Source organism: Desertibacillus haloalkaliphilus (assembly GCF_019039105.1).
In the GTDB taxonomy this organism is placed as follows: domain Bacteria; phylum Bacillota; class Bacilli; order Bacillales; family KJ1-10-99; genus Desertibacillus; species Desertibacillus haloalkaliphilus.
The window spans coordinates 1-57,671 of sequence record NZ_JAHPIV010000014.1 but is presented as its reverse complement, the minus strand read 5'-3'; the positions used below and the strand labels follow the sequence as shown (position 1 = coordinate 57,671).

At 35.4% G+C, this 57,671-nt stretch carries 55 protein-coding genes; 36 read left to right on the top strand and 19 right to left on the bottom strand.

The features are described 5' to 3' along the window. Positions 1–42: 42 nt before the first annotated feature. The 6 genes from KH400_RS15930 to KH400_RS15905 all read left to right on the top strand — a co-directional run bounded on the left by KH400_RS15930 (position 43) and on the right by KH400_RS15905 (position 5,624). On the top strand, positions 43–579 hold the full coding sequence (locus KH400_RS15930) for a hypothetical protein (protein WP_217226276.1): 537 nt from the start codon (positions 43–45) through the stop codon (positions 577–579). A 98-nt stretch (positions 580–677) separates the two neighbouring features. Then, positions 678–950 carry a non-specific DNA-binding protein Hbs gene (hbs, locus tag KH400_RS15925; protein WP_217226275.1) on the top strand — a complete coding sequence of 91 codons (273 nt, stop codon included), beginning with the start codon at positions 678–680 and terminating at the stop codon, positions 948–950. 320 nt (positions 951–1,270) lie between these two features. After that, positions 1,271–2,158: a DUF3800 domain-containing protein gene (locus KH400_RS15920; protein ID WP_217226274.1), complete on the top strand. Its 888-nt coding sequence runs from the start codon at positions 1,271–1,273 to the stop codon at positions 2,156–2,158. Positions 2,159–2,272: 114 nt separating this feature from the next. Continuing rightward, a complete protein-coding gene (xerS, locus tag KH400_RS15915) occupies positions 2,273–3,340 on the top strand; it encodes a tyrosine recombinase XerS (RefSeq protein ID WP_217226272.1) in 1,068 nt (355 codons plus the stop codon). 552 nt (positions 3,341–3,892) lie between these two features. Continuing rightward, positions 3,893–4,861 carry a hypothetical protein gene (locus KH400_RS15910; protein WP_217226271.1) on the top strand — a complete coding sequence of 323 codons (969 nt, stop codon included), beginning with the start codon at positions 3,893–3,895 and terminating at the stop codon, positions 4,859–4,861. A 19-nt stretch (positions 4,862–4,880) separates the two neighbouring features. Then, positions 4,881–5,624 (top strand): hypothetical protein, encoded by a 744-nt coding sequence (locus KH400_RS15905; protein WP_217226270.1) that lies wholly within the window; start codon positions 4,881–4,883, stop codon positions 5,622–5,624. Here the strand turns inward: KH400_RS15905 and KH400_RS15900 are convergent. The 8 genes from KH400_RS15900 to KH400_RS24160 all read right to left on the bottom strand — a co-directional run bounded on the left by KH400_RS15900 (position 5,621) and on the right by KH400_RS24160 (position 15,563). Further along, the gene (locus tag KH400_RS15900) at positions 5,621–5,896 is read right to left on the bottom strand and encodes a hypothetical protein (RefSeq protein ID WP_217226269.1); all 276 of its coding nucleotides are present in this window, start codon (positions 5,894–5,896) and stop codon (positions 5,621–5,623) included. The genes KH400_RS15905 and KH400_RS15900 overlap by 4 nt on opposite strands. Before the next feature lie 34 nt (positions 5,897–5,930). Further along, positions 5,931–6,563, bottom strand: a complete 633-nt coding sequence (locus KH400_RS15895; RefSeq protein WP_217226267.1) for a hypothetical protein — start codon at positions 6,561–6,563, stop codon at positions 5,931–5,933. A gap of 21 nt (positions 6,564–6,584) precedes the next feature. Then, positions 6,585–8,393 carry a transglycosylase SLT domain-containing protein gene (locus KH400_RS25340; RefSeq protein ID WP_217226266.1) on the bottom strand — a complete coding sequence of 603 codons (1,809 nt, stop codon included), beginning with the start codon at positions 8,391–8,393 and terminating at the stop codon, positions 6,585–6,587. A gap of 4 nt (positions 8,394–8,397) precedes the next feature. Beyond that, positions 8,398–11,796, bottom strand: coding sequence for a TrbL/VirB6 family protein (locus KH400_RS15885; RefSeq protein ID WP_217226265.1), 3,399 nt, complete (start codon positions 11,794–11,796; stop codon positions 8,398–8,400). A gap of 32 nt (positions 11,797–11,828) precedes the next feature. Continuing rightward, complete coding sequence (locus KH400_RS15880) at positions 11,829–13,922, bottom strand: VirB4 family type IV secretion system protein (protein ID WP_438821122.1); 2,094 nt, start codon at positions 13,920–13,922, stop codon at positions 11,829–11,831. Beyond that, complete coding sequence (locus tag KH400_RS15875; RefSeq protein WP_217226263.1) at positions 13,891–14,781, bottom strand: TraC-like domain-containing protein; 891 nt, start codon at positions 14,779–14,781, stop codon at positions 13,891–13,893. Before KH400_RS15875 ends, KH400_RS15880 begins: the two co-directional genes overlap by 32 nt. Further along, entirely contained in the window at positions 14,778–15,128 is a 351-nt protein-coding gene (locus tag KH400_RS15870) for a PrgI family protein (protein WP_217226262.1), read from the bottom strand. Before KH400_RS15870 ends, KH400_RS15875 begins: the two co-directional genes overlap by 4 nt. Positions 15,129–15,209: 81 nt before the next feature. Continuing rightward, positions 15,210–15,563, bottom strand: coding sequence for a hypothetical protein (locus KH400_RS24160; RefSeq protein WP_246589721.1), 354 nt, complete (start codon positions 15,561–15,563; stop codon positions 15,210–15,212). 525 nt (positions 15,564–16,088) lie between these two features. Here KH400_RS24160 and KH400_RS15860 point away from each other — a divergent pair. Next, a complete protein-coding gene (locus KH400_RS15860; protein WP_217226261.1) occupies positions 16,089–16,721 on the top strand; it encodes a hypothetical protein in 633 nt (210 codons plus the stop codon). Between the two features lie 63 nt (positions 16,722–16,784). Here the strand turns inward: KH400_RS15860 and KH400_RS15855 are convergent, their stop codons facing one another. The 4 genes from KH400_RS15855 to KH400_RS15840 all read right to left on the bottom strand — a co-directional run bounded on the left by KH400_RS15855 (position 16,785) and on the right by KH400_RS15840 (position 21,510). After that, complete coding sequence (locus KH400_RS15855) at positions 16,785–18,062, bottom strand: DUF3854 domain-containing protein (protein WP_217226260.1); 1,278 nt, start codon at positions 18,060–18,062, stop codon at positions 16,785–16,787. A gap of 52 nt (positions 18,063–18,114) precedes the next feature. Further along, positions 18,115–18,453 carry a hypothetical protein gene (locus KH400_RS15850; protein WP_217226259.1) on the bottom strand — a complete coding sequence of 113 codons (339 nt, stop codon included), beginning with the start codon at positions 18,451–18,453 and terminating at the stop codon, positions 18,115–18,117. A 311-nt stretch (positions 18,454–18,764) separates the two neighbouring features. Next, on the bottom strand, positions 18,765–21,281 hold the full coding sequence (locus KH400_RS15845) for an FtsK/SpoIIIE domain-containing protein (RefSeq protein ID WP_217226257.1): 2,517 nt from the start codon (positions 21,279–21,281) through the stop codon (positions 18,765–18,767). After that, on the bottom strand, positions 21,271–21,510 hold the full coding sequence (locus KH400_RS15840; protein ID WP_217226256.1) for a helix-turn-helix domain-containing protein: 240 nt from the start codon (positions 21,508–21,510) through the stop codon (positions 21,271–21,273). Before KH400_RS15840 ends, KH400_RS15845 begins: the two co-directional genes overlap by 11 nt. Positions 21,511–21,984: 474 nt before the next feature. On the opposite strand from KH400_RS15840, the gene KH400_RS15835 reads away from it, so the two are divergent. The 7 genes from KH400_RS15835 to KH400_RS15805 all read left to right on the top strand — a co-directional run bounded on the left by KH400_RS15835 (position 21,985) and on the right by KH400_RS15805 (position 27,705). Beyond that, the gene (locus KH400_RS15835; RefSeq protein ID WP_217226255.1) at positions 21,985–22,935 is read left to right on the top strand and encodes a Rad52/Rad22 family DNA repair protein; all 951 of its coding nucleotides are present in this window, start codon (positions 21,985–21,987) and stop codon (positions 22,933–22,935) included. A 115-nt stretch (positions 22,936–23,050) separates the two neighbouring features. Then, complete coding sequence (gene dnaN / locus KH400_RS15830) at positions 23,051–24,160, top strand: DNA polymerase III subunit beta (RefSeq protein ID WP_217226253.1); 1,110 nt, start codon at positions 23,051–23,053, stop codon at positions 24,158–24,160. Positions 24,161–24,255: 95 nt separating this feature from the next. After that, positions 24,256–24,597: a hypothetical protein gene (locus KH400_RS15825; RefSeq protein WP_217226252.1), complete on the top strand. Its 342-nt coding sequence runs from the start codon at positions 24,256–24,258 to the stop codon at positions 24,595–24,597. Positions 24,598–24,609: 12 nt separating this feature from the next. After that, a complete protein-coding gene (locus tag KH400_RS15820) occupies positions 24,610–25,107 on the top strand; it encodes a hypothetical protein (protein WP_217226251.1) in 498 nt (165 codons plus the stop codon). Then, positions 25,100–25,804, top strand: a complete 705-nt coding sequence (locus KH400_RS15815) for a prokaryotic E2 ligase family D protein (protein ID WP_217226250.1) — start codon at positions 25,100–25,102, stop codon at positions 25,802–25,804. Before KH400_RS15820 ends, KH400_RS15815 begins: the two co-directional genes overlap by 8 nt. A 46-nt stretch (positions 25,805–25,850) precedes the next feature. Continuing rightward, positions 25,851–26,822 carry an MPN domain-containing protein gene (locus tag KH400_RS15810; RefSeq protein WP_217226248.1) on the top strand — a complete coding sequence of 324 codons (972 nt, stop codon included), beginning with the start codon at positions 25,851–25,853 and terminating at the stop codon, positions 26,820–26,822. After that, positions 26,815–27,705: a ThiF family adenylyltransferase gene (locus KH400_RS15805; protein ID WP_217226247.1), complete on the top strand. Its 891-nt coding sequence runs from the start codon at positions 26,815–26,817 to the stop codon at positions 27,703–27,705. The genes KH400_RS15810 and KH400_RS15805 overlap by 8 nt, the downstream gene beginning before the upstream one ends. A 453-nt stretch (positions 27,706–28,158) precedes the next feature. Here the strand turns inward: KH400_RS15805 and KH400_RS15800 are convergent, their stop codons facing one another. The 7 genes from KH400_RS15800 to KH400_RS15770 form a co-directional block, all read right to left on the bottom strand. After that, a complete protein-coding gene (locus KH400_RS15800) occupies positions 28,159–29,109 on the bottom strand; it encodes a hypothetical protein (RefSeq protein ID WP_217226246.1) in 951 nt (316 codons plus the stop codon). 28 nt (positions 29,110–29,137) lie between these two features. Further along, complete coding sequence (locus KH400_RS15795) at positions 29,138–29,653, bottom strand: hypothetical protein (protein ID WP_217226245.1); 516 nt, start codon at positions 29,651–29,653, stop codon at positions 29,138–29,140. A gap of 110 nt (positions 29,654–29,763) precedes the next feature. Continuing rightward, positions 29,764–30,450, bottom strand: coding sequence for a hypothetical protein (locus KH400_RS15790; RefSeq protein WP_217226243.1), 687 nt, complete (start codon positions 30,448–30,450; stop codon positions 29,764–29,766). Between the two features lie 687 nt (positions 30,451–31,137). Continuing rightward, entirely contained in the window at positions 31,138–32,589 is a 1,452-nt protein-coding gene (locus tag KH400_RS15785) for a hypothetical protein (RefSeq protein ID WP_217226241.1), read from the bottom strand. 1,310 nt (positions 32,590–33,899) lie between these two features. Continuing rightward, positions 33,900–34,844, bottom strand: coding sequence for a MerR family transcriptional regulator (locus KH400_RS15780; protein WP_217226240.1), 945 nt, complete (start codon positions 34,842–34,844; stop codon positions 33,900–33,902). 426 nt (positions 34,845–35,270) lie between these two features. Beyond that, positions 35,271–35,921: a hypothetical protein gene (locus KH400_RS15775; RefSeq protein WP_217226239.1), complete on the bottom strand. Its 651-nt coding sequence runs from the start codon at positions 35,919–35,921 to the stop codon at positions 35,271–35,273. Next, entirely contained in the window at positions 35,887–36,366 is a 480-nt protein-coding gene (locus tag KH400_RS15770; protein ID WP_217226237.1) for a hypothetical protein, read from the bottom strand. The genes KH400_RS15775 and KH400_RS15770 overlap by 35 nt, the downstream gene beginning before the upstream one ends. A 112-nt stretch (positions 36,367–36,478) precedes the next feature. Here KH400_RS15770 and KH400_RS15765 point away from each other — a divergent pair, with 112 nt between their 5' ends. The 22 genes from KH400_RS15765 to KH400_RS15665 form a co-directional block, all read left to right on the top strand. Continuing rightward, positions 36,479–36,643 (top strand): hypothetical protein, encoded by a 165-nt coding sequence (locus tag KH400_RS15765; protein WP_217226235.1) that lies wholly within the window; start codon positions 36,479–36,481, stop codon positions 36,641–36,643. A gap of 167 nt (positions 36,644–36,810) precedes the next feature. Next, entirely contained in the window at positions 36,811–37,071 is a 261-nt protein-coding gene (locus KH400_RS15760) for a MarR family transcriptional regulator (protein WP_217226233.1), read from the top strand. A gap of 67 nt (positions 37,072–37,138) precedes the next feature. After that, on the top strand, positions 37,139–38,383 hold the full coding sequence (locus KH400_RS15755; RefSeq protein ID WP_217226231.1) for a ParM/StbA family protein: 1,245 nt from the start codon (positions 37,139–37,141) through the stop codon (positions 38,381–38,383). A 63-nt stretch (positions 38,384–38,446) separates the two neighbouring features. Beyond that, the gene (locus KH400_RS15750; RefSeq protein WP_217226229.1) at positions 38,447–39,091 is read left to right on the top strand and encodes a hypothetical protein; all 645 of its coding nucleotides are present in this window, start codon (positions 38,447–38,449) and stop codon (positions 39,089–39,091) included. An 805-nt stretch (positions 39,092–39,896) separates the two neighbouring features. Next, entirely contained in the window at positions 39,897–41,222 is a 1,326-nt protein-coding gene (locus KH400_RS15745) for a replication-relaxation family protein (protein WP_217226227.1), read from the top strand. Then, complete coding sequence (locus KH400_RS15740; protein WP_246589730.1) at positions 41,215–44,163, top strand: type IV secretory system conjugative DNA transfer family protein; 2,949 nt, start codon at positions 41,215–41,217, stop codon at positions 44,161–44,163. The genes KH400_RS15745 and KH400_RS15740 overlap by 8 nt, the downstream gene beginning before the upstream one ends. A gap of 323 nt (positions 44,164–44,486) precedes the next feature. Beyond that, a complete protein-coding gene (locus KH400_RS15735) occupies positions 44,487–45,386 on the top strand; it encodes a hypothetical protein (RefSeq protein WP_217226223.1) in 900 nt (299 codons plus the stop codon). A 104-nt stretch (positions 45,387–45,490) separates the two neighbouring features. Continuing rightward, positions 45,491–46,345 carry a replication-relaxation family protein gene (locus tag KH400_RS15730; protein WP_217226221.1) on the top strand — a complete coding sequence of 285 codons (855 nt, stop codon included), beginning with the start codon at positions 45,491–45,493 and terminating at the stop codon, positions 46,343–46,345. Between the two features lie 19 nt (positions 46,346–46,364). Further along, entirely contained in the window at positions 46,365–46,961 is a 597-nt protein-coding gene (locus tag KH400_RS15725) for an HD-GYP domain-containing protein (protein ID WP_217226220.1), read from the top strand. Between the two features lie 247 nt (positions 46,962–47,208). Next, positions 47,209–48,768 carry a hypothetical protein gene (locus tag KH400_RS15720; protein WP_217226218.1) on the top strand — a complete coding sequence of 520 codons (1,560 nt, stop codon included), beginning with the start codon at positions 47,209–47,211 and terminating at the stop codon, positions 48,766–48,768. Positions 48,769–48,801: 33 nt separating this feature from the next. After that, positions 48,802–49,563, top strand: a complete 762-nt coding sequence (locus KH400_RS15715; protein WP_217226216.1) for a hypothetical protein — start codon at positions 48,802–48,804, stop codon at positions 49,561–49,563. 16 nt (positions 49,564–49,579) lie between these two features. After that, positions 49,580–50,755: a CpaE/TadZ family protein gene (locus KH400_RS15710; RefSeq protein WP_217226214.1), complete on the top strand. Its 1,176-nt coding sequence runs from the start codon at positions 49,580–49,582 to the stop codon at positions 50,753–50,755. 15 nt (positions 50,756–50,770) lie between these two features. Next, entirely contained in the window at positions 50,771–52,240 is a 1,470-nt protein-coding gene (locus KH400_RS15705; RefSeq protein WP_217226212.1) for an ATPase, T2SS/T4P/T4SS family, read from the top strand. Beyond that, the gene (locus KH400_RS15700; RefSeq protein ID WP_217226211.1) at positions 52,237–53,226 is read left to right on the top strand and encodes a hypothetical protein; all 990 of its coding nucleotides are present in this window, start codon (positions 52,237–52,239) and stop codon (positions 53,224–53,226) included. The genes KH400_RS15705 and KH400_RS15700 overlap by 4 nt, the downstream gene beginning before the upstream one ends. A gap of 13 nt (positions 53,227–53,239) precedes the next feature. Beyond that, entirely contained in the window at positions 53,240–54,142 is a 903-nt protein-coding gene (locus tag KH400_RS15695; protein WP_217226209.1) for a hypothetical protein, read from the top strand. A gap of 33 nt (positions 54,143–54,175) precedes the next feature. After that, positions 54,176–54,310, top strand: a complete 135-nt coding sequence (locus KH400_RS25335; protein ID WP_281418725.1) for a hypothetical protein — start codon at positions 54,176–54,178, stop codon at positions 54,308–54,310. A 41-nt stretch (positions 54,311–54,351) separates the two neighbouring features. Continuing rightward, on the top strand, positions 54,352–54,537 hold the full coding sequence (locus KH400_RS15690; RefSeq protein WP_217226207.1) for a hypothetical protein: 186 nt from the start codon (positions 54,352–54,354) through the stop codon (positions 54,535–54,537). 40 nt (positions 54,538–54,577) lie between these two features. After that, on the top strand, positions 54,578–54,727 hold the full coding sequence (locus KH400_RS15685; RefSeq protein WP_217226205.1) for a hypothetical protein: 150 nt from the start codon (positions 54,578–54,580) through the stop codon (positions 54,725–54,727). Between the two features lie 76 nt (positions 54,728–54,803). Then, on the top strand, positions 54,804–55,205 hold the full coding sequence (locus KH400_RS15680; RefSeq protein ID WP_217226203.1) for a hypothetical protein: 402 nt from the start codon (positions 54,804–54,806) through the stop codon (positions 55,203–55,205). 12 nt (positions 55,206–55,217) lie between these two features. Continuing rightward, positions 55,218–55,754 (top strand): peptidase M23, encoded by a 537-nt coding sequence (locus tag KH400_RS15675; RefSeq protein ID WP_217226201.1) that lies wholly within the window; start codon positions 55,218–55,220, stop codon positions 55,752–55,754. A gap of 261 nt (positions 55,755–56,015) precedes the next feature. Continuing rightward, positions 56,016–57,161: an S-layer homology domain-containing protein gene (locus KH400_RS15670; RefSeq protein WP_217226199.1), complete on the top strand. Its 1,146-nt coding sequence runs from the start codon at positions 56,016–56,018 to the stop codon at positions 57,159–57,161. Between the two features lie 235 nt (positions 57,162–57,396). Further along, positions 57,397–57,671, top strand: a 275-nt coding sequence (locus KH400_RS15665) for a hypothetical protein (RefSeq protein WP_217226198.1), incomplete at its 3' end; no start/stop codon positions are given.

Sequence of the window (57,671 nt, the reverse complement as noted above, 5' to 3'; positions counted from 1 at the left end):
TTTAATATATTATAAGTCAAAAAAGGATGTGACAGGTATCTCATGAGAATGTTTAGTGATTTACCAAAAAAAATTCAAACTTCGTTTAAAACTACCACGACAAACGCCTTGATTAATTGGCTTGATGACCATTACTATGAATTAAGTGATATTTCAATTGAGCGTCTTACAAACGAACTAGTAGAAGGGTATATTCCTCGATATAGTTATCGATATAAGTGGGGAGATGTCGGAGAATTTGAGGTTGAACCGAAATTAATGGAAGAGTTGGTACTTGGTAGTATTAACAGGCATCGAAAGAAGAAGATTAGTACCAAACAAATGGAGTTTTACAGACGTTTGTGCCGTTCCCTCGGTGTAGATGAGGTATCTTTTAGTGACTATATCGATTTTAGCCAACAATTATGTGCTTTAAAAAACCGATATGATAAAGAGATCAGACCGTATGAGCCGGCGACTGATAATCAGCTTCGAACGGTTAAACGCCTATGGAAAGATAAATACGGTGAAGAATTAGAGGATAAAGAGTATAACCGTAAGGAAATTTCTCAACTATTCAAACGGATTAATGAAGGTTAATATCAACCTTTTACACGATTTCCGTTATGATTAATAAATCATTTATGCTACTATTTTTAAATAAGAAATTAATTTAGTAAACCTTGGAGGTCTTAACGATGAACAAAACAGATCTAGTACAATCAGTTTCAGAGCAAGCGGAATTATCGAAAGCAGATGCAGGAAGAGCAGTAGATGCAGTTTTCGAATCGATCACAAATGCTTTAAAAAAAGGAGATAATACACAGCTTATTGGTTTCGGTACGTTTGAGGTTCGTGAGCGTTCAGCACGTAAAGGCCGTAACCCACAAACAGGCGAAGAAATTGATATTCCAGCTAGTAATGTACCAGCCTTTAAAGCAGGAAAACAATTGAAAGACGCGGTTAAGTAAAGACTTGATCCTTACATAGACGCGGAATTTTGCTGATTCAAACTACAGTATAATCAATATCTTAATGCAAAGTATTTATCAAAGGGAAAAGAGGAATAATACTTTTCCCTTAAATCGATATCTGTGCGTTAAATATTAATTTTATGAACAAATAAAGGGATAAGTTATGGTATAATAAAAGCAGCTAAACTTATTTAAGTTTAGCTGCTTATTAGCATCTTGTTTATGTAGCAACGGATAGATTTTCATCGTACCTCGGTACGGGTAATCATCTTATCCTACATAAAGCTTGTCGTACCTCGGTACGGGTTGCTTTATGTATGCTTATATTACTAAATAATATTGTTTCTGTCAATGGGGTGAACATGTTGGAAGGGCAAGTGTTAAACACAGAGATTATGAATATATTTTTTGATGAGAGTGGTCGTCAAAAGGACAAACCAACTACTATGGGTGGCTTAATCATACCACAGGTTGTTTACTCTGCGAATGAGTTTTCTGATCTGACAGAAAAACTCAAGAATGGAGACATTAAACTTCATTGGACTGATTACTCTGGTCATGGCAAAACTCGTCAAAATATTATAGAAGCTATAACCACTTTCTCTAAGTATGCAAAATATACAAAGATGAACGTAATTAATTATAATCAACATTCTTTAAGGGTCCGTAAAAACCTTTCAGAAGGTCATGACTTTTCTGAGTTAATGCTTTATACAAAAATACCTGAACGTATATTTTATGGTTTACTTCGAAATTATGGTCAAGATGTATACATAAAAGCCAATGTCTATATTGAGGAAGCGACAGTATATAAACGCCTTGATCTCCCTACTCGTATTATGGAGCAACTAAATTCACAATCTTTATATCGCGGTGAACAATTTAGTATTGTAAGGTGTGAAATGCATACCAAAAATCAAATGATTGGTATTGAGATTGTCGATTTGATATTAGGTATTATTCGCTCTATTATTCAAAATGTTACTGTCCCAGCTGGATTAAGTGATGAAGAAATTAAAGAAATGAAACTGAAAAAAAAGAAAGCAAAAAATGACCTTGTCGTTCAACTCTTAAAGATTAACGACTTTAATGAGTTTCTCTCATCAATTAAGTATTTTGAGTGGAATAGCAACAAAGAGCTTTCCGAAGTTAATTTTGAGGATTATTTACGAATTTTTATGGCAGCTCATTTTAGAGAGTTCTAGTAATTCTAGTAATTATAGATTTGTAAATTGGCCATAAATAGATATCAGGAACATATGTTTGCGTTAAAATTGTATTTCATGCACAAATTTTGTCGATTCATAGGAGGTAATATCTTGGCTTCTAGGGAAAAAGAATTGCACCAAAAACGATTAGAACAACGACTAGCAAAGATGCCTGACTACATCGTGGAATATGTCGATCACAAAGAATCGCACGACAGCTCCCCCTCTACCCTTCTTGGTTACGTTCATGATTTTGAAAAATTCTTTAATTGGCTTAAAGCTGAAGGGATTATTACTTGCGATATGAAAGACATCCCCCTCTCTTTTCTTGAACATATGAAACTTCTTGATGTTGAGAATTACATCAAGCATATGCGAAAAGTAGAGAATATGAAAACCGTATCTGTAGCAAGAAAAATCTCTTCCTTAAAGTCTCTCTTCCTTTACTTAACAACACGTACTGAGGATGAAAATGGGGAGTGTTATTTTTACCGAAATGTGATGGCCAAAGTAGAAATTCCGAGAACGAAAAAGAATTCAACAAAACGTTCAGCAAATATTAGCCGTCAAATTCTACAGAATGATGATGAAAAAAGAATCATTGATTTCATTGAAAATGAGTATTTCAAGACGGTTGAAAAAACGAGGAAAAAGAACTTTTACCTTCGGGATCGTGAACGAGATCTCGCTATTTTTGCCTTATTTTTGGCCTCTGGATTACGAGTGAGTGAGCTAGCGAGTTTAGATATAGAATCGTTAGACATGCGTGATCGTTACATTAATGTTGTTCGTAAAGGTGACGTTGATGATGAAGATATCGTTGTTTTTAGGGAAACATCCCTCCCCTACTTAAAACACTATTTAGATATACGTCAAGAGCGTTATAAAGCGACTGAGCAGGAACGAGCGTTATTTTTAACCCGTTATCGTGGTCAAGCGCAACGAATATCAGTACGTGGCATACAAGGCATCGTAAATCGATATACAGCAGCTTTCGATAAAAAAATGTCGCCACACAAATTAAGGCATACACTAGCTACTCGATTAGCAAAAGAAGGCATTCCACTTAACGAGATTATGTTGCAACTGGGCCATACATCGACAAGTACGGTTACGCTTTATACAAATCAAACACTTGAAGATCGAAGAAAGTCCATCGATCAACTTGATGAAATGTAAGGAAGTTAATCAATTGAAAGTCTAAACCCACGACATTACGATTCCTGTGAGTCGTGGGTGTGCTAAAAAAATTAGATGTGAGGAAGAGATTGGTATGGTATGGCTTGGATGGCTTGTTTCCTTCCCAAATATGAATCACTTTGTTAGCAGGATTCTTTCTTTCGAATGTTTCTGATGCTCCCGATTCAGTTTTCCCTAGAGCGTGTGCTTGAATGAAGTCACCGTTTTTGGAGTTATATACCACCAAGGCATACTCCTTGAATCCCATCACCTTAATTATTCTGCATAGGCTCCTATTCCCCCAAAAGTTATAGCTCCTGCAAGGAAACCAGCCACTACTTTTTTCATATTTATTCCTCTCATTTAACTATTTACCTGCTAGATTTAACCATATGCACTATTTATTAGTAACTAAATTTATGAATATTCCATATCGATTGTAGTTTTATTAACATTTTTTGTATATATTGACTATTTCACCACTTTAACATAAAATAATTACATGTAGTTCAATTTGTATTAATGTATATTTAAAATTGGTGGTGTCTAGTCATGAATACTCTATTAGAGCTTTATAATATGAAATTACAGTATGATCGTGGTAAAGCAAATGGACTAGCGGGGCTTGTTGCTATTATTCTATTTGTTCTATTTTTATATTACTTTGATCATATCTATCCTTTATTAGATATCTTGGGCATTATAAACATTTTTCATTCGCTTGGTTTGGTATATGAAGGCTCTGTCGCTATGACATTATTTCGTATTGTTGGTGGATGGATTGCATTATCCATTATTGTTGGTTTACTTGGTATTGTTCTTATCCCTCTATTCCTTCTCTTTAGCGTTACTATTGAGTTTTGGGGTAAACTATTCTTAACAACACTAATGGTTCCTGTATATGCGTTGTACATAATCCCTTGGACAATAGAAGCATTCCAATTTATAGCCAATCCTAAAAAATTTAAAGAACATAAGCGATCACAAAAAAGAATTAAGGAATTACGGTATATACAAGGAGTAGGAAAAGAGGTACCAAAAGATGAAGCAGTAGAAAGATTAAACCGTCTACCTATGAACGGAGATCATTTTTTTATGGTAGGGGTAATGTATGATCGCAATTTTGTGATATTATTACCTTGTCCGAATCGTAAAGGTGAATTACTAAAGGTTCAAAATTTAACTATAAAAGCAAACAGTATAGGAAAAATTATCAAACTCGAAATCCCCTTTCCAAATCGAGTTCAAAATGTCTGGAAGCGTGATATCGAATTTGTATATGATGTAAATGACTCAGATACGTTCATGCAAATGTTTCGAAATTATTCAATAAACGATTGCTACCGTGAATTTGTAGCTAGTCAGCATGAGTTTTATTTTAGACTTAAACGTAATTACACCAAAACAATCACAAAGTCTGAAGATGAAAGTGAGAGAAATATTGCCCGTTATGGATTAGAAGATCTCTTAGTCGGTAATGAAGAAATCATAGAGATGATGAGAAACCAAAAAACTAATTGACAGACAGCTAGGTGAATTTATGTTTAATCAAGATAAAGATTCAATTAAGCAAGAAAGAAAGAAGGATATTATTGAAGTCATAAAACCCTATAAGGAACATATATCAACGGTAGACCACTGGAAAGAATTCTCTAAATCCTGTGGTCTACCGTCGTATGGTACAATTATAAATTATTTTGGTTCTTGGAATCAGTTTAAGAAGGAATTAGACCTTACCATAAACAAACCACTTTCAGATGAAGAATTGCTATCAATTGCAGATAAATTTCGTGATCATTTTACAACTGCAGCTAGTTGGTATGCATTTGCAAAAAAACATAACCTACCTAGTGCACAAGCTTATATAGACCGATTTGGATCATGGAACGAAGTTAAGCATAGGATAGGACTATCGGAATCAAAAAAATCATCCATATATAATAAAGAACAGATTATAAAAGTACTAATGGATCACAAGTCCCATTTAACAACCAAAGAAAATTGGAACACTTATGTGCGAAATCATACTGAACAATTACCGACTTATGAAACGATTATTAAATATATCTCTTGGAATAACCTTAAAGATACATTAGATATTAAAGATTCTTATTATACAAACGATGACCTTATAAAGATTGCAAAAGAGAATAAAGAACATTTCACAACGATAAAAAAATGGGATGAGTTTGCTAAACAAAAAAAACTCCCATTAGCAATAACGTTTTATAGACGTTTTGGAAAATGGAAGGATTTTAAATCGGACTATTTAGAAAACAATTAAGACTCTAAATTTCGTTCTTCTAAGTATACTTCAATCTGCTTTTTTGTCCATAATGGGCCACAACTAATAATTGTAAAGGGTAAAGGTAACGGTTCACGTACCTTTGCCCCTTTTCGTTGACGATCTAAGTTATTTCGCAAAGTTTGTTTCCTCATATCGAGCATTTCTGCAACCTCATTTAAGCTCAAGAGTACAGGAACTAATTCCCCGTAAACCTCGATAGGCTTTCTTTTGTGAATGGGAGTAACCTCCCTACTTCGATTATTGTTCATTTGTATCACCATAGCTTCCTTGTGGAATATTAGTTTACTCTGATGTTTGTTTCTCTATAGTGTCTATGATATCCCATGCTGACGTCGTAATATAAAACACTTCATCATCATCATGGTGACTAGTTCCAAACAATCTCATTTCTAGCGGGAGTCTAACCTTTTTATCATCCTCATATAATAACTGAACTTCTACTTTGGCCTCATAGTGATGGTTGGTTAATCGTTCGCTTAAGTAATTTACCTCACTTAATTTATCATTACGAGTGATCCTTGTTATTATATCTTTGGCAACTTTTTCTTTGTCTATTGTATCCACTAAAAATAGATCTTGAGAAATCACCCCAGGTTCAAATGCTTCCACAAATAGTTCGATATCATCTAAAGTAATTGCCGCAAATAGATATTCGACCATATGTTTAGGCTTTTGATATTTTTCAATCCATTCACGCTCTATTTCTTCAAGATATGCGTAATCAATATCTTCGGTATAAATCCATTGATAAGCCTTTTCTTCCCTACTACCGATACGTTCAATATCATTCTGAAGTTCATTTGATACTTCCTTTAGTTCAATAGGTTCGGGGTCTACTCTATTATATAGATAAAAACCCCCGATCATCAAACTAATTATAAATAATGCTAAGCTTAACAATCTAATGACATTCATCCTATTCACCACTCAATAAGTCTATTGATTACAGTTCCTAGCACCAGCCCGACATTCTAACGGAACGTAAAATAAGGGATTGACACTGTTAGATTTTTTAATATTCCAATGACCATCTTTGTGTAACTCAAAATGGAGGTGGGGGCCTGTGGATCTTCCAGTGTTACCCATATTTCCAAGGAACTGACCTTGTGAAACTTTTTGACCTTCGGAAACAGCTCTACCAGTCATATGTGCATAAAGGCTTTCAAAAATAACTCCCTCAATATTATGTTCAATCATCACTGTATGACCATATGTGTCTGAGTAATAGGAACGTCGCACTGTACCATCAGCAACAGCTACAATTGGAACATCGTGAGTTCGTCCAGCCAGTGGAATATCAACACCATGATGCATACTCCCACTTCTCATCCCATAACCACTGTTAATAGATCCGCTTGTTGGAGTAATGAAATTACCACTTCCACTTTCTACGATTGGTGTATCACAGCTTACGCTTTTAAAATCTTCATAATACTGTGGTACGGTTGCTACGTAATCTTGTGTCTCAGCGAATGGAGGGACACCACCATATTTATTAACATTACCAGGGCCTGCATTATACGCAGCAAGTGCTAACACCATATCGCCATTATATTGATTTAACATATCGGCGATATACCTTGTTCCTCCCATAACGCTCTGATAGGGATCAAAGGGGTTATCAACTCCTAATCCTTCTGCAGTCGCTGGCATTAGCTGCATGAGCCCCATTGCCCCTACATGCGAAATGGCATTTGGATTAAAAGTTGACTCCTTTTGAATAATTCCTGCTATGAGTTCTGGCTCTACTCCATGTTCATCCGATGCTTGATCGATGATAGGCTTAAATTCACAATATCCACCCGTTGATGTGTCCCAATACCCACCGTCAAACCAACCAGTTTGTTGGTCTAACCAGTCAATATAACCAAGTCTTTTTGATCCACCGTTCATATTGACAGTATCTTCATAGAAGCCTTCTAATAATGATTTATCGTTATATTCGTACCCTCTAGCATTTAGAATGTTATCAAACTTTGTAAAGTCCTCTTTTCTATCATACTTGGAGATAGAATATGTTTTTTTTCGTGTTCTTTTATTACCGTTTCTTTTCCAATCACTTACTCTTCCTGTATATTCAATATCACTGGTGCCGTTCCATGAATTTACATGGACTAATTTATCAACATAGTTATCTGTTCTTGTAGTTGAAGACCAACTACAACTTCTACGTGTGCTTCCATCATCATTTGTTCTCGTTCTACACCTGCGCGTTTGAGATTCAGTATACTCATTATATTTTCTATATGTAAATTCAGGTGCTAACTCTTTGGATAATTCTTGAATTAACCCCCTTGGGTCATTCCCTAAGTCAGTAAGAGCATCTACCTGGATAGTTGAAGCAACAAGTTCCTCAGGTATACGGTATCTTACTTGTTCTGTTTTATTTAAATCCACTGTTGAATTTAATTGATCTACCATATATTCATATAACTCTTGGTCTTCTCCCTCAAGGTCGGTACCAGTTCCAAATAACATAGATGAAATAAGCATTAGTAGAATCAATAATATAACAATACCTATTACAATTATTAGTGTTGGCAATCCAACTAGTGCCAGTGTGGACACTAATAATTTTGTAAGAGCGGCTACCAGTGTTGCGGTAGCCTTTGCGATAGCTTTTACTCCTACTTTAATCCCTTTCTTTAATAAGGATCTTCCCTTTTTTTGAGCAAGCTGTTTGGCATGGTGTTCAGCAGCTTTTCTAGCCTCTGACTTTTGGTCTTGATTTTCATGAATAGCCATTTAATCATTCATCCCCTCCAGCGCCCTGTTTATGTCGGTATTGTTCATTTCTTTGTCTCTTCTGTATTCTAGGGTTAGGTTTTCGTGGAACCAACTCATTAGGATCGATAGTTTTATGGTTAACCTCTACACGTTGACCTGTCTTTTCATTTACTTCATATGTTCTGTCCTCTCTAATACGACGATTCTCTATATGACAGTCCGTATAAACGGTTTGTCCCACTTTTAGATTAGGATCTCCCTTCCCATAAGGTGAAATGCGATATTCGCGCCCTGTATCGTCTTTTGACACTAGGTAGCTATGCTCTCTTTGAGTGACCACACGTACTTGATTATCATTAACTTGTTCCTTAATTTCATTAATATAAAACTGTCCACTATCAACTTTTTGTGAATATGGTTGATATCGTTCAGTAGATTGTTGTTGTCCTAGATTTGTTACAAGTGAATTAGGATCTACATTAATAGGTCGATTAATTAAAACCTTCCCGCCACTAGAATCTTTTTTATAGAAACTAGAGTCATACCCTTGTGGTGGCTGTTTTGGTGTGAGGGTACCATTATTAATGTTTAAGTCTTGGTAAATGGCCTCCCCTTTCGGAAGCGAACTATCCCCTGAACCTTTACGCGAAACCACTTGTGTTTGACCGGTTTTATCTTTAACTTGTATATAAGAAGCATCGCTTGTAACGACTTGCTGTACCGCTCCATCAGCAATGACTTCTTTTCCACCTTCTGTTATACGAGTTTGTGCCATTTGTTGAATTTGAGAAACTTCTTTCGTTTGTTGTTGAACAGCATCCGTATATGGGTTAAATTTTGCACCAAGTCTTGTCCCTTTTTGGTACCCAGCCACACCAAATACAGTTCCTCCAACATATCCCAATCCTTTTTGGAACGATTCTTGTTTTCCCACAACATTTCCAGTGTTTAGGTGGTTAGAAATACCTTCTTTCCCTTCTTGATAAGCAGCGGAAAGACCCGAAATTGTACCTTTTGTTGTTTCTACTAACTTTCCACCTACGCTCGCTGGCATCTCTTGATCTTTTTCTGCTTCAATTCCCGAAGTGATATGTTGACTGACATTTTGAAAGGCCTTTTGGGTAGAACCTGCAACTGAAGAGACTCCTGTTGCGCTTGCCATACCTACACCTATACCTTTTGCAATTCCCGCTTTACCCATTACACGATTTTTCGGTGCATACGAATCAATATTAGATGCAATTTGCTTTGTGTTATCTTCAAAAGCTTTGGAAGCCATTGAAGAATCCCACTTTTGTACAGCTTGATCCTCTGTCATACGACCACTATTTACTTCTGTATTAATAAACGCTTGTTTTTGTTGAGCTGTCGTTTGACTCGCTAATTGATTGACCAAATAATCTTTTTCTACTCCACCTTTGGAAAATAATTTTGCACCTTGTATATTTGAAGCTGTTTGATGACTGGTATCAACAAACATTTGTTTTTTGTCTGCATTCTTGCTATCAAATATCGCTTCGATTTCTTCATTACTCTTCGTAGTTCCACTTTTTACTGTCTGTTCTTTAAAGGCTTCTCTTTCACTGTTATACATACTTTCGCCAGCAAGATTAGCAAAGTCTGATTTATTAATGTAAGCTTGTTCAAGCGATTTTCCTTCTGCTAAATCGCTAGCAACTCGATCAGTAGCTGCTCTAAATTGTTTACGCTTATTGCCGACCTCTCCATTAAATGCCCGTTCCATGTCAGATACACTTGCATTAGGATTTTCTTTCATATATTTATTAGAAAATTGATCTTTATTCTCCATCGCCCATTGTTCAGCCATATTATCCGCAGTCTGCTCAGATAAATCGCTAGCTTTAGCAGTTAAGCTGTCGTTTCCTTTAATAGAAGCCAAGTTTGCACCTGCTTGTTTTTTAAATGCACTGTATTGTTTCTTACGTTCATTTCCGTACATTGCATTAATTTCTTGTGGAGTAGCATCTGGGAACCTTTCTTTAAAATTGTTAATCATCTCGTCTTTATTGGCTGTTTCCCATTTGGAGAGGTTATCGTCGGCTATATTTTCAGCTAAGTCTTCTGTAGCACCATTTTCTGTAGATGATGCAAAAGCCTTTAAACCAGCATCCCACCCTTTTTTTCCACGTTTTGCGATCCCCTCACCGATTGCCATTCCTGTACGACCAACTAACCCACCGGTTGCTCCACCGACTGCATGACCCGCTGTTGATAATGCAATGGCTCCTCCTGGCCCCATCGTTGCCCCTGCAATAGCTCCAGCACTTCCAAGTACCGCTTTACCAGCTCGTGAAGTGATATCACCTGCTTTTAACATGCGCTCAGAAGCAGTTGTTGTACCTGTATTACTATCGGTGTTGCCCGCTAATGTTTCTTTTCTCGTTATGTCGTCATTATCTGTCCCACTACCTTTTCCGTCTCTTTGTGCTTTTTGACCGCTGTATGCTTCACGAATTGATCCCATAACAGATTTATCGGAGTAAGCGCCCTTCACGGCTCCATACATTCCGGCAATTGAAGCCATTCCCATCATCGCACCAGCCTTTGATAGAGTATTATTCATTTGGCCACCTAAACCGATTAAACTTCGTAGTGCTTCAGATACTGGAATAAATATTAAATAGAGAATCACTGATTCGATGACATTCCCCGATGTTACCGCTATGCCAGCTACCATCCAGAACGTAAATGCATGGATCGCTTGTACAAAAATTGACCCTGTCAACTCTTTAAAATACCCAATTGTAATTCCTTTAAATTGTGGAAACATCCAAAGTGAGATCATTACTGGTCCCAGGATCATCAAAATCAATAGAGTTAATTTACGCATCATATAATAGAAATTTGCCCAGATTGCTAGACCTAATAGGCATAAATTTATTAATGCCCACCCTAGTATCCCTCCACCTAGATCATAATCACCCGTATCTCCAGATGCTTTGAGACTATCATTTAAGTCTTCATTGAAATTCATGAAATCTGCTTCATATGCACTAGAAAAGAGATTAACAATCATCCAATTAAAACTCAGAATAAAATCATAGACATATGGGATATTAAAAACTAAAACTGCAACAATAAATAAATCTTTTAAAAACTCGATTAAGCTTGTTCGAGCAGCAGGATTTATGCTGTAAGAGGAAATTCTCATCCCTTGATACATGATGCCAACAAGAATGAAAAATCCTGTCAAAATCATAGTTGTATCGACGGCTTGTGAAACAAAGACTTGAATTTCCTCTTGCGTAAATGTACCGTATACAAGTTCATTATCATTGTCACGACCAAAAACAAGGTCTTGGAATGACTTCAAACCTGTAAATGGTTGGATCAGCGCTTCATACATCCATGTAAAGATGGCGTCTAAAATATCCATTATCTTATCGCTAATTCCAAACAAAGGCTAACCACCTCCTTTCTATTTATATTCCATTAGTTTTGATAACTCCTTACTTCTTGTTTACGCTTTAACATCTCTTCTAGGACAGCTGTATTACTTTCAATAAAGGTTAACTCTTCTTGAGAAGGATCGGTCTGTAACCATACAGACGTTTTACCTACACGTAATATACCTTCTCCCTTACTAGGATTACCGAAGAGGATAGAAATCTCTCCATCTGTTAAATCAAAGTTTTCTTTAATATATTTAAGGTCAATTTCATTTTGTTGCATAAATAGTAGACTGTATGTTGACGATACAATCCCTCTAGCTTTCTCGTTATTTAACAACCTCACAAAATCCTGAGAAGCATAACACAAGCCTCCGTTACGTTTTCTAATTCTGCGAGCGACCTTCTCAAAGAATGAAACTGTTTTGTCATTATCAACAAATTGCCACAGCTCATCTGCATAAAGAAACTTTTTCTTTGTCGCATTATCACTGTTTTTAATGAAGTGCTCCCATAGGTATGACATAATGACATGATAAGCAATAGGCCTTAAAAATCCTTCTTCAACTTGACTTATATTAAAGTTTATCAATCTAGCACTATCAAGCGTTTGAGTCACACCACGTCCTAGGTAGGTCTGGCCGTCAAAAATAGGTTTAGAACCATCTGATAGAAACGGTTTTAGCGCTGCTAAGATTCGTTCAGCCTTTTGTTCATTTCCATACCTTTCTTGAACATAAGAATATATTTGATTCAATTCCGGCTCAGGCTTACGCACTTTTGATTGAATGATTCTTCCATCTACCTCACGTGGTTCATAGATAAATAGTGATGATGGGTGTGATGTTATATCTAATTCGTTAAAGACGTGATAGATTGCTTCCTCTAAATAGTTACGCTCAAACACATCGAGTCCTGGGTCCTCTTTTCCTCTCATGACAATGTCTAGGAAATCTAGGATTTCATTGACTTTTTGTCTCACAGGGACAAATCGAACGTATTTCTTACCATCCTTTTCGATAATTTCACGATCATCATGCTCTTCCAACAGTTCCAACTCTTCATCTTCTTCACCATCATCAAGGGGGATATCTGAAAAATTTATTGCACACGGGTTAATTCGTATTTCAGACTCTTCACTGATATTTAGGTTAATTCCAGACAAACGTTTGCATAATCTAACAAACTCACCTTCAACATCAATGATAGCCGCGTATACATTAGCACCACTCATTTCTCTTGCAATTTTTAGCTTCATTGCGAGAGATTTTCCGCTCCCCGGAATTCCGAATATTCCGAAATTATAATTTTCTGGCTTAAATTCTTCAGTTCCAAAAGAGTTAATAAACTCTTTTTGTCCAGTGATTTTATTAAACCCAATCGGTACACCACCTAAAAATTTCCCACTCCCACTAATAAATGGAGAAAAGGTAGTTAACGCACGACGGTCAATGTTTCGTAGTGAATCCTGAATGTGGTTTCGTCCTAGTGGTAATACGGTTAAAAAACCTTTTTTCACACGAGACCATGTTGTTGCTACTTTGAAAAACATACTCGACATTTGATCTTCCATATGTTCACTACGGGTGTTCAACTCTTTTTCAGAATTAGCGTATAGGATACCAGCCGTAGTGACATTGTAAAGATCATTATTATCGAATTGAATTTCCTCCATAAGAATTTCAGTATCGGCAATCTTAGTTTTATAGTCATTGATTTGATCAATGTTACCTCTCTTTAATTGCCATGAAAGATTTGAATTAAGCATCGTTACCGTTCGTTGCAAAGAACGTATGCTGTCAATTTTCTTTACTTTGTGAACATCAACAATGACATCAACCTCTCCGCTAGAGATCAAAGAGTCCATCCAATTGGTTTGCATTTTTCGTGGGTAGCCGTCCGTCGGTATGTAGAAAGGTCGAAAATACGTTTTTGTACCCATCGACTGTTTTATAACTCCTTGATCTTCGGACTTTATAGACATACCATCTGGTGCAACTAAATCCCAAAATGTTGGCTTCATCTCTAAAAGGTGATCTTTTTCCTCTTGTTGATCAGTCTCTTCATTGTCGGCAGAGCTGGTTTCATTATTAGAAGAATCATTTTTAGATTGCTTCTTGATTTTGAGTTTCTCCAGAAAACTCACGATCAATCATCTCCTTCACTAGCTCAATTCGTTCCTCATCTTGATCTGCTGTTAAATATAGAGCAAGCATTTCTTGATTCTTTACTTCTTTAAATTTGTTTTTAATTGCTTTTCTACGATTAAAGGCGTGATAAAGGACATCTATGATCCCCTCATTTGTTAGCAAATCTACCTTGATTCTTGCGTTATTCAAACTATTTTTAGCTGTGTTATAACGACGATAAAGTTCAGAAAAAGCCTTATCAATCACCTTCTCTTCAAACTCTTCATCATCTTCAGCTGTTATATCGTTCGTGTTCACTTGAAAAGGGAAAGCGATAAATCGCTTGGTTTCATATCGCGGTATTTGCACTTGCCATGACTCCAAATCTTCGATCAGCGATTGCCCATACTCTCGTGCGTTATATGGAAGGTCATCTTCCTTTTCCATGTACCTCTTCATATCCGCGATAGGTTCTGAAAGGTCAACATATCGATTTTGAAGGTAAAACTGGACACTATAATTGATTGTTGCTAACCAGTTCTCGAATTTGGCATCAATGGCTTCTTGTTCACCATCACTTAAAAGAAAATAGTTAACGGGCTCAACCTCGGCGATCATTACGAATTTATTACTTTTAAACCGGATCATATGATGAGAAATAGATTGAACATCGTCAAAAAGATTTTTGAATAGGTCTGGATCTTGATCCATTTCAATGTTTTGTTTTCCTGACTTCTTTTTTTTGAACTTCGAAGGTTTATTTGATACCTCTTTCTTCTCCTTCCAAGGCAGTATCGGCTCTTTGAGCATGATTTTAGTAAATACATAGAGAAAGAGACCAAATAAAATCATAAGTATTAGGTTCATGTATAATCCTCCATCCGGATATTAGATGATTGGTCTTTTCCTTTTCTCCATACGCCTATTTGATGCTTGTAACCTATTCTCACGATAAGATACTTGTCATAGAACATATGGTAATCATGCATATAACGGAAACCTAGTAAACCAACAATTGCAGCTGTCGGAATTACACTGAACAAACAAGCAATAATTCCTGTAACGAAGCTATCCATCATATTAAAGACAACAGGGATATAGCCATATAGTGCACCACCGCCAATAATTAAATAAATGAGTTGTCGTACCGATATCACACCGAGAATTGTTTTCTGTTCGGATGACATATCTTCGGGTACCGTTGCTGTTCTCATTTAGCACCATCCTTTCTTATAAATAAACCCCTCTCATTTGGTGAAATGATTAAGAGGGGTTTATTCATTACTATTGGTGTACTATAAAGCAGATATGTAGCCTGCAATACTGTGTGCTTGGATGATTACGAAGCCACCGATAAACGCCATAGCTATGCCTATAAATCCAGCGGTTCTCGCCTGTGGATTGCTCCCTTGTGCTGCCGATAGCTTCATACCAGCAAACATAATACACAGGACTACCCAGAAGCCACCTAAAACTTGTACCACTGTAACCAAATTACCGATATCGTCATAACTACCACTAAATTCACCCTGATCTTCCACACCAACTGCCTCCCACGGGTTATCTGCAAGAGTTACTTCAGGTGTAAATGTTATTAGACTTACGATTGCAAACATCATTGCTGAAATAATAGCGAGTTTCTTTTTCATACTACTCCCACCTCCTTGCCTAAGGACGAAAAAAAGCCCCGATAGAAAGCACAAAGAACTAAACAACACTAATGTTGTTTTCTCTATGCTACTATCGGGGCGTCCCGTTTATAGTAAGATCAAATATAAAATTTGAAGAAAGATTGCTAGTACCTTTCCTTATGTCCAAATTATACTAAACCTTTCATTTGTTTGCAAATAGAAAGTTCACAAGAAAATGTTCAAGAAAAGTTAATAGACGAAATGTATAAATATTTAGTTTGACTTTTATGACTTCTTTTTCTTTTTAGATGGTAGATTATATTTCTTTCCTAACCGGATGGCTTGCCTCGCTAACGCTTTAGCCTCTTCTTTTTTCAATTTCACTTCCATAAAAACTACCTCCAAATCATTTATAGAATCATTTTGGACACGAAATTTTAAAAATATACATATCCCCCACCATTCTAAATATAAATCTATTAAGAGTGAGACAGAGGGAATGTGTCCTAAAGCTATTTTAAATTGTAGGAGTTGAAAAGTGACATGGAAGTACAGGTGAAAAAGCGAAAAGTGCGTTCAGATAAAAAGAAAGATGTTAAGCCGACGATTCCAGAAGAGTTGTATGAATGTATTGCGAGGTTATCCTACATCACCCAAACACCTATTAAAGATGTTGCCGAAACCATTTGTATTCAAGGGGTACAGTCTAAAAAGGTCGTTGAATATTTATCCAATGGATTCAAACGTGATTTTTGGATGGGACAAACCTTATTTAAAGGAGACAGAGACATCGAACCGTCACGTATTATAAGAGTAAAGGGGAACAAAAGAAGGATCACGATTCGATTTAAGAGAGATGTTCATGATCAATTGTGTGATCTTGCATATGCAATGGATTTAACAGTTTCATCGGCGACTGGTAAGTTATTGGATGCGGCCGTTCGAAATACAGATATTGTCCATGAATATATCGAACAATATATAAACGAAACGTTCGATCACCAACGTCAGAAACAGTTAAAAGTGGTATTAGACTATATTAATAAGCATAATCCATATGATGAAGAAGTGTCGCTCATGCATTTGATTAACATGATTGCCGAAGATTTCTTTTCCTCTAAAACAAACAATATCAAAAAGTCCATCAATGAATTTTTAGATCGGTTTATAAAGTGAAAAATATAAAAGGGTTGTCAAAATCTAATTCTGACAACCCTTTACAAAATCATATAGGAACACTTAAAACAACTTATCGATCTGAGGTAGTGTGTAATGGTTAAATAAGTCATCGAGTCCCTTTCCGTCCTCTTCATTCCAGCGAACTAAATTTCCTCGATACCCTCTCTTTTTCAACTCAATTGCACACTCTTTTAGATAATGATATACATCTGGGTTGCTCGCTGCATCAGCATCAAAGGCTAAATTTACCGTATCTACTTCCATTTCTTCGAGAATAGGTAAAATTAAATGCCATTGATTTACACCAGGAATCCCTAAAAAGGTTGTTCCAATATCGTCTAACTCCATCGGATCATATAACTCTTCAGCTTTATCTGAAGCGATATCGATCTTAAGCGGACCTTCGGAAATCCAAACGGTTTTCGCTTTTAACGTTTCACCTGATTTCCACTTTTTTAATCGACGAGTAGGAACAGAAACATGTACCGGTAATGGCGTCCCCGCTCCTGTCCCCTCTTCTTCATTCGCTGAACTCAACCAAAAATATCTTGTGCCTTTTGAGACCTTAATTTCACAAAGGGTTTTCCCTTTTAGAATCACTTTTTGATAGCTTCCAATCGGAAATTCACCTTTAAAGATCTCTTTTGATTTATAAGTGACAGAAACAATATTCGGCTGTTTGGCAATATCGACTTTAATTCCATCTAAAGCATTTTTAACCTTTGCAACATTATTCACCTGATCCACTCGTAACTGAAAACCAACAATTTGGTTTTTATGGTTACGAAAAGGGATCATAATCGAAGGCAAACCTTTCATCGTTATAAAACTTTGATACTTGTTTTTATAACGATAGATACTAGGTGTGCCAATTAAATCTTCTACATTCATATTTAATGAATCTGCCCACTCTTTAACAAAGTTCCAAGGCTTTTCATATGGAAATGATTTATAGCCTCGGATGGTGATTTGATCGTCTTTGAGCTGCCGATCACCACCTGTTAAGTGCTTATAATGATTATCGTTCAAATCCAAACAATCCATCATCCCTCGAAAGATTTCATCTAATTGTTGATCAGTCTTTTTGTCTACTGTTTGAACATCTTCTACTTTAGAAAAATCAAAGTTTCTTTTAATCTTCTTTTTGTTCAAGAAATGTAGCCCATGATTATTTTTTCCCCATGTGTAATCAGAAGGTACACGCGTACAAACCACTCGATTTTTATCCTCGTGAATCATACAAAACCCTTGTTTACCACAAACAGGACAATCCTCTCGATACAGTTCATACCAGGGGCCGCCTTTTTCAGCTCCAATTGCTAAACGTAATGTTTTCATGCAAATACACCCTTTCTAAAACTTTTAAACACATACACTCTCTTTTTCTTGCTTATACACAGCGTAAAAATCGTCGTCTGTCCATTGGTGGCATAATTGTAATGACAGAAAATTGTTTATATCCTTCTTCACTTAGAACAATCGCAAAAGGATTTCCATCACCATCGACACCTTCAATGGTATATGACGGACATATTGCACCAATTTTTCGGTTAAAACCTTGTCCTTGTTCAATAATCCGACTATCTTTACTTTTGATACAGCTTGTAATATCCGAAGCATAGTACCCTCTTTCGTATAAACGCTGTTTCACATGCCATCCCATACGAACGTAGTCCCTCATATCTTCTCGTTTCAATGCTTCTTTAATCTCATTCATTTTAGCTTCCATAAACAGCACCACTCGCTTTCATATGTTTTTTGAAAATAAAAAAAAGACCTTTTGAAAGCGGATAAATAGACACACTTGTAGCGCATAGCTTGTAGTGTTCTAAAAAACCGATCCAAAAGATCTCTTACATTCGAAATACATGCTGCGGACTCGTACATGAGTCGCAATAAAAAAGTAAATAAGTAAAGCAATAGTTAAATAAATTTTACCATAGAAAATTTCTAAATTCTACTCAACCATTGGTCCTATTAGGTTAGAATCTTTGATTTCTCCCACGGCTAAAGGCGATGGGGTTTCTCGTTCGGAAAAAGCTATAATCGCCTTTTCTTAAACGGCTTGTAGTGGCTATAAACCTTCTCTAATTGATATTTTATTTTTAACGGAAACGTCAAACCTTCCTTGAAACGTCCGTCTCCTATTAAGTATTCACCTAGCTCAATAAGTGAAGGCTCCCACTTTTCAAGTACACCCTTCTCCTCGATCAGAGGGATTTGGCTATAATCATTTCTTATAATTTCATGCACTAATAGATTAAGCGTTCCGATCAGTGGTAGCTGAAGTTTTTGTGCTATGCTTTCACTTTTACTATCTTCAGTTTTGTAATTAAAAACAGCTTTAAATGGTATTTGGTACTCTTCTTGTAGACGCTCCATGTAATCGACATAAGACGAATATTCTACAAATTGATTTGTGATGAACACCCAAACTTCATCAAGGTGTTTCAACGTATTTAACGTATGTTCTTGCATTTCACCTGTTTCCAGATCAACTAAAAGAATATCATGGTGTTTTACTCCATTAATATATTGATAGTACAAATCCTCATTCCAATCGTAAAAGGCCTCACTTTCATTTAAAGGGTACCAATGGACGCCCTTGTAAAGCCATTCAACATTAGCAGGAGGGATTGTCAAATCAAATAATGCGTCAGCATATGATTGCCACTCTGACGGTGTATCAGTAAACTGGTTTAGCCTTATCCCATGAAATGGTCGACTTGTTATCGCTTCAATGACTGCAGTTGATACCTTATAGCGTGCTAAAAACATGGCAAAAACAAATGAGAAATGAGTTTGTCCACTTTGGTGAATCGGTGACCATAAGCCAATGGTTTTATTCGTATCAGATAGTGTCTCTTGGGAGGCCCTCCTAATTTCAGTTACCCTTTGTCGTAATTTGTCCACTCTTATATCCGTAGTATCTTTCACTGAATTATTTGCTTCTAGTACACTTGCACCTTTATCCTCACTCGTAGTCGAGGTTAATTTACTTGTTTCATCTCCGTTAGTAGCCTTTGTTTGTTCTGCTGTTTTATTTAAGTCTCCATCTTCTTGACCTTTTATTAAAGAAGGCGGCTGGTATTGATAATATTCGTTTAAATCATCTTGTAACTTATTTATGACTTGATATGTTCCTTCTACTGATGTGCTGATCATTAGACCTTGAAATCTTTCAATACTTTCTCTTCCTGCCATCAGACAGAGTCCGTCTTCGTTTTTTAACTCTTGCGTAGGTGCGGTAGTTTTAGGGAACATTATTTGATATTCTTGTTCATTGTTGTATTGAAAAAGAATACGAGATGGCAAATCCGCTTTTAAGATAAACGTTCGAACGCTTTCCATCTCTCTTGTTGAAATCAATAAAATAATACCTACCGATTTACCTTCATGAGAGAGCTTTATAAGTAAATCCTCAATGTAGGGATCTTTGCTCACCCCATCATCAAACAATTCATGAACACAAAGTAAAATATAGTCCATTTTTTCGTCATGATTCTGGTTGTATTCATTGATGTTTAGGCAATGATCACTCTTATTAAATTGTTCATAACGACGATTCATTTCTACTAATAGATTAATTAATAGTCGCTTAAAGTCTTCTGTGTTCGTCACATGGTCAGAAACATGAGGAAAGGACTTCAAACGTGCGAGGTCATCATTTTTAGAGACAATTAAAACAATCCGAACCGTTTGTGGGGGCTGCTTTATCATTAAGGTACTTAATAATTGAGTGATCCAAATACCTTTACCACTAGCTTTGCTTCCTGAAACTAATATGTGATTTATCTGTGATAAGCAACCAATAATAGGTTCACCTTGTTCATCTACACCCACACTAAAGGGAAACTCCATATCTTCCAATGCAGCTTGAAATGAATCGGTCTGTAATACGTTTTTTAAAAGAATCGGATCATTCTTTTGCTTTTCGCCTTTTTCTGGTTTGGAACCTTGTTGTTGATCTGTATTATCTCCATGTATGGCTGAATCATCATTTTCATACTCTTTGTTTTTTCTTAACTCGTTATTAGTTTCTTTTAGATCCAATCCATTTTTATTAATGTTTCTATTAGCTACGGTTTCATCATATATAGGTAAATCGACTGCCTCTTGATCATTATTTCCTGTTAAATCTTGATTCGCCAAACTGGAAAGAATATCTTCATCATCATCTTCATCATATCCATCTTCTACTGTGTCATATTGTTTTTCTATTTCTAATGTTAAATTATCGATATATTTTTTTATGTTTACTTCCGCCAGTTCATCCTTATATAGAACATTAATTCGTTGATGGCTTTTTATTTCGTTTGGTACATTTGAATTTTCGGTGAAGTATATACATGATTGTAAATGTGGGTTTTCATTTAATATTTTTGCGATCATTGTTTCATCTTCGACTAACACCAAAAAAATATCTTCTTTATATTTAATAAGGCTTGTGATTACTTTTTCAACAATGATGGAAAAGTCACTTTCAATAGGTCGTATAACTGGAAATAAACTAGTATTAGTTACTATGATTTTTCTCATTCCCACTTCACTTCTCATCCTCCTTTCCCATCAACTGTTTAGACATATTGAGATCGGATAAATATTCATTTACAGCTTGTTTAAGTTTTTTTGTGAATGGTCTTTTCCTTTTCTCTACAGCATTCAAATGATTCTTATGAATCCCAATCTTTGCTGCAAATTCATATTGATTTAATTCCAGGCGTATGCGAATCAGAATTAAACGTTCAACTTCATCTTCTAGTTGAATATCATTAATATGTTTCATTAGAATGCCCTCCTGTAATTATTCAAAAAAAATTCCGCTCATAAGAAACTTGACCCCTGTTTCGACAGGAGTACAAATAACTATGAGCGGAACTCGCTTCGGTCAGATATTAATTTAAATTTATTATAGCATAGCAAATCTTTGTTTTGAAGACAGGACTTGTCAATTTCAAATAGACTATTTATACTTAAAGTATATTAAATTATCTTATTTGACTTTATTTTTGCGATCACTTAGTGGTCCGCAGCATTTTATTTTCCGAGTAACAGAGCCTTTTGGGCTTAGATTTTTTTGATTGATAGAAACTTAACACACAACACGTGTGTCTTCTATTAGTCTATGAATCTAACCCTAAAAGGCTCTTTTTTTATCCTTTTAAGGGGGTGAGCGTTTAAGTAATTGGTTATTGTAGCGGGAGTTGTTGTTTGTATTTTGTGTGAGTGTATTTAAGATGAATTTGAAGGGGTGTTTTTTATGATGACAAATGAAGAAAGAGAGATTATGCAACGGTTACAAGAACCATTTCCTGCTGAAGATGTGGAGTGGAGAGTCCAACGAACAGTGAAAACAAAACATGGTTATAAAGCGATTGTTTGTGCTTATCTCACGAACCGTGCGATACAAAATCGCTTGGACGAAGTCGTTGGACCGTTTAATTGGAAGAATGAATATCGAGAGTGGAGAGAAAAAGGCGTCTTATGTGGAATTTCCATTAATGTTGGTGACGAATGGATCACAAAGTGGGATGGAAGTGATGAGACTTCGATTGAAAGTACAAAGGGCGGACTTTCAAATTCTATGAAAAGAGCTGCTGTTCAGTTTTCAATCGGAAGGTATCTATATCAATTAGATGAACAATGGGTCCCTATTAAAGATAAAGGAGACCATTACATCAACACGAAAGTAAAGGTTAGAGGACAAGAAGAATGGGTCACTGGTTATTGGGATACTCCTCAATTGCCAGGGTGGGCATTACCTCAAAGGGATAATGTCGATCCAAATCATGCCCAATCCTCTAATTCCCCTTCGGAACCTGTACATTCAAATCGTGGTAAAGACGTAGAACTTCCAACGCGAGAGATGATTGAGTACACTGAAGAACTTGAACGGACATTAGATTTAAATGATGCCGAGCGATTAGATATTTTTTCTCGCACAAATCAACATGTCAACGTTCATTCAGTATCGCAAATTTACCAATCGTCAAAAGATGACCTATCTCGTTATGTTGAATCCATTCGGTACGCAGCTCTTATTAAAAAAGAGGTTGATGTTGCAGAAGTACCACAGCAAGTCATCTTGAATTGGTTGAGTGAGAATTACGGTACAACAATTGAGTCATTTAAAAACTTATGTACTGTTGCAAATAAGAATGCTTTTGAGGCGGTGAAACAACGCATCGCTAAAGAACAAGAGGTTGCTTAATTTATTAGACTATTAAACATGAGAGTGTGGAGCACAGATTAGAAGGAGATTATGTATACAATCTTCTCTTTTTTTGTGCTTTTTTTGATGAATAAAACAAAAGGAGAGGTTGTTAATGAAATTTTCAATTGATCAAAAAGTGATGAAGGCAGCATTAAAAAAGGCGTTTGAGATAGTTAATAATAAATCGGATAAAGTCATTTTGAAAGGTGTACAAGTAATCGCGACTGAAGACGAGATTGTCTTAACAGGTAGCGACGCTAAGAATTCGATAAAGGTTATTATTCCATCTGAATACATCGTGTCCATTGAAGATACTGGAAGTACCGTGTTTCCTGACCGCGCGAAAGAGATTATCGACAAGTTATCTGGCGATCTAAGTATCGAAACAGATGGTAATAACCAAACGACGATACAAACAAAGAAATCATCGTTTGAGGTTAATTGTTGGGATGCTAGTGAATTTATCAAACTTCCAGAAATTAAGTCTGATCCTATCGTAAAGCTTAGTAGTGAAACATTTAATAACCTTGTACAGAAAACAGCATTTAGTGCATCGACAAGTGAAACAAGACCTATCTTACAGGCTGTGAAGGTGGATATTAGTAAAGATGGTTTATCCATGATTGCTACTGATTCCCACCGATTAGCAAACGTCATTCAACCGTTAGAATTTGACAAAGAGGAACTTTCTTTTCCAGTCGAAGCATTGTCACTTGAATCCATGACAAAGGTATTCGGATCACATGACGTAGAGATCTATCTAGAAGGTGAAACACAGTTTATCGTTAAAGCTGGCAACACGATCTTTTATAGTCAGCTGATGAACGGGAACTATCCGAAACTACCGCCCATGAATTTAAGTAACTTCCCTTCAGTTGTCACTCTTAACCGTGATGAAGCGATTGATTGTTTTGAACAAATCAAGATCATTACAAAAAAGAAAAACAACAGCGGTCATACAACCTTTGATTTTAGTGGAGAGACCGTTTCGTTAAAAGGGATTCAAGCTGATGCTGGTAAGGGAACAATAGACTTAGATTGTATTGAACATGAGGGTGATCCATTAAGGATTAACATGAATATCGAGCATGTGTTACAGGCTCTAAAAAATATTGATAGTGACAACGTACGGTTTAGTTTGCTCGGTGAATTAAAGCCTTATTACATTACACCAACGAAGTCTGCGTTTGCACAAGTCAACATGTTAAGTCCAATTCGATGATTAATAAGAGTTTATTTCAGTTATTTAAGAGTGTTAAGAAGAGGTAGATAAATGATAATCTCCTCTTCTTTTTCGTTAAATGAGGTGAGGAACTAGTGGGATATGCACTTAATTTCCAAGTGTTTAAGGAACAGATCAAAGAAAGGAACAGAGATAAATCGATTGGGGCAACAAAAGGTGGCGCTTATGTTATTTCATGTCTTTATAATCAGATGCCAACGAATAATATCGATTTTAACTCATTTTCTTATGAAGATATTGAGGAAGCTCTAGCGATTGTAGCAAGTTTGGCTACAACAGATGAATACGGTGAAGACGAGTGTAATGAGAGAAATGCTGGGAATCCAATGTTTGAAAAGGATTGGATTTATGGTGCTTTTATACGACTGTTGAGTAACAAAGGGAAAATTTACGATCAAGAAGATGATTTTATTTAGGGAGGCAATAAAATGTATATTGATAGTGAGGGCATAGCTATTGTTGAACGGTCACTAGACAACCTAACGATGTTAAAGACGTTACATGATCGAGGGATTGATGTTTCAAAATTCCCAAACGTTTGGAATGAGTTATATCAATACGTCGATTCTAGTGATGACATTTTACTCGATGGTTTTCAAGCCATGTTTTTGAAGGAGTTCGACGCTCTTGCTGACATTGAGGTTGGCTATTGTGATGAATCGATTCCAAATTCGGTAGGTTATGAATACATGATTAAGTTAAAAAGCGATTTACTAACAGAGTTGCTTAACAAAAAGGATATAAACGCTTATATCAACGAGTTAGAAAAAAGAATTGATTGGCCTGCTACGTTCCTTTATCAAGGGGATTGTTTGTATTTTGTCTATGAACCGTTTGGTTATATGCCTGAGTTGCTTGATCTCCTTATAAAGATGGTTGAGACCTTTAAAGAAGATGGTATAAAGGCGGGGATTATCAATGAATGAATTTGTCGTAAGAATAAAAGATAATCTTCAGCAGTCTAATCAATATGTAGAAATTGAAGAACAAAATCAACATGGCGTGTCTTTTGATCGTTACAAAATGACGCTTTCTGATTTTGTCAGAGCCATTCAAGGGTCGATTGAAGTCATTGAAGAGGAAAAAGGAGACACGATTCCAACACCTATCCTACCTAAAAACTGTATTAAGCATATTTGGACGAACTATAATTACGACACACAGAGTGGCGTTCAAGATGTGTTTATTGAAATTCCTAAGAAGCGTTGGGATATTTCATGTTTTGATACAAGGATGATGGATGTTGGGTTTCCTAAAATGGTGTTTCGTTATCGTGTAGACGAAACGATGACTGTTAGGTTCTTATGGGTAGTTGCTGTAAAAGATACCACCCTAACACCGCAAACCGAAGTTTTCCATTTTCCATTTTCGAATGTTGGTTCAGCGGGCAAGGTGTGTATGGGCGGAAATATCTTTCCTCCCATTCAAGATATACAGCAACTACAAACGTTGCACAATTATTTCTTTCAAGTGCCATTTTCTTCTGACCATTATTCAGCAGCACGCAATTTATCAGGAATTCAAGATATACGAGAGATGTTTAAATCTGTTCAAGATAAAGACTTTCCAGACACGTGGTTACAGCCATCAGGGAGCACTTTACAACGTTGGATGAATGGATAGTTAGAGATTTTTTAACGATTATTATTATTTAGGGAGAGTGTATACAATGAATTTATTTGAAGCGTTTAACATTGAAGAACCAGAGGTTGTGTCACCAACAGAAAAAGCGAAAAAGGAAAAGAAGGCAAATGCTAATAAAAATCATTCTGCATCAAAGAATAGTACACCTATTTCAAAGGTGGAAGAAATCAACGTCGATCACAATACCCTTATTCGCTATGGTGGTGATAACCTCCCAATCGGTATCTACTTCACAGATGAAGAAATTGAGGAAGGAATAACTGTTGAAAAGGATGATAAAGTGACAAAACGAAACATTAATAGTGAGGATATTCGTTCTCGTATGGAGCATGGTACCATTCAAGTCGATAAAGATGAATTGGTTGATCAAGGTTTAGCTCATGTAGGTGCTTATCCTGAGCTTGTTTCGGCTTTAACTGTTATGCACGTTGAAAAGGAAAAGAATATGGTTATTCCAGTGATACAGGCACGTAAAAAAGGTTGTGGGGAATCTTCAACAGATTCCTCTCTTCCTAAAATACCTTTTTCAATTCTTATAGAATTTTGTAAGGTTGCTAGGTATTACGCGACAACCAAAAAGGTTGAAGTACATGGTGATGTATATTGGAATCCTGTATTAAAAAACTACGAAATCCATTTTCCTGAGCAGCGCGTTCATAAAGTATGGGCGGAAGTAAAGGAGAATGACCCTTTATATGTTGCAGATCGTAGATTGATTATGCAGGTCCATTCTCATCACTTTATGGCACCTCTACCTTCATCCACTGATGATAGAAGTGAAGTGGCACCAAATGTCCTTTATGCAATCGTTGGCGACATGAAGAATGAACGCATGAATCAAAATGGAGTCGTAGAATTAGGCTCACTCTTCCCTTCTCTATATTTACGGATGTATCATAATGGACAGCATATCACGCTTAACCCTTGGCAATTTATCGAACATCCTTTTGATATGGATATTGATATGCCACAAGTTGAGGTGATTTCATATGAATAAGCCTGTCATCATTGATATTTTTAGAGAGTTATCGAGTGATTTAGATTATAATTATTGGATCGACCGCGCGAAGATATTCCCATATATTGTAATTATTGGGGGTGGGGGAAATGGGAGTTATATTACCCAAAATATAGCTCAAATGATGAACATCTTTGATATGAATGGCTTTATGTTGCTTGCTGATTCCGACATTGTGGAATCTAAGAATCTTAATAACCAATTATTCATTGATAAAGATTTAGGAGAGAAGAAAGCTAAAGTTCTCGCTAAGCGATATGGTAGTCATTATAAGGTCAGTATTGCTAGTTATGATGTTGATTATGTTGAGTCTGTCGAAACGCTAGAAAGTCTTTTTAGCAACACCGAGTATTTGGATTGTCACAGTCATGATACAATATTCTTCCCTATTTTAGTGGGCGCTGTAGACAATAACTTCACTCGTCAGATCATGCATAAGTATTTTCAACAAACAGATCGCCTTCTTTACATTGATGTCGGTGTTGAAGGTGCAAAAGTTCCATCAGATACACGTTCGATGGACCAGTGGACGGAAGATGAACGAAAAACCTATCGAAATTCTGGATACACTGGACAAGTCGTTGCTGGACTAAAAATCGATGGTGAAACAATTCTTGCCCCTGTTGCAGATGTTTTCCCTGAAATTTTAGGTGACAAGGATTCAATTGCTCCGAGTCAATTAGCTTGTAGCAACATCATGTCTGAAGAACCACAGCGGCTCATAACTAATAAGTTTGCAGCTATGGCGGTTTACCCTTATATAAATGAAATTTTTGAATCTGGCCAAATCAGCAATCATATGACGCTTTTTCATGCCAAGCGCGGATACATGAGAACTACGCCTATAACAATGGATGAATAAATAAAAAAGCTACACTACTTAGAAATTGCTAAGTAATGTAGCTTTTTATTGTTAGGAATAACAGGTCAACTTATACCTCTCTACTCACTTGCAACACCCAGGTACGATCAATTTCAAGTTCATGAAATTCATGTAACTTATCAAGTTCATCAGTCGATTCATTCCATTCAACAAAATCATATGTAAAAGGTTTCAAATCAAGGAGTATGTGTTCCCTCAGTTCTTCTAATACACCTTTGATATCTAGATCAGAAGGAATGTAAGGGAAAGGGATGCTGTATATTTATAGTGACGTCCTTCTTTATTGTACCCTTCCTTGATACATTCCATAGGTGGGGAATTTTCGATTGTTTTTTTTTCTCCAATAATTTAGTCTTCTAGTAATGTATTTTCCTTTTCTAACGAGTTCATCACGTACACTCCTTAAATTTAGACTAAATTAAATTGTCAATTCTACTCTTCCATCGAATATTCATACCAATTTTTAACGGTTGCTATAGAAACTTCTACTTGTGATTGTAAATACTCATTACGTTCTAGAAAGCTTTGCACTATTTTATCTGCAATACTAGACATTTCTTGCTCCCTCATACCTTCACGTAACTGAATATGAATGACAACTTTATCTTCTGCTTTTTTATGATCGCCGCCATGATAAACTGCTAATACGTCTGTTATTTCTTGTACTTCGTCTTTACTATATATATACAAATGCACAGATCCAATTTTTTCATTCATACCTAATGTTCGCCAATGGAACATTTCCCAAGTTTCACTATTTTGATTAGCCATTGTACACGCAATAAATTTTTGAGGATCGACAAATAGTAGGTCATCCACACGATAGATGAAACCTTTGATTGTTGACTTTTTTTCCGGTACTATAAATAATCCCTTCTCTTCACGATAATCAATATATGCTTGTACAGCACCATATATAGCGAAGTCTATTTTTACTTGATCTAGCAAGTTACCAATATTTTCGTACTCATTTTTAAAATTGCCTTCGATCTCTTGTAATTCCTCGCTTGTGATTAAATTTACTATATTATTATTAGTATTTACTTTCACATCATCATAAACAACATTTTTGAGTTGACCGGTGGGGATTGTTAAAGCTTCTTCTGGCACTGATTCTGCTTTATCTAAAATTTCCTTACCTATATAATACCCGTTAAATGTAATGTCTTGAATATACATGGAGAAGCTTTCTTCAAATGCTTTTCGATTTGGCCTACCCTGTATTTTTGTATAAAACTGTTCTAAGTAAAAATTCATTGTTTTTATAAAATCAGAAATAAATTTACGATCATCGTTAAAATGAGCCATCATTTTTTTAGTACACTCGTGTAATCTTGAATTTACAGTAGTTTCATTTTCTATTGCTCCATTATTCGTAGACAAAAAATCCTCTCCATTACTATATAATCTATTAATATGAAAAATTCTCTAATTCTTGTTCAATAGTAAACGGCTCTCCTGGTCTATCATCCTCAAGCATCCAATGACCATTTTCTTTTACGAATAAAGATCTGTAGTATTCCCGTTGTCCATCCTCTAATATTGTTACACGATGCATGATCGCTTCATTTTCGTTTTCGTCGTCTAGAATGATTTCAGAGAGGGTGTACTCCTGACCAAATAAGTCTCGCTCCCTTAATATGGATTGAACATTATTTAAAGTAACCAGCGTTTCATCTGGATCATCTACCATTTTCTCTTTTAATCTAGTAGATCCATATTGATCAATGAAAGATAAATATTCTTCGGGAGTCATTGATAGATTATAAAAATCAAACAACGCTTTGCCGACAATTAAACCTAATTGTTCAACCTCGCTGTATTCACCATTATCTGGTTCTGATAATATTCCCTTTTCTTCAACAAAGCTTTCCTCTACTTCACTTATATTCAGCACTTGAGATTCTTCAAATGATTCATTTTCCAACTGAACTTCCTCTGCCCTTTCGTTCATTTTATTATTACAAGCCGTTAATAAAAGAACAAAGAAACTAATCATTATCAGTTTTTTTGAACGTATTATAATCTCCCCCCTAACTAGGATGTATATGGTCTATTTTTTATTGTTGTTACTTCGTGCTGAGATAAGTAGTTTATATATTGTGTTGTATGAATCAGGTTTGTATGATTAATAACCTTTTCATAAGCTAAATATAGGTGAAATAGTTTCACTTTATTTTTTTTGGGAATAGCAGGAATTTGTAGTAATCTTTCAAGGTAAAAACAGAGATTCCGAATATATTGATCATTAATATTAGTTGTAATCGATGTTCCTTCAACTTGTGTTTTACCAAATAAATTAATCCACATGATAATAGACACCAATGATAAATTCATATGCTTTGCATCCATGTGAAAAATTTTCATGTCGTTGATATACCATAAGTCTTTATAATGTTTTAAAAAGTCAAATTCAACGGTTTTGAAATCGTTAGATGTTAATTCAATATAATTATTAAGTTGATAAGTATCTAGATATTCTTTTATATAAGCGTACTTCTCTTCTGCAAAAGAGACATAAATATATGACCGTTGATTAGAGTTTGTAAGAATATCCCCTTGTCCTAAAAGAGCTGCGATACATAAGTCTTTAAACGCTTCTGACGGTATATCCATTTTAAAATTTAATTTTGTAGTCGTTGTTTGTTCTGTATGATCCATACTTGATATGAAATTGTTTATGTTGTTATTTAAGATTGGTTCTAATGTACTTGCTAGTTGCAATATAAACAGTCCACCTCCTATATATGAAAAAAGAGACGCCCCAATGCATAAGAAAATAGAGGTATGATATATACCAACTTTTTTCTAAAGGCATTGGGGCGTCCCATTTATCGCACTTATAGAATAATTATCATCTTTATTTCTTAGTATTTTATATGAAGTCATAAGTATTTGCAAGATTCTTCACGATATAAAGATTATGATTATTTATTTTGGGTAATACTTAATATTATATAAAACCATTATAAAAATAAATAAAAAAGAATCATTAAAGAAGAACATTGCTAGATTAAATGAACAGTTCATATGGTTTATAAAAGGGTGTCTTGGTGCTATCTCCTAAATTATCTTAATATTCAAATACTAGTTAGGAGTATATTTAAATGTATATTTTTAATATATAAATAGAAAAGTAATACTTAAATCTATTTAATATTTTTATACTGCATTTGTTTTTCAAAATAATGGAAGTTGATGGCAAAAAAATATAGATATAAGCGTGAAATCAACTCACTTTTTTACGAGATTTTCTCGAAACTTATCAAATAAAAGTGTATTCTGTCGGTGGTATAAAAAAAGGTACACTGAACTAAACCTTTTATCTCCTATTTTTTAAAAGGTTTAGTTCAGTGTAAGAGGATTTTATTGTAGAGTACGTACTCTTATGCTTATGTAAAAGTGTTAGCACTAGTCATTTAACCAATTGTAATTAGGGAAGCTGCTTGAACGTTCTTCCCGAGTATTCGAGGCATATATGTTTTCTCCAGAACGCTTCTTGTCTTTATAAGCACGATTTAAAACTAGGGCCTTATGATCGTCTGAAAGACTATCCTCAAATGACACCGCATCTTTAAAAAGGATGTGTAGATTACTCCAGTAAACATTAACTTTTGCTAAATCAGCAAATACAGACACCCCATCATCACCAAGAGTATCTTTTAAATAGCGGTAGTATTGGTAATGTTGGATAGTATACTGTTCATCCTTTAACTGTTTATGAAGATAATTTGCATACTCTTCCCCCTCTATAGCGATCTCAACTAATTGTTCCTTGCTAGGTGTGCCCCATTGAACAGAGTTAGTATAAGTCGGCTCATAACGATAATAGCCCATTGCACGATCAATGAAATCTGCTAGTGATTCTTGTAACAAAGGGATAATATAATAGCGTTTAACTTGATTACCGATCTTTCCTTGTTTGACATGAAAATAAAATGACTGACCTTCATTCTGAAAATATTTGTGTAGAGCCTGACGGTATACTTTGACTCCATGATCTCCAAATAGCTTGAATAACTCTTTTTTTACACCGAATAGTGATTCTAATTCATCACTTGTAAATAGTGTCGTGTCTTGATCGTATTGATCAGCGATCAATAACATATCAAGTGTATGTCCAATATCAACAACCGTATCTTCAGCGATTTCTTTAGACAACTTGAACCGAACAGGGTGAGTGGTATTATTTCCTACACGTGTTTTTCGACCGTCTTTATCAACTCCTAAGAAACGACTAAATTTCTCATAGAGTTGTTCTGTATGATTAGTTAAACAATTTAGTACTTTTGGTTGCTTACCATTTTGCAATAATTCAACCTCAAGAATACCTTTCTCAATGATAGTTATTAGAGAGTTCACAAGGTCTCGATGGCTCTCGTAAAGGCATACACCCCGTCTTGTTTTTCTTAGTTTGTTTTTATAGAAGTTTTCAATATTAATAATAGGTGTACGATTCCCCTCATAAGTTAATGCTTGTACATAGTTAACTAGCTTCATTTGCCGTTCAGTTAATGATTGATATGTTCCATCTAGGTGCATCCCAAGTGTACGTACGTAGCTACGATTGTGAATATCGCTATCTTTTCCAAGGTATGTCATATGGCAATTAGCGTAAAGTTCCCCTTCTTTCCAAAAAAATAGGTTATTACGAATCAAACGGTTGAAACCATCGATCACACTATTTTTATTTGCGAACGATTGTAATCTAGCAAACTCATATATATCGATATGTAACTTACCATCATAATCAACATATTGAAGCAAAGGTTGGATGATTCCTAATGCTGTTTTTGTTAGTTTTTTTGAATCTCTTGGTTGTTTTTTATATGTCGATATAAGTGCATTTCTAGAAAACTTCATAATTATCACGTCCTTACATATTCGTTATTAGGTAAATAGGTTGATATCTCATCAAAAAGCGAATATAATAAGGACACATAAGCATTATTATATCCGCTTTTCCAACATTGTTCGGAAAAGTAATATACCTAAATGTCCAACTATATTCGATTTTGATATCAACATATCCAACTATATTCGATTATTTGATATCAACATTTCCAACTTATATTCGATTATTTGGTATTAACATTAATATTCGATTCTGTTGGGTATTTGGGTATTGTCAGAAGTTTTTTCCTAGACTGGGGAGTCTAGGCGAATCAGTTGATTGTTGCAGCAATTAACTGATTTTTTCTTTTTCTATAGAAAAAGGTTTGTGCTTGAGATTGAAAACAGGATACACCTCACCCTTGAGTGAGACGGACAAAGTCTTACGTTAAAAACGAATAGACTGCTCCCTCTAGGATAAACAACGACTAAGAAAATAGTAGCACAAATAGAATTATGTGACAAATAATAAATTATGTTTTCTTGAATGTGGTTGACAGTAATTGTTTTTTGAGTTAATATAAATTCAAATAAAAAAATATCGTTTATTCATGGTTTGTGCTTGTTTTTGAAAACTATGGGTGAACAACGACTAAATAAAACACCTCGTTACTTTTGTAGCGAGGTGTTTTATTTATTAATAAACCCTATAAACGTATTTTCGATCTCTGTGTTATGCTCTTCATACGAAACTTCAAGTATGTTATTTCTGTTAGCATGAAACTCAATGTATATTTGATAAACCTTCGCGCATATGACTCTGAAATCATTTGTATTGTAACTTATTTTATTTCGGATCTGGTAGACATGATTGTTATAAGTTTTGTCTTTTATGAAGTGCTGTTCCAGGATCTCCTCTTTTGTAAATCCTAGTAACAAAGAACAGAATATATTAAATTCAGTTTCAGATAGTATCTTATGAACCGGTGAGTGACGAAGGAACGAGATAAAATCGTATTTTTGAAATGATGTCATAAATTATCCCTCTCCTTCAATTTAATTTCCAATTAACCTTAGTATGGGGAAAAGTCCTGTTAAAAATAAGGCACCAATAGCAATAATGATGATAACTTGATCAAGTTTCTTCTGCTGCTTGTTGTTTAAAAAACCTAACATAATAGAAGGCCTCCTTTATGTATCTTCTCCATTTTATTATCTTAGTGTATTGAGTTAACTAGCTAAACTCAATAAATGTGTACTTTGTACACACATTATAACTCGTTCAGCATCATATGGCAACAAAATAAAAATCTCGCGCCAGCGAGATTAGACATTACGTGTTATTTATTGGTTCCATCGGTAGTTGAAGCAATTTCTTTATAACTAATAAATGACTCTAGTATTTGGTCCTTTGATTCTAACTGTCTATTCAAAGCTGATATGGATTCTTCTAATGCGATAATATCCTTGTTTGATTTCTCGATGTCATCTTCTAACGTTTTTATATTACTTTCTAAACTTTTCTCTTTATCATCTTTTTCCAAGTTATTGATTAACATTTTCTCATTATCAATATCACCATCATTATCATTTTTAACTGGAAATATACCGAAAATCTTCTTTTGGGGCTGTTTTGATTTGGTTAGTAATTTGATCAAGTTTTGATCGATTAAATCTCTTCTCTTTTGCTGGCGATATTCTGATAGCTCGTTTTGTAATTTTTCCTTTTCTATCATTTTTTTTTGAATCTCTATAGTGTGTTTGATTATGCTATCTCTTTTTAAATTACTATTGTGTATGAGTTGTCTATATTCTATCGATTGATTCATTAGAAGTTGGTTTTGTCTAGACAACTCTTGCATTAAAGCAATCAGCTGCTTTTGATTTTTAATAGGATTTCCATTAATTCGGTTATTTTGGTCTCCCTCTACTCTCTGTATGTCTAACCCTAAATTAACTCGTAGATCATGAACGGTTTTACCAGCCGCGATTAATATGAAAACTAAGTGTAATCGAAAAATGTGTGTCACAGTAAGTCTGAAATTCCTGCCGTTACGTAAAGGTTGAATGTAATCTTTTAATTCGTTTATGTAATAGCGCACTGTCGAATCTGGCTTATTCAAGATTCCTCTTGCTTCCTTCGTTGAATATTCACGGTCAGGATACATATTTTTAATAGATTCGGGAAATAACTCATCGTCTATATCTGCTCTGGACTTAATTTCGATAAACAAAGGATCTTCCTTGAATTTGTCTTCTAAGAGACTTACATCTATATTCGCCATATAATTCCCTCCCTTTATAATCTTTACTTACTATTATGATTGCACTGAGGTGCTATTAAATCAATAGATTTTAAAGAAAAAAAGGAAGTTTTTGTTGATTTACACTTGAGTTAAGCTTGTCTATTCTTGCACAAGTGCTTAACTTTTTAAATTTGCTGACACAATAAGTTTGGAAGGTTGAGTATACATTGTTTATGTTTTGATTAGTTTTGATTAAAATACCAACTTTTTAAGTTTGTTTTTATAGCAGTTTTAAAAAGTTGTTTATTATATGTTCGTTATTAATTAACATAGGAACTTTTTAGACCTGCGTAAAATAGGTTTAATTACATGTTGTGAAGAACTTGTTGATCTGTCGTATGATTTTAGATAAATAAACTATAATAAACTATTGTAAAGTACTTACAATAGTTTATTATAGTTTATTTATAAATCGCCGGAATAGTAAGAGAAACTCTCGAGTATGTTGTTAATTGTTCCGTTGTCATGACCTTTTTTAATAGCATCTATAAAATCCATGTATAATATACTGATTGTTTCTTCGACAGTGATTTCTAAGTCAGGGAATAAGTCTTCTAAATCGTATAAGAGAATCTCGCCGCGGTAGATGAACCTTTCCTTTAGGTTCAACGTGATAGTGATTTCTTGTTCTTTAGGGTCTTTATTGATTGTCTGATTTGGTATATTGAAGTTTTGGAGAGCGAAAGTGTTGGGTTTAGTTTCTGTGTAGTTTTCCTGTATGGTTATAGGTCTGTACTTATTAATTTTATTTATTAATTCTTTGCCGACTGTAAATAGATCAACGCCCTTAGAAATTTGTCTTATAAATTGTATATAGAGAAGGATGATTAATGTTTCAACACCGTAGTATGCAGGGTCGTCATCCTCTAAAGAATCAGCAATATCACTTAATAGAACTTCACCTCTTAGTAGGTCTATACGAGGTATTTTTATATCGATTTGAGCATATTGAAGTTCTTTTTTAAAAATGAAATTCAATATTCGGCTCCCGGTATTTGTGCTGCTGTTGTTCCTTACTTTTTTATTTAGAAGGTCTAATTTGCTTAAATGCTTCATGATCTATCGTACCTCCTGATTCGATGTGTTCTATAGCTGAAATCATCATGTGGTACAGCGCTTGTCTTTCAGAAATCCCTTCCTTAATTGCTATTCCTTGAACCCCTCCAATATACGTATATTCGATTTGATTTGGTTTGCAATGGAAGTATCGTTTTGTATCTTTGTACTCTCGATCTAATGATACGATCTGAGGGTGTAGGATGCTGTGTCTTAAAAGGATAGTATTAAATATGGTCTGTGAGGTTATAATTGTAGGGTTTGACTGTCGGTGGATCTTAAAATATGATCGTAAAAGTTGATGGTGACGATGCGAGACTGGAAACTTCATATCATGCCTTGAATCAAAACGTTTTTTTGAGTTTTGGCGCTGTTGTTTGTTCGTTCGTGGGTTACTTATTTTTTTGTTAGTGATTTCGTTAAAAATCGGATTTAAATTCTTCATTGATTTTCCTCCCTTTAGATAAAAACTACTTATTTTTCTGTTCATGTCAGGGCCACTTTTCCATTATTCCTTCTTTTTAATACTATTGATGGGGGAGAGGAGGTATTCACGGATGTATAGATATTTTGGGATTGGTAATAATGGTTTAAAAAAGATGAAGGTGATGATTGGGATGGATAAAATTAACAAGAAAACAGCTAAAAAATTTAAGAAAGCATTGAAGGCTGCTAAAAAGGAATCTGGTGTGCGGTTAGTTGGTATTAAATCTGAAGGGTAAAGGGTTACAATGTACAATAAACAACTATAAATTATTTACAATAAACTACTTTAAATTATTAACAGTGATTTAAAGTAGTTTATTTTTGGATAATAGACCGGTATTATATTTACTAATAAAGTATTATATGTTAATATATCATTATAAAATGGTTTAGGAGGAAAGTGATGGAAAGTGTTTCGTTAAACGAAATAGCTAACGGTTTAAATGTTTTGAGTTGGGATGTCTTAGAGTACTTGAATAACCATCCTAGTCAATCGTATAGCGCGATAAGGGTGAAATTCGGATTTTCTCAAGAAAAGATAAGTAAGGAAATGGCACGATTAGAGGGAGCTGTGTTGGTCAAGGTGGAGAGAGATCCAAATGATAATCGATCTATGGTTTATAACATCACTCGTTATGGTCGTAGTATTCTGAAGATGAAGTAGCGTCTTACCTTTATGGTGAATTAGTGATTATAGTTTTTGGGAACTAAAATTTAGAAAGGGTGTTTTTATGTTGAGTAAATTATTTGAGTTAAAAAAGGTGTTAGGAGCTAGTGATAGCGGGAATACCTCGAATAAATTTAGTTACATAGATAAAGAAGGTAATATCCGATCATTTGTTATTCCTAGTGTTATTGCAGAAGCAGGACCTAATCCAGAAGTAGATATGGGGGGGAGTTCGAAAGTATCTCTTCCGAAAGAAAGTAAATTGCATGTAACTATTAAAAGTGATGCACTTCCCAATGGTGAGAAAGTTGGACATTACTACGTAGGTGAATATGCGAAGTTTGCAGATGAGTATAAGCAGCCTAATGGGGAGGCTGAGGATAAGCATAACAATAAATTACACACCATTACTACGTTGACTGGGTTTGCTTTAATGGCATGGGAATTAGGGATGGAAGAAATTAATATCCCTTATTATGGTGGTTTGCCTATTGAAGAGTACAGAAGAGTTGGTCCAAATGCAGTATTAGATAGGATAAAAGGTGTTCATGAAGTGACGGGTGTGGACGGAGAATTTAAAGGTAAAACTGCATTGATTAAGATTGAAGAAGGTGAAGTGCATCCGGAAGGTGTCACTAGTTCATTAGGTTTAGGTTTTGATATTAAAAATGGTGAAATGTTTGAAACTACTTTAGAAAATAAGATTGGTGAAAATTTTGCTATTACAGACTTAGGTGCTGGCACACTTGACACGGCGATTTACGATGTTGATGGTTTGAATTCAAAATTGAGTGGTAACAAAAAGATCGGAACTAATAGATATATAGATCGAATTTTGGAACGAATTGAGCTTGAGGTTGAAGCGTTTGTTGAGGTTAAGAAGGATTTAGAATCTACTGGTACTTATGAACCTCCATATCGAACAAGGGAAGAATTTATGAGAACTGTCATTATCCCTGAAGTTTCTAAGATGATTAAGATGAATAAAGAAGGTCAGGATTATGAACCACGTTTTTATGCCGATTGGTTATGGGAAACAGGGGAAGATATTTCAGAAATTGTTAAAGAAGAAATGGAGAATTACTACAACGAAGTTGTGAAAGAAATATATGCTTTTTGGTCAAGTGCTCGTACTAAAACGTTTGTAATTGTTGGTGGAGGTCTATTATTTGCTTATTACAAATTCAGAGAACCTAAGAATCAAAAACGGTTCTTGTATCCTCCTAATTTAGAGCAAGCGAACTTCTTTACAAGTAGAGCGTATTTAATTTCTAATTACATGGATCATGCCGAGTTAATTCAAGCGTGATAGATAGGAGGGTCAAGAGTCTATTGACTCTTGACTATCTTCATTTGCGGAGGGGGTGCGGTTTTGGGAAAGAAAGTAATTGGTTATAATCGGAGGCAGGTAGCGACGTTTACGCCATCAATTGATGCCGATTGGGTAGAGGGATTTAATGAATTGTTAAAGGAGTACAATCGTAAAGGTTACCGGATAAGTAGAAATCGATTGACTGAGGAATTGATAGCGGATGGCCTAAAATATCAATCAATTAATAATACTGGTGCTAGCGTTTATTCTAATACAGAAATAAAAAGTGTTGATTCAACTGATAATAATTCTGATAAGTTAATAATTTCATTAAATGATTTTACTCGTGAACAAAAGGAATTGATCTGTAACGATACTGGTCAGATGATTATCAAGAATTTATTACGGTCCGTTTTGGGTGAAAATACTACTAATGATCTGGTTCATAAAATAACTGTAAATCATGAAGTGGCTGCGGGATCTGTTGATGAAGTGAAAATAGATAAAGGTGATCAAGCTGACTATCAGGATTCGATAGAAAGTGACGAGAAAAAAAGTGAGAGCAGTTTTTTAGGGAAAGATGTTAAAGAGGAAGAAAGCAAAAAGGAAACTGAAGCAGATTCAATTTCTAAAGGGAAACTGAGTGCTGTTGAGAAAGCTAGAATGAAAAGAAGTAAGATGAAAGTGGATATAGATATTGATTAGGTAGAAAAAATTACGATATCTCATGTTATAACTTATCATAAATGCTTGTAAATCATTTACAAGCATTTTTTGCGTTAATAAATATGTTCTGTAACTACATTTATTTAGTTTCTTGTACGGATTGATGAAAGAAGTACTACCTTTCCATCTAAAATAAACTATTGTAAATGCTTGTAAATGATTATGAATGACTGTAAGTGATTTAGTCCCTTACTGTTGTTTGTTGAAGCGGTGTCCTAAATCTTTTCCAACTCAACATAGCAGTGATAAACGTGTTAAAGGGTGGTACCGAAAAAAGGATTAATAGTAATAATTTCTGTTTTGTTCTTAATCGAGTTCTCTTTTTTATTTATAAAGTATGAATAAAAATTGATCCCTATGTGATGGTTCATACACCCAAGTTCATATACCCAAGTTCATATAGATAAGTCAGCAAAAGTATATGAACTTGGGTATATGAATGGGCTCATATATTCCAGGTACTGATACATCAATGAAAATTGGACTTTCAGCATAGAGACTCCTTGGAGAATTTGAGTTTCTATTTTTTAAAGAATCATCAATTTGGTTGTCAGAATACTGATCATTAATCTCCAATCACTTTTTGTTTCAGTCGTTTGTATTTTAATTATTTTTTGTGTATCTTTATACACTCTGTTGGTCTTTACATTTATTGTTGTATTGGTTATATTTATTATATATTTAATATAAGTCTACCGAAGGTCTCGGAGATTCTTATCCTATACTTGCAGTATAGGTAGTATCTTCGAGGCCTTTTTTATTGTTGAAAGGTTGGTGGGATAAGTTGAAAAGATTTAAGTTATCGATTGCGAACAATCGAAGAGGTGTATGGTTAAGTGCCTTAGAAATTGATCTAATTAAAATTTTATTGAATAACCGATTTTTAACTACGAAACAAATCATTTATTTTTTAGTTCAGTGTGGTAACAATTTTAATGAGAATTCAATTCGTAACCGTTTATTTAAGTTAGAATCTATTGGATTTATAGATTCTTACGAATACGTATTAGGTAATGATGGGTTTATCTTTAAGTATTATCAAGTTACTAAAAAGTGTGTTGATTGTTTAGTTGAAGAAGGATTGATATTGGATTCCTTTAGTTCTTATAAAGCTATAAGTATGGGGGCGAACTCAATTACCAAATATATTGAGCATACGTTCTCTATAAATGAAATAGTCATTCGGACATTAGTTACTAATCGTTTAGAAAATGATGATGGAACTTTAGGTTATAAGGTTGAATCATTATCGCCACATAAATATGTTTATTGGGATAATAAAAATCCTTCATCTAGGCTGATTGTACCTGACTGGATTTTCAAAAAAGAAAACAGATTTGTTAATGTTGAAGTAGATAGTGGAAGTGAAGATATAAAAGAACTCGAATTAAAGGTGCTAGCTTATATTAAATTGTTGGACCAAAGACCAAATGAAAACCATACCGTATTAATTGCATTGATGGATGATTCTATTCCTACTCGTAGCTATAGGATGAATCGTAATAAGAGGATCTCTAACATTAGAGACTCTTTAAATAAATTAGATAAGTTACGCCGTTCTCATCTTGAAGTCTACGTCGTCCAGTTAGAACGTGCTCATCGATTAGTCGATCAACTATTATATGATTCTGATTCTATTAAATACGATAAAAGTTATCTGAAAAATGAAATTAAGAAAATTGTTGAAGCTGTATCACAAAATGATCACTTTCATTTTGATTTTCGCCTTTGGGGAGGAAGTGATGAATATATTGATAAATTAAATCATCACCTTTCTCCAGATGGGATTGTAGAAGTGGTGGAACCTAGAACAGGCCAAAGTGAAAAATGGGTTTTACTTATGATGAGAGAAGGTCATAACATGAGCTTAGAGAAATTAAGTTTCTTACATAAACAAATGGTGACGGGCTCTTATCCATTCCTTGTAGATCGCTTGCTTTGTATATATGAGACACCAGGGGAGTTGAGTTCTGATAATATAGGTAAGACTTTCAAAGGCGTCCTTTTCTCAGACTACAAAAATTTAGATACATTTTTTGAAGAGCCGAAGTTTTACAAATCTACTTCTCCGTTTAGGAAAGGAGTGGTAGATATTGATTTTAATGAATAAAATGTCTCAATTTACGAAAACTCGTTTTCCTTTCTTGCTCATCACCGTTCTGTTTGGCTTATCAGTATGGATGTTGGTGAGAGGGACTTCCAAGTTAGTCTATCTATTTATTTATCCGGCGGAACATAGTTTCAGCCATATTCCCTTTATAGGGGTGCCGACAGAGCGATCAATGCTTGAATTAATTGTAGCTATCATGCTTTTACCTCTTACATGGGCATTAGCAACCCGCGTTAAAGAGTATCAATCGTTATTTTGGAGATGGATATTCTTTGGAGTTATGCTACTTGGAGTCTCGGTCCAGTTTTTATGGAATGCTACGCAGCCGATACACAGTCGATTTGTTCCATACTATTTAGAAAAGGCCAACAGTGTAGATCTCAATAATCTAACCATGCAACAGGTGTTAATTCGAGAATCCGAAAATCTAATGTTGTTATTCATGGCATTACCAACCATTTTTGTTTATCTAATCTTGCAATGGTTAGGGTATTTGTATACAAAGCACTATCAAAGAACAAATGAAATCTTTGCGGAGTGGGTCTATACCCCAAGATTTTTTACGCGTTTTGCACAAAAGTTTTTTGGTGCACAAGAATCAGAGTATAGCCCTGATGTAGAGATTGGTCCAAATGTAGAAACAAATGAGATGGTCATTCAGCCTGGTAAAGACCGGAACTTAAATTCTGCTATTATAGGTCCGATTGGCTCAGGGAAAACAGCTGCATTAGTTTTGCCGATTCTTAATCAAGATTTACATCATATGGCTAAGTTTATTAATAACTTTAGAGAAGAATATGCTAAACAGGATTATCATACGGAAGAAGTTAAAGGGAAATATGTGAATGGTATAAGTGTCATCGAGCCATCGAAGGATCTGTGCGATAAAACGTACCAATTATGTTTGGCTCATGGTATTCCCGAGGAAGCTATTTATTATATCGATCCGACGAATCCAAATACGAAATCGATCAATCCTTTACGTGGACCAGTTGATAAAGTAGCTGAAATTTTTACAATGGTGATGCAAGGACTGTCAGAAGCCTCTGACAATCCTTTCTTCGAGCAATCGCAACGAAATCATTTTAAACACTATATCTACCTATTAAAATTGAATAATCCAGATGTAACACCAACGATGGATGATTTGATCGATATGTACAATAACCCTCAACGTGTTCGAGTTATGCATGAGAATTTAAAGAAACGGATTCCAGACGGAATTGATGACATTCAAGATCGGGATGAACGGAATCATTGGAAGATTGTTCAAGGGATTGATGATTGGTTTGATATGAACCTCCTGCCGAAAATGGACCGAACCGTCCACGGTGAACAAGCTGTACTTATAAAAGATGCCGAAAGTCCATATTACGGCCAGCAACAATACTATGATGCAAAAGAAGAGTATGTCATGGGTTTGCGTAACCAGCTTAATGATATTGCATCCAATATATTAATGAGGCGAGTATTGTTTGGTCATAGTGACTTCGATTTCGATCAACACTTAGAGTTTGGCGGTGTCTTATTAGTAAACTCAGCAAAGGGTGAAATGGCTGAGTTATCTAATATTTTAGGGAAGATTGCGTTGTTATCCTTACAAAATGCCGTATTTAGACGAAAGCCAAATGATTCAGCGTATCATCATATTTTAGTAGATGAATTTCCAGACTATAGTTATCGAGAATTCAAGGAGTTCCCTGCACAATCTCGTAAATATAAGGTGATTATTAGTATTGTTTGTCAGACCATTGCTCAACTCGAAGATCAATATGGTAAGACGTATTTACAAACGTTACTTGCTACGTTACGTCATCAGTTTGTTTACGGTGGTATAGCCGAAGCGGATGCGGAACTATTTTCTAAGACTTTTGGTGAACGGACGGTCTTTCGTGAAAGTGAATCGACACAAACCATATCACCGTTACAAGATAATCCGATGCGTCGGGTTGGTGTAAACTTTGTTGAGGAAGACGAAGCTATCATGACACCGAACGATTTAATCTACCAAGATGCTTTTGTTTGTTCTGTTCGTCTAGTGGACCATAATCGTACACTTCCAGTCCGTCAAATCAAAGCAAATTTTGTTCCGAAAAGCGAATTTGCAGAAGCAAAGGTGACTGTGGATCAATCAGAGGGTCAGTATTGGTTAATAGAAAGAGAGGAATATTTCAATGAAACAAATGAGGAGGAAGAGCGTTTAGAGGAATTTGTTGTTGAAGAGGAAGAACAACCAACGATGAGTGCTGATAAGGATAAAGATGATAAAGAGAATAAAGAGGTAATTCAACGTTTCTCTGATCCTCGTCCTGCTAAAAGAATTCGAAAACGGATGAATGATGAGGTGGCAGCAACAACTGAATCTAAACCAACTAAAGAAAAATCGATGTCTCATTCAAAAGATGAAGAGGATAATCATGCGATGAAGTCGGATGGTCGTGGTGATGATACTGTAGACGGCTCAAATGTGAAAAACGATACCACTAGTCACACGGGAGAACCAATGTCTGAGGGGGCAGCACACAACAAGCCATCGAACGACACAGATGATACAAATACGCAAGCACCATCTTCACATGAGGATTACACGGCATTTCTACCAAGAGGGAAAAATCAAATCACATCTCAACAAACAGAAGGTGAAAACGATGAATGTGAAGATAAGAAGGAATGTATACGTTCGGTCAATTTGAAGTCTTTATATGAAGCACGTAAAAGTAGTGATGGTGATGATGAGGTGGTGGAAATTAAACCAAGTGAACTACAAGATGATCACACAGGGGATCAAATGAATGATGATCAAGGAGATGAGGAAGAAGATGCTCTATCATTTGAAGAACTCGGTATCGGTAATGGGAAGAATCCTTCAGACCAGCTTTATAAAGATCTGAAAAATGATATCGAAAAGGAAACAGAAAAGGGTGATTCTACCACCAACTAGCATTTACTTCATTTTTCCTTTTTTTCTTGATTTTTTACATTGAATCTAGTAATTTGTAGATATAAACATAAACAATAAAAAATAGTTCACAATACAGGACGCCCTGATTGTTTGTTTAATAAGGCAAAGTTTGCCTTCTATTACACATGCAATCAGGGCGTTTTTTTTATTGCATAAGGAGAGTGGTTGGATTGCTGTCTATTTCTCACTAATGTTTCTTTTTTATTCTAAATTATGAATATACGTGCTAGAGATTTATTTATGGATTTTGAGAGTTTTTCTGAGTGGTATTGTTGTCAATTAGAACAATGGAGGTTTTAATTTTGAGTGCAAAAGAATTAGAGGTTCTTAGTAATGAACAAATTAATGAATTAACAAAGTTAGATCGAAACAATGAAATGGGTGTCGGTGTCGTTAAAAACTTGGGTATACGTACACTTCCAGTGTTAGATGATGAGACAGGGGAGATAGTTGAAAAAGAAGTGCAAGTTGTGATTTTACTTACTCGTGGTAACACGAAAGTCTATTGCTTAGTCGAAGAATTTGCTGAATACCAATACAAGTCTTTAGTGAAATTTGTCGGTCAACAAAGAGAGTTTGTTGTTGATCATATTGACTTGCAGAACCGTATTGCGTTCGTTAGCGTCAAAAAAGCTGAACAACAGAAGAGTGAGCAGTTCTGGGATATGCTGGAGTTTCTCGACAAAGAAGGGAAACTACAAGATGAAGTGTTTGAGGGTGTCGTACAAAGTCATAACCCAGCGACAGGGAACCTATTTATAAAGGTACAAGGAACAGAAACATATATGGATAAAAAAGATTGGGACTATGATTATATTGCTGATGTAGAAACCATTTTCAATCGTGGTCAAGTTATTAATGTCAAAGTGCTTCACTTCAATCGGGAGAGTGGTGTGATTCGTGTTAGCCGCAAAGACACGTTTGTAGACCCGTTTATTGAGTTAGAAAACTATGTGGATGATTTTATGGCAGGTAAAGTTGATGATGTGGATGATGTACATGGGATTTTTGTCCAACTCGATTTAGGTGTTCGAGTGAAAGCGGAGAAACCTCGACATTTAGAGGAGCCTTTTGTCGGCGAGGTCGTTACATGCAGACTTAAAAGTGTAGATACTGAACGCAGACGTGCGCGAGTCGTAATCGTAAATTACCCCAATGGAAAAAAAGAGCTTGCAGACCCAGGCTCATTTCTATTTAACTAATGACGGAACAAAAAACAACTGAACCTTTAACGCCTGATAATAAGGTGGAGTATCAGTATTGGTACACTAAAGATGGTCATGTACCATTTTGGGATGACCCTACTGTGAATGGTGGTAAGGTTCACCCCAAACGTTATGACCCGATTACGACGACCGAAGAAGTTATTCGAATGATGAAGCGGAGACTGCTGAGTGAAGAGGACTTTCAAATTCTTAAAGTCTTGGGCGATGCCATTTGTGCAAACGAAAATCAGATGAAGCGGTATATGACGAGTCAATTGTCTTATTCAAAAGTGACTAATCGCTTAAACCGTATGCGCGAAAAGGGATTGGTAGAGCGTTGGCTCGTTAAAAGTGATTTGCACGAAGAGAAGCATCCCGCTCCGTTTACTTTAGGTATCGCTGGTTTTAAAATCTTAAAGCACTATTATAGCCATATGTTCTTTATGCTACCTGATAAGTGGGAACGATTAGGCTTACGAACAGTTCAGCGTTATGTAGCAGCGAATGAAATACGTTGTCAGCTTGCAGAAAAGATGATCCTCAAAAATTGGAAATGGAATGCCGTCATGAATCATAATCCAATGCTAACAAAACTATTTGGAGTAGGAGAAGTCGATACACCGCAAGGCGTATTGAACTTTGCTTTTGAACGGGTCCAAACAGGAAGGGATTTTAAACGATTTTTAACGAATAAGTTTCAGATGTGGAAAGCTGTTCATGAACAATACGGGAACCTACCTATTAATGGACTAGAAAAAAATCCTACGGTTGTCGTTGTGTTTGCTTCTACTTTAACGTTGGCCGAACACGTTCAGAAAACATTGTTACTTGACTTATTACCATTTCACACCTTGGTTTGTGTAGAAGAAGATATTTGGTCTAGGGGGATTGCTAATAGTTTTTATGCTCCCAAAAAAGGAGGCTTAACTCCTGTCCGAATGAGCTTTATGGAATAAAAGGTGGTGTCTGTTCGTCTTGTCTATTAAAACGAAGGAATTGCACAGTGTTAACCGTTGGTCGGATCTCATGGTTATGCTTAATAACCATGATCCATATACGTATGAACATTCATGTAGAGTCGCTCAGTTATTGAAAGATTTCGCTTTGTATTTACATTACCCTGTTCAAGGTGCAGAGGTGTTATATCAAATTGGGTATTTACATGACCTCGGTAAGTTATTGGTTCCTATCGATGTGCTTCGAAAAAAGGGACGATTAAATAACAAGGAATGGGAATGTGTTAAAGGGCATCCGATAGAAGGGAGAAGAATAGCAGAATCTCATGGGGTCACTGATCTCTTTATATTAACCGCTATTGAACAACACCACGAAAACCTTGATGGGACAGGCTACCCGTATAGCGTTTCAGACAGGGAGATTTACACGTTCAGCCGAATGCTTCGAATTGTTGATTCGTATGATGCGATGGTTTCTAAACGGCAATATAGCAATTCGATGTTGATTGCACATGCTATAGAGGAACTTGAACAGTGGAAGCGATCTTGGTATGATCCGTTTTTAACAGACCGTTTTATTGAACTTATCCGTTTAAAAGAAATAGATATTGACTGAGTTTTTATAGTTTGGTAACATATGTATATACACATACACTAATCGTTTTCATTTGTGATCAGATGAAAACATCCTTTCTAAAAAGTTTAAGACCTCCTCTTGTCGTAGGGGAGGATATACTCTCAAAAACAATAACAGAAATACGAACTGGAGTTCCCAGACGTATCGAAATTAACGAAGATATCTTCGTTTCTTTCAATATGTCACAGGAACTCCTTTTTTGTTGTCCATAGAGGGGAGAGAGTAGATGAAACGAATATTACTCGCGCTAGGTGAGCCGAAATTCAACGAGATTTTACGGAGGCATCTCACGAATAAGGATGGGTTTTATGTTATTAAACAAGAACCTGTTCACGTAAAGTATCTCGATGAAATCATTGAAGATGAGCGCCCTAATATGATTATCTTTCATGATCGGTATATCTCTTCTAATTATGAAGATATGAGTGATCGAGAAGTAGAATGGCTACAAATCGTAGAAAAACTTCGTACATCTTACGATGATACGATACGAGTCGTTTTCTTCTGTGAGCGTGACAAAGGTGATCCATTTTTAAGTGAATTGGTGAATCGTAACGTACTAGACATCTTCAGAGGTAATGATGATTCGGAAGAAGTGATCAAACAGCTGGAAGATCAACCTCGATACTCACGGGTAGCTAAACTACGCACCAAAGAGAAGATTGAAGTGAGTAATGAACAAAGTGAGGTTGTTGACGAGTCAAATGACCTAGAAGGTGAACAGTCATCAGTTGTTAATGAAACAACTTCGAGGGATCAACAAGAGCAAACGATAAATTCAACAAATAATTCTGAAGAAAAGATGGAACAGGAGAAGGCGCAATCGCGCCCTATCTTTAAGCGTGAAGTCGTTAAAAAGGTCGTTGAAAAAAATGTCATTAAGCGCGAACTTAAACTTAACGTTACGAATCAAATTGAAAAGGTCATCGGTGTTTCAATAAGACCGAAAATAATATTAGTTTCTAGTCCTTTTTCCGGAGTAGGAACCACCTTTTATGCTCATATATTATCGAGGGCATTGAAGGGTTACGATTTAGGTGTTAACTACGTCGAGAACCCTTACGCGGACCCTTACACTTACGATCGTTTTGTAGGTCATTTACGTGTTGAAAATTATCAAAGTATCTTTCACAGGTATCTGTCAGAGGATGATACTCTTACATCTCTTAACCAATCCAATCGGAATAATTTTTGGGTCCATGAAGGTGTGCAGTTGATTGTCAAAAATCCAAATGAGCCGAATTATAGTGAAGATGAGCTTGAGTTTGAAACATTTGTGAAAGTGTTACTGTCGATACATAATAATCCATTTTCGATTGTGGATGTCGGAGGATACTTGGACCATCCCGTTGTTAAAGATTTGATCGATATTGCTGACCAAATTCATTTAGTTTTTCCGAATGATCTTTCGAGGCTTCAACACATGGAAGAGTCGGATGAAGAACGATTTCACATTGCTCGTTCCCTCATGAGAAACGATAAGACCAAACTGATAGGTAATCATTTTACTCCGAAGATTCAAAATCATGAGTTAGTTCGCGAACTTTTCCAAGATCAGCCGATTTATGTGATTCCACCGTTTGATCAAGACTTGGTTTTTATGGCGCTGGTTAATGGAAAACATATTTTTGATGAGATGAAACCCGATACAAAGTCTGATGAGTTCATTGAAGTTATTTTGGAACAAATTCTGCCAAAAGAGTTTATAAAAAAGAAACGAAAAGAAGATCGGAGCCTTTTGAAAAAACTCTTTAATAAACGAGTGTCATTATCATCCGACACTTAAGAAATATATAACAACAGAAAGGAATGCTAGAACATGAGGCCTTCTATTAAAATTGCTATTGCTATCATCCTGTCATTATCAACAATAGCTTTCATTGTGGTATGGGATGTTTATCTTAAGGATGAAATAGATGCTGTAGATGTACTTGTAGTGGCTCCAGGTGTAGAGATACAGCAAAATCAAACAATAACTGGAAATGAGTTTATTGTTGAAAAACGAAGGAAATCTGATTTAATCGGCGGGGTTCTGTTAGAAGAAGATAAAAACCGAATTGTTGGTTATGATGCAGCCCATCCTATGTTTTCTAACTCAATGGTGTCAGAACATTACATTGATTTTGATGGGATCATCCCTAACCCAGATAAGGGGGAAGCGATTCGACCTATCCCTGATAACTGGGTTTATTCGCAACCAGGATCATTACGAAGAAAAGACCGTATAAATATTTACATGCTAGATCCTGATTTTGGAGAAGTAGACCAAACGGTGCGTTCAACTATGAACAATTCTCAAGTTGTTTCAACGGCGTTGCAAGAGAAGTTAGAAGATGGAGATTTAACCGATGCAGAAAAAGATGAATTAGTACAAAATAGCTCGATACCACTGTTAACACGTGTACCAGTTGTATATGCAAAAGATGGATCAAACAATGAAGTAGTCGATCGTAGTGAAAATGAACGTATGGATGCCTCCGGACAGATCTCAAACTTGGAATTAAATCTAAATGATGAAGATTTCCAACAAGTTATTTCCTATATCAGTCATGGATATACGATGTACATAACATACTACTAAAAGGGAGGTAAAATCGGTGAAAACTTTATATGTGGTTAGCGATAATGACCGTTTGAAATTCATATTTGAAGAGTTTGAAGAAGTCGAGTTAGCTATTCACTTGAAAAAGCATGAGCCTGAGATTGAATGTGATGCGGTTATCTTAGATGGAGGATTGGTCCATCATCAACAGCTAGCAGAAATTCGTGAATGGTACCCGAATCACCCTATTTTTTATAAACTTGGACACGTTCCTAGTAAAGCGATTATGAGTAACATTCGTACTGTTTGTGAGGCTTATCATATTCATCTTCTATCGGAATACCTTGATGATTCACAGATTGCCAATGACGTGATTGACTCAATATTTGAAAGAGAACGAGAAGCTTACCCGCAAATTATTAGTTTCTTTGGTACCCATTCAGGGGCAGGTGTTTCTACAACGGTATTTAGTGTAGCGAAGATGCTTTCTCAACGAGTGCAAGAGAAGGTTGTGGTTCTTTCTCTTAATCCTTGGGACCCTAGCGATTACTTTCTAAATTACAATGGACGCTATTTAAACGAGATAAAGCTTGATTTAAAAATGAATGCATTAAATGAAAAAAAATTAATTGAATCTGTTTGTTATTACGAAGAGGAAGGGTTTTATCATCTTGCAGGAAATTGGGATGTAAAGTTACAGCGCTATTTTAAGGGGGAAGAAATCTATCAATTAATTGAACTTGCTCGCCGCTGTTTTGATGTTGTTCTTATAGACGCTGGAACTCATTATGACAATGCTTGTTCAACACAGTCTTATAAATCCTCTGAATTGAAATTTCTTGTAACAACACAAGAGGATAAAGGATACCGTTGTTATTGGCGTCATGCTTTCCAGCAAATGATCGAACCGCTAGAAGGTGACTCTAGTAACTACATGTTAATCATTAATCGTTATATGCCAGGTGTCTCTTTAATTAATGAAAAGGATATGCAAAAAGAATTAGACATGAGTTTGTTAACAACAATACCTGATCAAGATATCAGGGCGCACCTCGCTATAAATCAGAAGAAGTTATTAGCTGACGAAGGAGATAACCAATATCGCAAATCGATTGCAGTTATCATAAATTCAATTATTGCTAGGGCGAATTTAACGAAGGTTGAGATCGAAGATGATCAGAAAAAAGGCTTTTTAAGTAAGTTATTTAGCAGAAATAAAGCAGCTATGTAAAGGGGAGGGGAAATCATGACAAACTCTTTGAAAGAAAAGGAAATTGAATTACTTGAACAAGAACATCCCTTTGACCCTACAAGTTGGTTGAGTGAAGAGTTTGAGAGAAAAGGAATTAATGAAAAAAAGATTACGAACACTTTTGAACGAAAAAAGAAGTTTGATGAGATTTGCTCAATTATAAAAGGAGATTTAACGGATTTAATCGAGAGAGAAAGTGACAATGAAAAGAAGAATGAATGGTTAGAACGACAGCATGATGCGATTATTGGTGACCCGAATGCGATGTCCTATTTTATTAATAAGATTAAAGAAACATTACAAAAAAGGAACATTACGTCGGTGGATTACCCAGAATTCTACAACTCTCTTGAAGAAGCTATTTTTCATGAAGTGTGGGGTAAGAGTGTACTAGCTAAATGGGAGAACCGTTATCAAGATAGTGAAGCTTGTGTAATTCGTGGAACGGAACTATGGATTGATATAAATGGCCACTTTGAACGTAAAGGTGAGTTTGAAAATGAAGATAAAGTAAAAAAAATTATTGAGGCCTTTAAAATGCGTGATGAGAATGCAGTTTTAAATCATCAACAACCGGAATTAGAGACGGAGAAAGAGGATGGATCGAGGATTACAATGATTATTCATCCTCGTTCAAAAGAGACCTATGTAATCTTTCGTAGGTTTATTGTTAAAAACTTTTCTTTAGAAGAACAAGCGAAACGCAATACGATCCCTCATGAGGATGTCGATCTTTATAGGTTATTAGCTCGGCTTATGTGCAACATGATTGTTGCTGGTCGTGTACGTAGTGCGAAATCAACCTTTATGAAAACGTTAATTTCAGAGCGTGACCCTAGATTTGTTGTGGCCTGCTTAGAAAAACATTTTGAATTAGCCCTTGGGAAGCATATGCCCGATAGATTGATCTATGAACTCCAAGCGTCTGAAGGTGATTTACACCAAGCTATTCCTCGCCTTTTACGTATGGAACATGATTACTTAATTGTTGGAGAGATACGATCCAAAGAGCTTGAAGCAGCCATGATTGCCTGTGAACGTGGGGAACGTGGGATGATGTCCACTTATCACTTAACGGATGTACAGCAAATTGTTCCTCAGCTAACACGTCACTTACTCGATGAATTTCCTACTCGTAGACAGGACACCGAGGAAATGCGTGTTGCTCAAAATATTGATTTTATTCTCACGATGGGAACAGACCGTGATCGAACGACTAAACGTGTGACAGGGTTAACTGAGGTTATATGGGACCCGCGAACCCGATCTTATGATACAAATACGATTATTAAGTATAACAAGCGTGATGGTAAATACTATTATTCTTCTCAAATATCAAGAGGGTTACAGCAACTAATGGCAGATGAAAATGAGGAAGATGCGATACGTTTTCTTTCACTTCTTCAAGAGCGTGAAAGGAAAGCACCTATTCGCGAAATTGAAGAGCAAGGTGTTTTAGTATGACGGAGCTTAAAATTTTTGTTTTGCAACATGGAGTCTACTATTTACTTTATCTTGTTTTAGTTCTTGTAAATCTCTATCTTATTAAAAAGCTTATCGAAGTTCCTTTGCGGGTGAAAATGTCCCATTGGAAAAATGGTGAGAGATTAAGAAGATCTAGATCGAAATTTCAAGATAAAAAATCATTCGAATCGTTATCTCCGTTTCTCAAGCACATTCATTTGTTAGTGGATACAGTGTCAAACGATAAAGGTGAAAAAGCATACGGGGTTTTATCATTCTTCTTCATTAGTGGATTCCTATTTGTACTGACATTTGTATTCTTATTCATGAACATGAATGATATCATTTTGACGATTTTAATAAGTTTATTTGCAGCTAGTATTCCTTACCTTGTTTTACAAGTAAAACTAAAAGGCATTCGAAATAGTGTTGGGAATGAACTTCTTACGGTTATTCAACAGCTAACCCAAAATTACAACGCTTGTAACTATGATATGTACCGAGCTCTCATTGCAACGAGTAACCAAATTGATGAAAAGGCATTGCGTCACGTCTTTTATCGAATAATTTCTGATATTCAAGTCTCAAGGGGAGAAGAAGACATACGTCGGTGTATTCAACGTTTTATCTTTACAGCCGGAAATTCTTGGGCGAAACGATTAGGAAACATTATACTAAAAGGTTATTTGTACGATGAGCGTGTGATGAATGCATTGATTAACTTAAGTTCTCAAATGGAAAATACAGAAAAGATGCTGGAAGAAGAAAAAAGTGAGGCGCTTGACTCCGTTGTTAATGGATTTTTTGTTCCAATCATTTTTGTTTCTAGTATTGGGTTAGGGTATTATGTCAGCGGCCCGCAGGATTGGGTGCAGTTACAATTTGGTGAATCAGTATCCACTCTTACCTTTTCTCTTTCTCTGACGTTTACGGTTCTATCTGTATTTATCGCTCTATTGTTACGTAACCCTAAGAATGACATTTAAGGAGATAGATGGTATGGAAGCTTCAACGTTATACAAAGTTTTACCAATACTGATTTATAGTGTGAGTATAGTAGTTGCTATTTTCTCTGGTTTTCTTGTCTATTCTGGGTTAACGAATAAAGCAGAGCGGGTCCAAACCAGGATTCGATTAAAACGTAGCTTTACTGAAAAGCAAAAGTCTATAAAGGAAACGCTTGATAAATCTTCGTTAGAAGAACGTTTTAAAAGAGCTGGATACCCATTTAAGTTAAATGCTTCTCGCTATATGATCACCTATATCGCAGTTATGGTTGTTTTGCTGATCTATTATTATTTGATCCCAATGCTAATTGGGGAAACGTATTCAACCATGTCATTACTCGTATTGTTACTCATTTTTGTTATAGGTGCACCCAATATTCCCTTTTCGTTATTAAACATTAGTTTAAATCGATTACAGGAATACCGAAAGGCAAAGATGAATTCGGAAATCTTTACCTTTCACGACCTTCTTATTGGTGAGATTGAAATGATGACCAATGTTCGAGTAAATACGTACAACGTTATACGTCATTTGCAACCTTACTTCAAAGAGATTAGGCCAGCAATGACAAAGTTGTTGGCTAAATGGGGGGATGTAGGTCCAGAAGAAGCATTAGATACTTTTGCAAAAGAAGTTGATACACCGGAAGTGAAATCTCTTGTATCGGTATTAAAGACATTAGATTCTAATGAACGAGAAACAGCTATCAAAGCATTGCGAGGTATGAATGATTTATTTGCTCGTTCACAGATTGAAAACTATCGTAGGAAGCGGAAATTTATGACTGATTTTGGCTCTATGCCAATTAAAATTGCGACGTTTTTAATCATTATTAATTTTATTATGGTCGTTGTAAATATGGTAGTGACCATTCTAAACGGTGCAAATATCTAAATCTTATATTTAATTCTTTGGAGGTGGTGATGCATGAATAAAAGTTTAGCTACATGGATGTCTATAGCTTTAACCGCTGTTGTAATTGTTTCATTATTGTATGGACAGTTAATGCCTCTGATGGGTGACATGGCTGATACTGTAGAAGATTACGTCGAACGGAATTAAATCTATTAACTTAATAAATATTAAAAAAGGGGAGATTTGTTATGAATTCAGCTTTATCAAAATTTATGGGGGTCGCAATTACTGCTGTTGTGATCGTAGCATTGGTATTTGGAGTACTTTATGATGTTGTCGATAATAAAACAACGTCTGATGAAGGTTATTATGGAACAATTGACAGTACTAATGTTCCGTCAACTGATCATGAGTGGCAAGATTCACATAACTAATAACTTCGTGAATTAATTTAGATAAGGTGGTACATAGTTTATGAATACAACATTAGCAAAGTTTATGTCTGTTGCTATGACCGCTGTCGTCATTGTCAGTTTGTTGTTTGGAGCAGCATATAATGCGGTTAAAGATAAAACTAATGAACACGAAGATAGTCTGAGAGAGATGCAAATTTTAGAAGACTAGATGATATTAAATAGAGAAGGAGTAGAGTTCTTCCTTCTCTATTTATTTTTCAAGTAGAAAAGGGGTTGTTTTAAAAATGAGCACAACTCTTGCAAAGTGGTTAAGTGCCATTATTGCGATCACTGTGATGTTTACACCGATCCTTGCTTATTTAGATTCATTACACCGTGCAGCTGTTGAAGAAGTTTTGCATGAATATAGTAAACGAGCTGCAGTTGAAGGGTATTTTACGGATGAAATGATAGACGATATGAAGGATACATTAAGTACACGCTATAACTTTGACGAGAATGAGATTGAGATTGTAGCAACAAATACAAGGGTTTACCGTCCTAGCCCGCATGACTCGTTAGAGAATCATATGATTGAAGCAGAAATCAAAGTTCCGAGCACACCGATTTTTATTTTTGATTTGTTTAACTCAGACCTAGAGATTTCTAAGGATATACGAGTAATTAGTGAGTACATTGGTACATAAGGAGCGTTTATAATGTCTTCAGCGTTACAGAGTTTTTTTCTTGTTGCATTATTTGCCGGGATTATGACATTACAATGGAATATAGAAACAGATATGACAAGTACACGATATTTGAAAAACTATGGAGAGATTGCCGTACATGACGCGGCTTTATTAATTGATCAAAAAGAGATGTCGAATGGATACCTTGTCTTCTATAAGGAAAATGGTAACCACTTAGGTGAAGAGTATTTGCACGAAAGTTTAAAGTATCATTTAAGGTTAGATGATAATCTTGTGCCAGAAGAAAATTCATTCTTTCAACATGAAGTAAAAATTGCACATTTACAATTTATCGATGATAAAACAAGTGACTCTGTTTGTAATCAAACAAATGCTGATGGTTATGTTCGATTTCCTTGTACTTATGATGCTCCTGAGTTCGATTTTAAGCAAACCCTAAGAGGGCCTAGCGTTGTACTGATTTTAGAAACTGAAGGTCCAAGATATTTTAGGGGAGAAAGTATAATGATTCGTCAGGCAGCTGTTTATGAATATCTACGGAATTAAAGAAAGTTTCTCCAATTTTGAGTAGTTATTTTGACTGGAGGTTGCTATAATTAAGTTAATCAATTCTGTTCTATTATTTTTTTCTTTTGCGACTTGTATAAGTCAGCAGCATTTTATGAAGTTTACAGCCTTTTGGGTTGAAGTTTGATACACTACCTGCAATAAGTGTGTCCTCAACGCATAAGGTTTTTTTTATTGAAAAAATAAATTTACAAAATATACCATATGGGGTATAATTGAATTATTGAGGGAGGTTAAAAAATGAATATGAAATTTAATATGGTTTTAATAGCTATGATATTAATAGTGATATTAATTGGAGGTTCTATTGCAACAGCAAATACGTCTTTTACGGATGTTTCCAATAATCACTGGGCAAAGAGTTCTATTGAGCGAATGGTTGAAGAAGGTTACATAAATGGGTATCCTAATGGGACATTTGGACCGAATGATGAGATTACAAGAGCGGAGTTTGTGTCAATTTTAACTCGTATGTTAAATCTGGATGATAAACCCAATCCTTTTAGTGATTCGGAACATTGGGCAGATCAAGCGATAGGTAGTGCTGTTGATGCGGGTATTATTTTTGAAAGTGAGTATGGAACATCGTTTAACCCCAATGAAGCAATTACTAGGGAGGAAATGACAAAGATGTCTGCAAGGGCATTGGCAAATGAAAATGAAACGTTTGAGGAAGACTTATCACAATTAGGTGACACATATTTACCATTAAGAGATTTTACAAGTATGGATGATGATATTGTACCTTATGTAGCACTAGTTCATGGGACTGGGTTAATAGGAGGGTTTGAAGATCATTCTTTTCGATTGGAAGATAAGTCTAATCGAGCGCAGGCTGCAACGATATTAAATCGATTTTCTAGATTGAAAGATACCTCGTCAGATGATCATGGTGCATTACGAGAGTTTGTAGAAATTTCGACGACAGGGACAAATATTGAATCAGTAACTGGTATTCCTACAAAAAATATCAAGGAAGACATACTAGAATTTAGATTTACTGATGGTATGGAAGTTACGATTAAACATATTATTGCTTTTGATGAAACAGAGGAGTATAGCACTTTTCTCCCTATGTTTGAAAACTTTGATTCATTAACTAAAGGCGAGGGAGAAAGTTATCGTTTTTCAGTCGAAATGGAAGTTTTACCTACTCGTGATATGTATGGATTTCAAATGAATAATCGTTTCTTCTTCGGAAGAGGTGGGTACTTTCCAAGTAAAGAGGATGGAGAAAACTTTGGTTATAATATAATGAGAAATGAAATGTTGGAAGAAGGTAAGTCTACAGTAGCCTTTATGGAAGGTGGCCTTAAAAAAGATAGAAATATGATCACTTTTCAAGCGTATAACGGTAGTCCTTCTTATATAGGAATTGAGGAATAAAACTTACAAAAGAGGATACAGCTAATGCTATCCTCTTTTTATTTTAAACTATTAAATATTTGTAATTGTTTGTTTGAACAATAATTAAATCTAATATATAGCATATTGTTTAGTTTTATGTTATTTTACTTATAAGTAGATATTGGAAAAAGGGACGCCCCTAATAAGTTTCACAGGAAATACCTGTGTCTTATTAGGGGCGTTTTTTTGTTCGTGCATAAAGGTGGGATAGTAATTGGGAAAAGTGCAACTTATAGTTAAAACACGTTGGAAAATACTTTTGCTTATTTTTATTTTATTGGTGTCTTTATTTATCCCCTTGTTAAACGAGAGACAAGTTTATGCTTCATCGCAGACTATTGCCTATGCCGTGACAGAGGATACAAATAATAACCCAGGCTTTTACCTTTGTCGTGCTCCATCGGGTGAAGTATGGTCAACGTATGATGATTATTATGGAACGACTACCATCGACGATGATGGTAGTGGGTATCCTGTCAATGAACGAGT

Coding starts and splice junctions, on each gene's coding strand:
- KH400_RS15810 (WP_217226248.1), top strand. CDS start 25,851: ATGAATTTATTTGAAGCGTTTAACATTGAAGAACCAGAGGTTGTGTCA.
- KH400_RS15870 (WP_217226262.1), bottom strand. CDS start 15,128: ATGAGAACAGCAACGGTACCCGAAGATATGTCATCCGAACAGAAAACA.
- KH400_RS15680 (WP_217226203.1), top strand. CDS start 54,804: ATGAGCACAACTCTTGCAAAGTGGTTAAGTGCCATTATTGCGATCACT.
- KH400_RS15835 (WP_217226255.1), top strand. CDS start 21,985: ATGATGACAAATGAAGAAAGAGAGATTATGCAACGGTTACAAGAACCA.
- KH400_RS24160 (WP_246589721.1), bottom strand. CDS start 15,563: ATGAAAAAGAAACTCGCTATTATTTCAGCAATGATGTTTGCAATCGTA.
- KH400_RS15930 (WP_217226276.1), top strand. CDS start 43: ATGAGAATGTTTAGTGATTTACCAAAAAAAATTCAAACTTCGTTTAAA.
- KH400_RS15675 (WP_217226201.1), top strand. CDS start 55,218: ATGTCTTCAGCGTTACAGAGTTTTTTTCTTGTTGCATTATTTGCCGGG.
- KH400_RS15770 (WP_217226237.1), bottom strand. CDS start 36,366: ATGAAGAATTTAAATCCGATTTTTAACGAAATCACTAACAAAAAAATA.
- KH400_RS25340 (WP_217226266.1), bottom strand. CDS start 8,393: ATGGCTATTCATGAAAATCAAGACCAAAAGTCAGAGGCTAGAAAAGCT.
- KH400_RS15845 (WP_217226257.1), bottom strand. CDS start 21,281: ATGAGAAGTGAAGTGGGAATGAGAAAAATCATAGTAACTAATACTAGT.
- KH400_RS15820 (WP_217226251.1), top strand. CDS start 24,610: ATGTATATTGATAGTGAGGGCATAGCTATTGTTGAACGGTCACTAGAC.
- KH400_RS15910 (WP_217226271.1), top strand. CDS start 3,893: ATGAATACTCTATTAGAGCTTTATAATATGAAATTACAGTATGATCGT.
- KH400_RS15740 (WP_246589730.1), top strand. CDS start 41,215: ATGAATAAAATGTCTCAATTTACGAAAACTCGTTTTCCTTTCTTGCTC.
- KH400_RS15900 (WP_217226269.1), bottom strand. CDS start 5,896: ATGAACAATAATCGAAGTAGGGAGGTTACTCCCATTCACAAAAGAAAG.
- KH400_RS15875 (WP_217226263.1), bottom strand. CDS start 14,781: ATGAACCTAATACTTATGATTTTATTTGGTCTCTTTCTCTATGTATTT.
- KH400_RS15840 (WP_217226256.1), bottom strand. CDS start 21,510: ATGAAACATATTAATGATATTCAACTAGAAGATGAAGTTGAACGTTTA.
- KH400_RS15700 (WP_217226211.1), top strand. CDS start 52,237: ATGACGGAGCTTAAAATTTTTGTTTTGCAACATGGAGTCTACTATTTA.
- KH400_RS25335 (WP_281418725.1), top strand. CDS start 54,176: ATGAATAAAAGTTTAGCTACATGGATGTCTATAGCTTTAACCGCTGTT.
- KH400_RS15815 (WP_217226250.1), top strand. CDS start 25,100: ATGAATGAATTTGTCGTAAGAATAAAAGATAATCTTCAGCAGTCTAAT.
- KH400_RS15755 (WP_217226231.1), top strand. CDS start 37,139: ATGTTGAGTAAATTATTTGAGTTAAAAAAGGTGTTAGGAGCTAGTGAT.
- KH400_RS15785 (WP_217226241.1), bottom strand. CDS start 32,589: ATGAAGTTTTCTAGAAATGCACTTATATCGACATATAAAAAACAACCA.
- KH400_RS15775 (WP_217226239.1), bottom strand. CDS start 35,921: ATGAAGCATTTAAGCAAATTAGACCTTCTAAATAAAAAAGTAAGGAAC.
- KH400_RS15805 (WP_217226247.1), top strand. CDS start 26,815: ATGAATAAGCCTGTCATCATTGATATTTTTAGAGAGTTATCGAGTGAT.
- KH400_RS15850 (WP_217226259.1), bottom strand. CDS start 18,453: ATGGAAGCTAAAATGAATGAGATTAAAGAAGCATTGAAACGAGAAGAT.
- KH400_RS15690 (WP_217226207.1), top strand. CDS start 54,352: ATGAATTCAGCTTTATCAAAATTTATGGGGGTCGCAATTACTGCTGTT.
- KH400_RS15895 (WP_217226267.1), bottom strand. CDS start 6,563: ATGAATGTCATTAGATTGTTAAGCTTAGCATTATTTATAATTAGTTTG.
- dnaN (WP_217226253.1), top strand. CDS start 23,051: ATGAAATTTTCAATTGATCAAAAAGTGATGAAGGCAGCATTAAAAAAG.
- KH400_RS15705 (WP_217226212.1), top strand. CDS start 50,771: ATGACAAACTCTTTGAAAGAAAAGGAAATTGAATTACTTGAACAAGAA.
- KH400_RS15670 (WP_217226199.1), top strand. CDS start 56,016: ATGAATATGAAATTTAATATGGTTTTAATAGCTATGATATTAATAGTG.
- KH400_RS15855 (WP_217226260.1), bottom strand. CDS start 18,062: ATGAAAACATTACGTTTAGCAATTGGAGCTGAAAAAGGCGGCCCCTGG.
- KH400_RS15765 (WP_217226235.1), top strand. CDS start 36,479: ATGTATAGATATTTTGGGATTGGTAATAATGGTTTAAAAAAGATGAAG.
- KH400_RS15905 (WP_217226270.1), top strand. CDS start 4,881: ATGTTTAATCAAGATAAAGATTCAATTAAGCAAGAAAGAAAGAAGGAT.
- hbs (WP_217226275.1), top strand. CDS start 678: ATGAACAAAACAGATCTAGTACAATCAGTTTCAGAGCAAGCGGAATTA.
- KH400_RS15720 (WP_217226218.1), top strand. CDS start 47,209: ATGAAACGAATATTACTCGCGCTAGGTGAGCCGAAATTCAACGAGATT.
- KH400_RS15685 (WP_217226205.1), top strand. CDS start 54,578: ATGAATACAACATTAGCAAAGTTTATGTCTGTTGCTATGACCGCTGTC.
- KH400_RS15780 (WP_217226240.1), bottom strand. CDS start 34,844: ATGGCGAATATAGATGTAAGTCTCTTAGAAGACAAATTCAAGGAAGAT.
- KH400_RS15760 (WP_217226233.1), top strand. CDS start 36,811: ATGGAAAGTGTTTCGTTAAACGAAATAGCTAACGGTTTAAATGTTTTG.
- KH400_RS15695 (WP_217226209.1), top strand. CDS start 53,240: ATGGAAGCTTCAACGTTATACAAAGTTTTACCAATACTGATTTATAGT.
- KH400_RS15920 (WP_217226274.1), top strand. CDS start 1,271: ATGCTTATATTACTAAATAATATTGTTTCTGTCAATGGGGTGAACATG.
- KH400_RS15715 (WP_217226216.1), top strand. CDS start 48,802: ATGAGGCCTTCTATTAAAATTGCTATTGCTATCATCCTGTCATTATCA.
- KH400_RS15860 (WP_217226261.1), top strand. CDS start 16,089: ATGGAAGTACAGGTGAAAAAGCGAAAAGTGCGTTCAGATAAAAAGAAA.